This is a genomic window from Microbulbifer regidiadema (SeqCode) (genome assembly GCF_052466995.1).
This window is the reverse complement of sequence record NZ_CP174297.1, coordinates 3,890,088-3,947,758: the sequence shown is the minus strand read 5'-3', so window position 1 is coordinate 3,947,758 and position 57,671 is coordinate 3,890,088. Positions and strand designations below refer to the sequence as shown.

51 protein-coding genes, 1 tRNA gene and 2 pseudogenes (2 of these 54 cut by a window edge) are annotated in these 57,671 nt (G+C 54.0%); 24 read left to right on the top strand and 30 right to left on the bottom strand.

The annotated features are described in order from the left end of the window. Nucleotides 1–327, bottom strand: the 5' portion of a protein-coding gene (locus ACJJIK_RS17195; protein WP_444929502.1) for a helix-turn-helix domain-containing protein. Its footprint begins 246 nt before the window's first position; 327 of the gene's 573 nt are visible here — the first part of the coding sequence; its start codon is at nt 325–327; the stop codon falls past the left edge of the window. A 531-nt stretch (nt 328–858) separates the two neighbouring features. Between ACJJIK_RS17195 and ACJJIK_RS17190 the strand changes: the two genes are divergently transcribed. From ACJJIK_RS17190 to ACJJIK_RS17170, 5 genes are all read left to right on the top strand, one after another. Further along, nucleotides 859–2,079, top strand: a complete 1,221-nt coding sequence (locus ACJJIK_RS17190) for a multifunctional CCA addition/repair protein (protein ID WP_444943436.1) — start codon at nt 859–861, stop codon at nt 2,077–2,079. Next, nucleotides 2,063–2,800, top strand: a complete 738-nt coding sequence (locus tag ACJJIK_RS17185; protein WP_444943435.1) for a pteridine reductase — start codon at nt 2,063–2,065, stop codon at nt 2,798–2,800. The genes ACJJIK_RS17190 and ACJJIK_RS17185 overlap by 17 nt, the downstream gene beginning before the upstream one ends. 108 nt (nt 2,801–2,908) lie before the next feature. Continuing rightward, complete coding sequence (locus ACJJIK_RS17180; protein ID WP_444929499.1) at nt 2,909–3,604, top strand: response regulator transcription factor; 696 nt, start codon at nt 2,909–2,911, stop codon at nt 3,602–3,604. Further along, on the top strand, nt 3,588–4,835 hold the full coding sequence (locus tag ACJJIK_RS17175; RefSeq protein WP_444943434.1) for a histidine kinase dimerization/phospho-acceptor domain-containing protein: 1,248 nt from the start codon (nt 3,588–3,590) through the stop codon (nt 4,833–4,835). The genes ACJJIK_RS17180 and ACJJIK_RS17175 overlap by 17 nt, the downstream gene beginning before the upstream one ends. 202 nt (nt 4,836–5,037) lie before the next feature. Then, nucleotides 5,038–6,096: a type 1 glutamine amidotransferase domain-containing protein gene (locus tag ACJJIK_RS17170; RefSeq protein ID WP_444943433.1), complete on the top strand. Its 1,059-nt coding sequence runs from the start codon at nt 5,038–5,040 to the stop codon at nt 6,094–6,096. Nucleotides 6,097–6,116: 20 nt separating this feature from the next. Here the strand turns inward: ACJJIK_RS17170 and ACJJIK_RS17165 are convergent, their stop codons facing one another. Beyond that, complete coding sequence (locus tag ACJJIK_RS17165; protein WP_444929496.1) at nt 6,117–6,578, bottom strand: winged helix-turn-helix transcriptional regulator; 462 nt, start codon at nt 6,576–6,578, stop codon at nt 6,117–6,119. Nucleotides 6,579–6,890: 312 nt separating this feature from the next. On the opposite strand from ACJJIK_RS17165, the gene ACJJIK_RS17160 reads away from it, so the two are divergent. Continuing rightward, nucleotides 6,891–8,003, top strand: a complete 1,113-nt coding sequence (locus ACJJIK_RS17160) for an NADH:flavin oxidoreductase (protein WP_444929495.1) — start codon at nt 6,891–6,893, stop codon at nt 8,001–8,003. Between the two features lie 71 nt (nt 8,004–8,074). Here ACJJIK_RS17160 and folK read toward each other — a convergent pair whose 3' ends face one another. Genes folK through tsaD form a run of 3 tightly spaced genes read right to left on the bottom strand, consistent with a single transcriptional unit; the run spans nt 8,075 to nt 10,037 of the window. Beyond that, nucleotides 8,075–8,566, bottom strand: coding sequence for a 2-amino-4-hydroxy-6-hydroxymethyldihydropteridine diphosphokinase (gene folK, locus ACJJIK_RS17155; protein WP_444929494.1), 492 nt, complete (start codon nt 8,564–8,566; stop codon nt 8,075–8,077). Between the two features lie 2 nt (nt 8,567–8,568). Then, nucleotides 8,569–8,958, bottom strand: coding sequence for a dihydroneopterin aldolase (folB, locus tag ACJJIK_RS17150; protein ID WP_444929493.1), 390 nt, complete (start codon nt 8,956–8,958; stop codon nt 8,569–8,571). 44 nt (nt 8,959–9,002) lie between these two features. After that, nucleotides 9,003–10,037: a tRNA (adenosine(37)-N6)-threonylcarbamoyltransferase complex transferase subunit TsaD gene (gene tsaD, locus ACJJIK_RS17145; RefSeq protein WP_444929492.1), complete on the bottom strand. Its 1,035-nt coding sequence runs from the start codon at nt 10,035–10,037 to the stop codon at nt 9,003–9,005. 173 nt (nt 10,038–10,210) lie between these two features. Here tsaD and rpsU point away from each other — a divergent pair, with 173 nt between their 5' ends. The 10 genes from rpsU to ACJJIK_RS17095 all read left to right on the top strand — a co-directional run bounded on the left by rpsU (nt 10,211) and on the right by ACJJIK_RS17095 (nt 18,831). Then, nucleotides 10,211–10,426 (top strand): 30S ribosomal protein S21, encoded by a 216-nt coding sequence (gene rpsU, locus ACJJIK_RS17140; RefSeq protein ID WP_020411530.1) that lies wholly within the window; start codon nt 10,211–10,213, stop codon nt 10,424–10,426. Nucleotides 10,427–10,623: 197 nt separating this feature from the next. Beyond that, nucleotides 10,624–11,070 carry a GatB/YqeY domain-containing protein gene (locus ACJJIK_RS17135; RefSeq protein ID WP_444929491.1) on the top strand — a complete coding sequence of 149 codons (447 nt, stop codon included), beginning with the start codon at nt 10,624–10,626 and terminating at the stop codon, nt 11,068–11,070. A gap of 14 nt (nt 11,071–11,084) precedes the next feature. Beyond that, complete coding sequence (gene dnaG / locus ACJJIK_RS17130) at nt 11,085–13,043, top strand: DNA primase (RefSeq protein ID WP_444943432.1); 1,959 nt, start codon at nt 11,085–11,087, stop codon at nt 13,041–13,043. A 196-nt stretch (nt 13,044–13,239) separates the two neighbouring features. Next, a complete protein-coding gene (gene rpoD, locus ACJJIK_RS17125) occupies nt 13,240–15,111 on the top strand; it encodes an RNA polymerase sigma factor RpoD (protein WP_444929489.1) in 1,872 nt (623 codons plus the stop codon). A 91-nt stretch (nt 15,112–15,202) separates the two neighbouring features. Continuing rightward, nucleotides 15,203–15,622, top strand: coding sequence for a diacylglycerol kinase (locus tag ACJJIK_RS17120; protein WP_444929488.1), 420 nt, complete (start codon nt 15,203–15,205; stop codon nt 15,620–15,622). A gap of 348 nt (nt 15,623–15,970) precedes the next feature. Beyond that, nucleotides 15,971–16,047 (top strand) — tRNA-Ile (locus ACJJIK_RS17115). Nucleotides 16,048–16,383: 336 nt separating this feature from the next. Beyond that, a complete protein-coding gene (locus ACJJIK_RS17110; protein ID WP_444943431.1) occupies nt 16,384–16,911 on the top strand; it encodes an ATP-binding protein in 528 nt (175 codons plus the stop codon). Between the two features lie 20 nt (nt 16,912–16,931). Beyond that, on the top strand, nt 16,932–17,987 hold the full coding sequence (locus ACJJIK_RS17105) for a hypothetical protein (RefSeq protein ID WP_444943430.1): 1,056 nt from the start codon (nt 16,932–16,934) through the stop codon (nt 17,985–17,987). Next, the gene (locus ACJJIK_RS17100) at nt 17,965–18,342 is read left to right on the top strand and encodes an ASCH domain-containing protein (protein WP_444943429.1); all 378 of its coding nucleotides are present in this window, start codon (nt 17,965–17,967) and stop codon (nt 18,340–18,342) included. The genes ACJJIK_RS17105 and ACJJIK_RS17100 overlap by 23 nt, the downstream gene beginning before the upstream one ends. Before the next feature lie 255 nt (nt 18,343–18,597). Next, nucleotides 18,598–18,831 carry a hypothetical protein gene (locus ACJJIK_RS17095; RefSeq protein ID WP_444943428.1) on the top strand — a complete coding sequence of 78 codons (234 nt, stop codon included), beginning with the start codon at nt 18,598–18,600 and terminating at the stop codon, nt 18,829–18,831. 414 nt (nt 18,832–19,245) lie between these two features. Here ACJJIK_RS17095 and ACJJIK_RS17090 read toward each other — a convergent pair. After that, nucleotides 19,246–19,341, bottom strand: a pseudogene (locus tag ACJJIK_RS17090) (hypothetical protein); the annotation flags it as partial. Between the two features lie 44 nt (nt 19,342–19,385). Between ACJJIK_RS17090 and ACJJIK_RS17085 the strand changes: the two are divergent. Continuing rightward, nucleotides 19,386–19,673: a hypothetical protein gene (locus ACJJIK_RS17085; RefSeq protein WP_444943427.1), complete on the top strand. Its 288-nt coding sequence runs from the start codon at nt 19,386–19,388 to the stop codon at nt 19,671–19,673. A gap of 319 nt (nt 19,674–19,992) precedes the next feature. Here the strand turns inward: ACJJIK_RS17085 and ACJJIK_RS17080 are convergent, their stop codons facing one another. Then, on the bottom strand, nt 19,993–21,240 hold the full coding sequence (locus tag ACJJIK_RS17080) for a hypothetical protein (RefSeq protein ID WP_444943426.1): 1,248 nt from the start codon (nt 21,238–21,240) through the stop codon (nt 19,993–19,995). Further along, the gene (locus ACJJIK_RS17075; RefSeq protein ID WP_444943425.1) at nt 21,237–22,184 is read right to left on the bottom strand and encodes a GlxA family transcriptional regulator; all 948 of its coding nucleotides are present in this window, start codon (nt 22,182–22,184) and stop codon (nt 21,237–21,239) included. The genes ACJJIK_RS17080 and ACJJIK_RS17075 overlap by 4 nt, the downstream gene beginning before the upstream one ends. 322 nt (nt 22,185–22,506) lie before the next feature. On the opposite strand from ACJJIK_RS17075, the gene ACJJIK_RS17070 reads away from it, so the two are divergent. Beyond that, nucleotides 22,507–22,782: a hypothetical protein gene (locus ACJJIK_RS17070; RefSeq protein WP_444943424.1), complete on the top strand. Its 276-nt coding sequence runs from the start codon at nt 22,507–22,509 to the stop codon at nt 22,780–22,782. Between the two features lie 82 nt (nt 22,783–22,864). Here the strand turns inward: ACJJIK_RS17070 and ACJJIK_RS17065 are convergent, their stop codons facing one another. From ACJJIK_RS17065 to pepB, 3 genes are all read right to left on the bottom strand, one after another. After that, nucleotides 22,865–23,590: a CARDB domain-containing protein gene (locus tag ACJJIK_RS17065; protein ID WP_444929482.1), complete on the bottom strand. Its 726-nt coding sequence runs from the start codon at nt 23,588–23,590 to the stop codon at nt 22,865–22,867. A 533-nt stretch (nt 23,591–24,123) separates the two neighbouring features. Next, entirely contained in the window at nt 24,124–25,155 is a 1,032-nt protein-coding gene (locus ACJJIK_RS17060; RefSeq protein WP_444943423.1) for a DUF3667 domain-containing protein, read from the bottom strand. A 341-nt stretch (nt 25,156–25,496) separates the two neighbouring features. Then, the gene (gene pepB / locus ACJJIK_RS17055) at nt 25,497–26,786 is read right to left on the bottom strand and encodes an aminopeptidase PepB (RefSeq protein ID WP_444929480.1); all 1,290 of its coding nucleotides are present in this window, start codon (nt 26,784–26,786) and stop codon (nt 25,497–25,499) included. A gap of 165 nt (nt 26,787–26,951) precedes the next feature. Here pepB and ACJJIK_RS17050 point away from each other — a divergent pair, with 165 nt between their 5' ends. Continuing rightward, on the top strand, nt 26,952–28,052 hold the full coding sequence (locus ACJJIK_RS17050; protein WP_444943422.1) for a DUF4013 domain-containing protein: 1,101 nt from the start codon (nt 26,952–26,954) through the stop codon (nt 28,050–28,052). Nucleotides 28,053–28,063: 11 nt separating this feature from the next. Further along, nucleotides 28,064–28,225, top strand: a complete 162-nt coding sequence (locus ACJJIK_RS17045) for a hypothetical protein (protein WP_444943421.1) — start codon at nt 28,064–28,066, stop codon at nt 28,223–28,225. Nucleotides 28,226–28,284: 59 nt separating this feature from the next. Here ACJJIK_RS17045 and ACJJIK_RS17040 read toward each other — a convergent pair whose 3' ends face one another. The 13 genes and pseudogenes from ACJJIK_RS17040 to ACJJIK_RS16980 all read right to left on the bottom strand — a co-directional run bounded on the left by ACJJIK_RS17040 (nt 28,285) and on the right by ACJJIK_RS16980 (nt 47,630). Next, nucleotides 28,285–28,443, bottom strand: coding sequence for a hypothetical protein (locus ACJJIK_RS17040; protein ID WP_444929478.1), 159 nt, complete (start codon nt 28,441–28,443; stop codon nt 28,285–28,287). A 91-nt stretch (nt 28,444–28,534) separates the two neighbouring features. Then, nucleotides 28,535–28,696: pseudogene (locus ACJJIK_RS17035) on the bottom strand (IS3 family transposase); the annotation flags it as partial. Between the two features lie 22 nt (nt 28,697–28,718). After that, nucleotides 28,719–30,122, bottom strand: coding sequence for a rhomboid family intramembrane serine protease (locus ACJJIK_RS17030; RefSeq protein WP_444943420.1), 1,404 nt, complete (start codon nt 30,120–30,122; stop codon nt 28,719–28,721). A 138-nt stretch (nt 30,123–30,260) separates the two neighbouring features. Then, nucleotides 30,261–32,423, bottom strand: a complete 2,163-nt coding sequence (locus ACJJIK_RS17025) for a mechanosensitive ion channel domain-containing protein (RefSeq protein ID WP_444943419.1) — start codon at nt 32,421–32,423, stop codon at nt 30,261–30,263. Between the two features lie 64 nt (nt 32,424–32,487). Further along, on the bottom strand, nt 32,488–33,096 hold the full coding sequence (locus ACJJIK_RS17020) for a DUF6515 family protein (RefSeq protein ID WP_444943418.1): 609 nt from the start codon (nt 33,094–33,096) through the stop codon (nt 32,488–32,490). A gap of 128 nt (nt 33,097–33,224) precedes the next feature. Next, nucleotides 33,225–34,541: a PepSY-associated TM helix domain-containing protein gene (locus tag ACJJIK_RS17015; protein ID WP_444943417.1), complete on the bottom strand. Its 1,317-nt coding sequence runs from the start codon at nt 34,539–34,541 to the stop codon at nt 33,225–33,227. Between the two features lie 17 nt (nt 34,542–34,558). After that, on the bottom strand, nt 34,559–36,634 hold the full coding sequence (locus ACJJIK_RS17010) for a TonB-dependent siderophore receptor (RefSeq protein ID WP_444943416.1): 2,076 nt from the start codon (nt 36,632–36,634) through the stop codon (nt 34,559–34,561). Between the two features lie 226 nt (nt 36,635–36,860). After that, nucleotides 36,861–37,964 (bottom strand): efflux RND transporter periplasmic adaptor subunit, encoded by a 1,104-nt coding sequence (locus ACJJIK_RS17005; protein ID WP_444943415.1) that lies wholly within the window; start codon nt 37,962–37,964, stop codon nt 36,861–36,863. After that, nucleotides 37,961–41,056 (bottom strand): efflux RND transporter permease subunit, encoded by a 3,096-nt coding sequence (locus ACJJIK_RS17000; RefSeq protein ID WP_444943414.1) that lies wholly within the window; start codon nt 41,054–41,056, stop codon nt 37,961–37,963. Before ACJJIK_RS17000 ends, ACJJIK_RS17005 begins: the two co-directional genes overlap by 4 nt. Before the next feature lie 312 nt (nt 41,057–41,368). After that, nucleotides 41,369–42,490, bottom strand: coding sequence for an efflux RND transporter periplasmic adaptor subunit (locus tag ACJJIK_RS16995; RefSeq protein ID WP_444943413.1), 1,122 nt, complete (start codon nt 42,488–42,490; stop codon nt 41,369–41,371). Beyond that, nucleotides 42,487–45,582, bottom strand: coding sequence for an efflux RND transporter permease subunit (locus ACJJIK_RS16990; protein WP_444943412.1), 3,096 nt, complete (start codon nt 45,580–45,582; stop codon nt 42,487–42,489). Before ACJJIK_RS16990 ends, ACJJIK_RS16995 begins: the two co-directional genes overlap by 4 nt. A gap of 140 nt (nt 45,583–45,722) precedes the next feature. Continuing rightward, nucleotides 45,723–46,538, bottom strand: coding sequence for a LytR/AlgR family response regulator transcription factor (locus ACJJIK_RS16985; RefSeq protein WP_444929468.1), 816 nt, complete (start codon nt 46,536–46,538; stop codon nt 45,723–45,725). 3 nt (nt 46,539–46,541) lie between these two features. Continuing rightward, nucleotides 46,542–47,630: a sensor histidine kinase gene (locus tag ACJJIK_RS16980; RefSeq protein ID WP_444929467.1), complete on the bottom strand. Its 1,089-nt coding sequence runs from the start codon at nt 47,628–47,630 to the stop codon at nt 46,542–46,544. A gap of 121 nt (nt 47,631–47,751) precedes the next feature. On the opposite strand from ACJJIK_RS16980, the gene ACJJIK_RS16975 reads away from it, so the two are divergent. After that, entirely contained in the window at nt 47,752–48,222 is a 471-nt protein-coding gene (locus ACJJIK_RS16975; RefSeq protein WP_444929466.1) for an EVE domain-containing protein, read from the top strand. Here the strand turns inward: ACJJIK_RS16975 and ACJJIK_RS16970 are convergent. The 3 genes from ACJJIK_RS16970 to bioD form a co-directional block, all read right to left on the bottom strand. Beyond that, nucleotides 48,219–48,410 (bottom strand): DUF3094 family protein, encoded by a 192-nt coding sequence (locus ACJJIK_RS16970; protein ID WP_444943411.1) that lies wholly within the window; start codon nt 48,408–48,410, stop codon nt 48,219–48,221. The genes ACJJIK_RS16975 and ACJJIK_RS16970 overlap by 4 nt on opposite strands. A 109-nt stretch (nt 48,411–48,519) precedes the next feature. Then, on the bottom strand, nt 48,520–50,301 hold the full coding sequence (locus ACJJIK_RS16965; protein WP_444929464.1) for an acyl-CoA dehydrogenase C-terminal domain-containing protein: 1,782 nt from the start codon (nt 50,299–50,301) through the stop codon (nt 48,520–48,522). A 105-nt stretch (nt 50,302–50,406) separates the two neighbouring features. Beyond that, nucleotides 50,407–51,093: a dethiobiotin synthase gene (gene bioD, locus ACJJIK_RS16960; RefSeq protein ID WP_444929463.1), complete on the bottom strand. Its 687-nt coding sequence runs from the start codon at nt 51,091–51,093 to the stop codon at nt 50,407–50,409. Between the two features lie 183 nt (nt 51,094–51,276). Between bioD and ACJJIK_RS16955 the strand changes: the two genes are divergently transcribed. Next, complete coding sequence (locus ACJJIK_RS16955; RefSeq protein WP_444929462.1) at nt 51,277–51,816, top strand: L,D-transpeptidase family protein; 540 nt, start codon at nt 51,277–51,279, stop codon at nt 51,814–51,816. A gap of 46 nt (nt 51,817–51,862) precedes the next feature. Here the strand turns inward: ACJJIK_RS16955 and bioC are convergent, their stop codons facing one another. Genes bioC through bioB form a run of 3 tightly spaced genes read right to left on the bottom strand, consistent with a single transcriptional unit; the run spans nt 51,863 to nt 55,643 of the window. After that, complete coding sequence (gene bioC, locus ACJJIK_RS16950; protein WP_444943410.1) at nt 51,863–53,407, bottom strand: malonyl-ACP O-methyltransferase BioC; 1,545 nt, start codon at nt 53,405–53,407, stop codon at nt 51,863–51,865. Continuing rightward, nucleotides 53,404–54,597: an 8-amino-7-oxononanoate synthase gene (gene bioF / locus ACJJIK_RS16945; RefSeq protein ID WP_444943409.1), complete on the bottom strand. Its 1,194-nt coding sequence runs from the start codon at nt 54,595–54,597 to the stop codon at nt 53,404–53,406. The genes bioC and bioF overlap by 4 nt, the downstream gene beginning before the upstream one ends. After that, nucleotides 54,594–55,643, bottom strand: coding sequence for a biotin synthase BioB (gene bioB / locus ACJJIK_RS16940; protein WP_444945080.1), 1,050 nt, complete (start codon nt 55,641–55,643; stop codon nt 54,594–54,596). Before bioB ends, bioF begins: the two co-directional genes overlap by 4 nt. A 159-nt stretch (nt 55,644–55,802) precedes the next feature. Between bioB and ACJJIK_RS16935 the strand changes: the two genes are divergently transcribed. Beyond that, nucleotides 55,803–56,495, top strand: coding sequence for a ComF family protein (locus tag ACJJIK_RS16935; protein ID WP_444943408.1), 693 nt, complete (start codon nt 55,803–55,805; stop codon nt 56,493–56,495). 160 nt (nt 56,496–56,655) lie between these two features. Further along, a protein-coding gene (locus ACJJIK_RS16930; protein ID WP_444943407.1) for a beta-ketoacyl-ACP synthase III crosses the window boundary here: on the top strand, nt 56,656–57,671 show its 5' portion. 130 nt of this gene lie beyond the right edge of the window; 1,016 of the gene's 1,146 nt are visible here — the first part of the coding sequence; its start codon is at nt 56,656–56,658; its stop codon lies beyond the right edge, outside the window.

Here is a 57,671-nt window from a genome sequence, read left to right as displayed (position 1 = left end):
CATCAGGATACCGGCGGAGAAACTATCACCGGCCACTTCAACATCACAGCCAATTTGCTGAAGCGCCTGGCGCCCGCTTGAAGTCAACTCAGAATCTGTCGTCAAAAGAAGTACTTTGCGACTGGGAACTGCCAGGTCGTTTGGAACCGGCATTGAGTTGTCCCGCAGGAAGCCTACAAAGTCCTCCACACAGATACGGTGATCACCGCGTCCTGGAAGTTTGTATGCCTTGAGTTGCCCACGCTCAATCCAGCGAATCACCGTTCGGAAGTTAACACCGCAGTACCTGGCTGCTTCCCCGGTGGTTAGCACATGTAATTCGCTCATCTTTATTCTCCCCAACAACTGCGATTAAAAGAAGAACAGTCCAACTCCCCGAAAGTATCCTCTGCCCCTCAGAGTTACACGCGAAATTATCCTGTCCAGCCGAACCGCCCCTTTAAATTATGCTGTTTAAGGCTGCAAACCCAGCCCGAAATTCGGTCCATGTAATTTATTAACGAACAGCCGAACAACCCCCTCAAAAAATACTAATAGATATAGTTGACAGGTATGACAGGTCTCTTAGAATGACACTAGATTCGTGACTCGGGACTTGTCACGCGATCCTTCCCAGTGGTGTGGCTGTTAAGTCAGAGCCCCCACAGTTAGCAGAGAAATGTTTGCTAAGCGAATACCCTAAGACCCTGGGCCCCCTTGTTTTTTCGGGGCCTTTTTTTTATCTTGCCGGGACTTCTTATTTCCCTACCCCGCATCTCTGCCCAGCAATCAAGCCTGGGACAGCGCCGGAACAAATGGACTTATGGCTGCACAATTATCTACCGGATTGCCGGTCTCTCCAGCCCTGGAGCAAATTTCTTGAAGATCTACCTAGTTGGCGGCGCAGTGCGCGACAAGCTTTTAAATCGACCCGTCACCGAGCGCGACTGGGTAGTGGTTGGGGCCAGTGCAGCTAGAATGCTGGACCTCGGATACAGCCCCGTAGGCAAAGATTTTCCAGTATTTCTCCACCCGGAAACGGGCGAGGAGTACGCTCTCGCCCGCACCGAAAGAAAGAGCGGTCACGGCTACGGCGGTTTTACCGTTAATGCCAATGCCAATATCACCCTGGAAGAGGATCTTCTGCGGCGGGATCTCACCATTAATGCCATCGCAGAAGACACGGATGGCAAGCTGATCGACCCCTATGGTGGGCAGAAAGATCTGGCGTCGCGGCTTTTGCGCCACGTTTCCCCCGCCTTTGCCGAGGACCCGCTAAGGGTACTGCGGGTGGCTCGCTTTGCCGCCCGCTACCACCACCTGGGCTTTACCGTTGCCCCTGAAACCATGGCACTGATGCGCCAAATGGTGGACGCCGGTGAGTTGCAATACCTGGTGGCCGAGAGGGTCTGGAAAGAGGTCAGCCGGGCTATAACCGAGCCAGATCCCGATATCTTTATCCGGGTGCTGCGGCAGTGTGGCGCCCTATCTGTACTTTTGCCGGAGCTGGAGCAGCTCTTTGGCGTCCCCCAACCGCCCAAGCACCACCCTGAAGTGGACACCGGCGAACACGTGCTACTGGCCCTGCGCACCGCCCCGGCAGAACTCCCCCTGCGTTTTGCGGTACTGCTACACGACCTGGGCAAGGGACTGACTCCCGAGGAAATTCTCCCCAGCCACCACGGCCACGAGTCCGCCGGAGTCCCCCTGGTAAAGGCCGTCTGTGAGCGCTGGCGCACCCCGAAAGACCTGACCGCCCTGGCTGTCGGGGTCTGTGAGTATCACCTGCATTGCCACAGGGCGTTCGAGTTGCGCCCACAGACCATTATGAAAATGATCCGCAGCCTGGATGCCCTGCGGCGGCCCGAGCGATTTGAGAACTTCCTGCGCGCCTGTGAGGCGGACGCCCGGGGTCGCGAGGGGCTAGAAGATAGAGATTATCCACAGGTGGACTTTTTGCGCGCCGCCCGCGAGGCGGCAGCGGCGGTAACTGCCGAGAAGTTGATTAAACAGGGCTACCAGGGGGCGAAGCTGGGGCAGGCACTGGACCGGGAACGCATCAGGGCAATCGCCAAAGTAAAGGATGACTACAGTGCGTAATGTATTGATTACCGGCGCCGCCGCGCGCCTGGGCCGCGCCATTGCCGAAGAGCTGCACAAAGATCACCGGGTTATTATTCACTATCGCCACTCGGCGGATGCTGCCAAGGCCCTGGCAAACGAGCTGAACCAACTTCGTCCCAATTCTGCCATAGCGTTGCACAGTGAATTAAATAGCGCCGAAGCCTGCTCAAATCTGGCCCGGCGCGCGCAGGAGGTCTGGGGCGCTATTGATGTACTGGTCAACAACGCCTCGGCATTCCACCCCACCCCTGTGGGAGAGGCGAGCGAAGAGGATTGGGACCGGCTGGTAGGCAGCAATCTCAAAGCCCCCTTCTTTCTCACCCAGGCCCTGAAAGAAAGCCTCAGCCAACAACAGGGCTGTGTGGTTAATATGGCAGATATTCACGCCGAACGCCCGATGCCCGAGCACACTATTTACTGTGCCGCCAAGGCCGGGCTGGTCATGCTGACAAAGAGCCTCGCCCTGGAGTTAGCGCCACAGATTCGGGTCAATGCGGTTGCGCCCGGTGCCATTCTGTGGCCAGAGCAAGAAGCCACCAACGAAAGCAAGAAAGTACAAATCACCCAGCACATTCCTTTGGCCCGCACCGGTGACCCCAGCGATATCGCCAAAACCGTGCGCTTCCTGGTCTGTGATGCCCCCTATATCAACGGCCAGGTTATTGCTGTTGACGGTGGCCGCAACCTCAATATCTAGAGCGGTCCAACCAATATCTAAAACAGTCCAACAACGGGGCTTCACTTCAATTTCACCGGCACTCTGTCAGAATATTTGGCAACTTACTCTGCCACAAGAGGTTTGCCGGTGCCCTCACTGAAGATATTGCTGATTGAAGATAACCCCACTATCGCCCGCCAGCTTGCCGAATTCCTGCACGCTGAGGGCTGGCAGATAGATTATGCCCACCGGGGCCGCCAGGGTTTACAGCTGGCCCTGGAACAAATCTTCGACCTGATTATTCTCGACCTGGGTCTGCCGGATATGGATGGCTTGGAGGTCTGCGAAAAGATCAAGGCACAAGCGCCCGTTAATATGCCCATTCTGATGTTAACGGCCCGCGATGCTCTCGCAGATAAAGAGCTCGGATTTGGTATCGGTGCCGATGACTACTTATGTAAGCCCTTCGAACCCAGGGAACTGATACTGAGATGCCGCGCCCTGGCCCGCAGACACCAGCTGCATACCAGTGAAGAAATTAAGGTCGGTGATTTACACATAAACCAGCGCCAGCAAACCGCCTACCGGGCTAAACAGCCTCTGCCCCTGACAACTATCGGTTTCCGCATTCTCACTATGCTCGCCCAGGCGTCGCCTGCACCAGTAAGCCGCTCGGCAATCATCCACCATATTTGGGGTGACGAACCACCAGAAACAGACGCTTTAAAATCCCATATTTATACTCTGCGCCAAGCATTAGATAAGCCTTTCCAGACTCCCATGTTGAAAACCATCACCAATCTCGGTTATCAGTTGGAAATTCCCGATGCGCGCAACCAGTAATTTACAGAGGAAGGTCTTCGCTATTTTTGGCAGTTTTACCCTACTGCTATGCTTGGTGTTTTTTGCCATTTGTATGATGGTGGCCTATGTAGTTGAAGACCATTTACTCGATAACTTACTGGCCGGGGAAGTCCGCCACCTCGAACAGCAGGCAAAACTGACTAATACAACCCCAGAGCCACGCCTACCCTATTTAACGCTATACACTGAAAGTAAAGTAATCCCGACCGAACTGCGCACTGCCCTGCCAAGCCACGCAGAAAAGGCTGAATGGTTTAGCGATACGGAACATCACTTCCATCTACGCAGAGTACATTTTGCAAACAATAAATCCGCCGTTCTCGTAGCTGAAGTCAGTGAATTGCTCACTGTTACGCGGCAATCCTCACAACTTCTGTGGCTCTTTGCCGGCGCCTGTATCTCAACCCTACTCTTAGCCCTCTACTGTGCTTATCGTATTTCCCGTAAAACCATCGCACCTGTAGTAACCCTGGCTAAAGCGGTTCGGCAGCAGAGAAACTGCGATTCTCAAATTTCCCTGCCCTATAGCAATGAACAAGATGAAATCGGGTATCTCGCCAGTACCTTGCAAGATACCCTTAACCAGCTCAAGCTAACATTGCGCAGAGAAACCGAATTTACCCGGGATACAAGCCATGAATTGCGCACCGGGCTAACCATTCTGAAAAGCACACTGGCTCTCAGTCAAAATCGGGAAATGACTAAGCCTGAGAGAAATGAGCTATTAGAAACTGTTAGCGGTATGGAAAAAACCGTTCAGACACTATTAGCCCTCGCCCGCTCAGAGTCTCTACAGCCGGAAGATATCCCATTGCGCGCTTTACTAGAGGAGCGTCTTTTAGTTCAACACCAGCTAATTGTACAAAAGCAGTTTAATGTTGATTTAAAGTTAGGACAAAAGGTCAGAGTCCTGGCCAACCGACACCTGGCAAGCCTACTATTCGACAACTTAATCAGCAATGCATTACAGCACGCTTCCAGCACTGAATTGGTTATTGTCTATAAAGAGAACACACTCTTGTTTGAGAACGCCACAGACAACCAATTAGATCTAGAAACCTCCCTCTTACCCGGCCAAAAAAGGGAAGGCAGTGACGGTATTGGTCAAGGCCTTTTCCTGGCCAGGAGAATCTGTGAAGCCTTAAATTGGACCATCTCTGTCCAATGTCGAAAAAATATTTATCAGTGTGCACTGTCTTTTACACAGTAGCGTTCTAAGATTCAAATTTTTACCGTATTCGCTCGATATGCACAGTGAATCGGCATCCATACCTTATACGATCCCGAGCGCAATTTACTCTTTCGTCCTAAATAGCGATTACAATCTCACCTGAATTTCACCTTCCACCCGTTATTCTCCTGCGAACTCACTAGAAGATTTTCCGCCTGCTAGCGCAATTTTGGAGATTAATATGTTGAAGAAAATTTTTATTCCCCTGGCACTGACTTTGTCCGTATTTTTTGCTTTTATTATTTGGGTTAAGGGCCTGATTCCAGCCCAAGAGCAGGACTTTTCCACTACGATGGTCAGTGACCTGGCGTATTTACAACAATTACCCAGGGAAAGCCGAGGGAAAATCTTAGCTGTTGTAACCAGCACTGCAACCATGGGAGATAGTGGCAAGGCGACTGGCTATGAATTAACGGAACTGGCACGCCCCTATTACATCTTTTCGGCCAACGGATTTATTGTCGATATTGCCAGTCCCAAGGGCGGCAAACCGCCTGCGGTGATCGATAAAGATGATCTCGGGCCTTTCGACTACGCCTTTCTCAACGACCCGGAAGCGCAGCAAAAGGTCAATAACAGTATTCCTATCGATCAGGTATCCGCAGAGGATTATCAGGCTGTATTTTTTGTCGGCGGTAAAGGCACCATGTTCGATTTCCCCGACAACCCCCATATTCAGTCCCTGGTGCGGGAAATCTATAGCAGCGGCAAAGTTATCGGCGCGGTATGCCACGGGCCAGCGGCACTTGCCAATGTCACTCTGGATAATGGCGAGCCCTTAATCGCCGATCGGCAGATCAGTGCTTTTACTAACGAAGAGGAGCTTTTTCTTATCCCTGACGCCGAGCAACGATTTCCCTTCCTGCTGGAGGATCGCTTACGCGAGCAGGGCGCGTTTTTTCAGGCTGGGCCCATTTACCTGGAACAAGTCAGCGTGGATGGCCAGCTTATTACCGGGCAAAACCCCTGGTCCACCTGGCTGGCGGCTGAGAGTATGGTAAGGGCGATGGGCTATACCCCAGTTCCACGCCAGGTCACCCCGGCGGAACAAACCGTCGAATTGCTACTCACTTATGAGCAGCGGGGCTTTGCCGAAGCCGCACAAGAATTGCAAAAACTGCAAAAGAAAGGGGAATTAGATCAGCGCCTACTGGCTATGCACGGCATTGTCTCTGCGATGCGCTGGGAGCCGGGCAAGGCCCTGGACATAATCAGACTGCTGTCCAAGAGCCAGGATTGATAGAGCCCTCAAAAAGCCAACTAGCCAGCCTGATCCAGCGGCTGGCCGTTTTCATCCACAAATAATACATCGCGAATGCTGAGTTTTTGCCCCTGGGCATTCTGCACGGCCATTTCGGGGATAGGCTCGCCGCTGTTTTTATCAATCAGATGCACGCCGTCTTTGTCGCCATTCCAGCGCAGGCTCCACTGGCGCAGGGCGATCACCGCCGTAAACAAATCGCGGCCTTTTTCCGTCAAGCGGTACTCGTAGCGGGTACCGTGTTCCCCCGCATCAAAGCGCATCAGCACCTCGTTTTCCACCAGGCGGGACAGGCGATCCACCAGGATGTTCTTGGCGATTCCCAGGTTGCGCTGGAAATCCACAAAACGGCGGTTACCCAGCATCGCCTGCTTAATTATCAGCAGGGACCACCAGTCCCCCACTTCATTCAGGGCACAGGCCAGGGAACAATCGAGATCATCAAAGCGTTTACGTGACATATAGGGAGCCTCTAAATAACTCCGTGATACCTCTGGCATGCAGAGCGGTTCACAATCAAGGCGCGGCTTCGCAGGAATGTCTAGACCTTTCAAGAAGTCGCAACGCGGAGTGTGAATCGCTCTGTAAGCCCCAAAAAGGGCATTACGGAGTTATTCAGAAGCTCCCTGGCCATTATACCGACAAAAGGGTTGCTATACGAAACCAGATATTGAACTCATTGCCAAAATAAGGTCTTATAACGCAACCATTTTAATTGCGACCGAGTGGGACCGATGAGTCCCAGTTTTGAATCAAGTATTCAGGAGAGAAACATGAGCGGTTCCCTGGACAGCCTGCTGCGTCCTTTCGAGCACAAATCCCTAAAATTGCGCAACCGGGTCACCATGGCCCCGATGACCCGCACCATGTCACCGGGCTACGCCCCCAATGACCAAGTGGCCGGCTACTACCGCCGCCGCGCCGAGGGCGAAGTGGGCCTGATTATTACCGAGGGCACTTTCGTTAATCACAAAGGCGCCAACGGCTACGAGAATGTACCGGCAATCTACGGCGATGACGCCCTGGCTGGCTGGAAAAAAGTGGTAGATGAAGTCCACGCTGCCGGCGGCCAGATAATTCCGCAGCTGTGGCATGTGGGCTCCGTGCGCAAAGAGGGCATAGGCCCGGATAAATCCGCACCCGGCTACTCCCCCTCGGGCCTGTTCAAACCCGGCAAGTCCAGCGGCCAGGCGATGAGCAAAGAGGATATCCAGGAAGTTGTGCAAGCCTTCGCAGATGCGGCAAAAGCTGCCAAGGAAATTGGCTTCGACGGTGTAGAAATTCACGGCGCCCACGGCTACCTGATCGACCAGTTTTTCTGGGAGGGCACCAACCAGCGCGATGACGAGTACGGCGGCTCCATCGAAAACCGCACCCGCTTTGCGGTGGAAATTATCAAAGCCGTGCGTGAAGCCGTGGGCGAAGATTTCGCCATAGTACTGCGCTACTCCCAGTGGAAGCAGCAGGATTACGACGCCAAACTGGCGCAAAATCCGGAAGAGCTAAAACGCTTCCTGACACCACTGGTTGAAGCCGGCGTCGATATTTTCCACGCCTCCACAAGACGTTTCTGGGTGCCAGAATTCGAGGGCTCCGATCTCAACCTGGCGGGCTGGACCAAGGAACTGACGGGCAAACCGGTAATTTCTGTCGGCAGTGTCGGCCTCGACGATGATTTTATCGGCGGCAATAACCAGGGCATGGGCGGTACTGCCAATCCTACCGACCTGGGTGAATTAACCCGCCGCATGGACAATCAGGAATTCGACCTGATTGCCGTTGGCCGCGCACTATTACAAGACCCCCACTGGTTCGCCAAGGTGCGTGAAGATCGCGCGGAGGAAATCACGCCGTTTACCAAAGAGGCGTTGATGAGTCTGAGTTAATTATTACAGACAAAAAAAGCAGCCCCCTAGGGCTGCTTTTTTATTGATATTTTTTTAAAAAATTATCGGAATCACGGCCAAATAAATTCTACCGGCCACAATTTCTGCGAAGCCTGGTCGTACTCATCCCACAGCTGTCGGTAAGTCTTTTGCGCAAGCGGGTGCAGCACTTGCGGAGCTATCTCTGCCAGAGGCTGCAAAACAAAGGCATTTTTTACAATCTCACCGCGAGGCAATGTTACCCCGTCGATAACCCCTGTCAGGTCATCGTAGGTAAGAATATCAATATCCAGGGTACGCGCGCTGAACTTGGGCCCGGAGCGCAGGCGGCCATTGGCATCTTCAATAGCGCGCAGACACGGGGCCAACTGCCCCAGCGGCAAGTCAGTTTGCAGCCCCACCACCAGGTTGTAAAAGTTATCGCCCTCGAAACCCACCGCCTCACTTTCGAAGACCCGGGACACCTGCAATTCGCCAAACTGCTCGGTTAGAGCGTCCAGCGCTGCGCGGATATACTGCGCGCGATTGATATTACTGCCGAGGCTGAGATACACCTGAGCCACGTTTACACTCCCGCAGACATCGCTGCTGCACCTTTTGTCGGCCTCTCGCCGCGCTCAATTATGACACCCACATCCCTGGACCCCCTGACCGCACCGGGCTTGGACAAACGCAGTCGCAGCCAGCTTACAGAAAACTCTTCCCTGACAATTGCCGCAGCCTGCTCCGCCATGGTCTCCACCAGCAGGAACTCACTGCTTTCAATAAAGGCGATCAAACGCTTGGCCACCGCCTTATAGTTAAGTGTGTACTCGATATTATCTGTGCGCGCCGCCTCACTGATATCGAAAGCCATCTCCAGATCGAGGCTGACCGTCTGGCGTACTTCCCGCTCCCAATCGTAAATACCAATAATGGTATTCACCTTTAAATCCCGTATATAAACAATATCCATTGATCGGCTCTTTTCTTTTTACTGCCAGGCTGTCCCTGGGATTTTTAAAGTTCGGTCTTGGGCAACTCTGTCATAGGCCAGCGCGGGCGCACATCGACCGCGAGGCCCGTCCGCTCCCCCGCCTGCAAGCGCAAGCTACCGGCATAGGCGATCATGGCGCCGTTATCGGTGCAGAACTCATGGCGCGGATAGTAAACACTGGCGTTATCCTTGCGCAGGCTCGTTTCCAAGCGCTCACGCAATAATTTATTTGCGGAAACTCCACCGGCAATCACCAGGGTTTTATAGCCGGAAGCCTTAATGGCGCGACGACACTTAATCACCAGGGTGTCCACTACCGCCTCCTGGAAAGCCGCCGCGATATCCGCGCAGGTCTGCTCGTCCGGCAGGCCATCTTCGAGGGCGTGCTTGCGCACCGTTGTCAGGGTGAAAGTTTTGAGGCCTGAAAAACTGAAATCCAAGCCCGGCCGATCGGTCATAGGACGCGGGAAGGTAAAGCGCTTGGGATCTCCCCTCTCCGCCAGGGCCGCCAGACGCGGACCGCCGGGGTAATCCAGGTCGAGCATTTTGGCGGCCTTATCAAAGGCTTCGCCGGCGGCATCATCCAGGGACTCCCCCATCAGCTCGTAATCGCCGAGACCGCGCACCTCGACCAGCTGGGTGTGTCCACCGGAAACCAGCAGAGCCACAAAGGGAAAGGCCGGTGGGTTATCCTCCAGCATCGGAGCCAGCAGGTGGCCCTCCATATGGTGCACGGCTACCGCCGGGATATCCCAGCCATAGGCCAGAGCGCGGGCCGCACAGGCCCCGACCATCAGCGCGCCCACCAGACCGGGACCGGCGGTATAGGCGATGCCGTCGAGGTCTGCGGGGCTGGTATCCGCCGCCTTCATAACCTGCCGGATCAGCGGCAGGAGCTTGCGCACATGATCGCGGCTCGCCAGTTCGGGGACGACACCGCCATAATCAGCGTGTAGGTCCACCTGACTGAACAGTGCATGGCCGAGTAAACCGGACTCAGAATCGTAAATAGCGACGCCAGTTTCATCGCAGGAAGTTTCTATACCAAGGACGCGCACTTGATTTCATTCTCGTGACTACTTCGAGGGGCGGTTATCATACTGGAAAATGGGGTTGCGATCCCGTATAGGAGTGTTTAGAATTTGCGCCCTCGCTGTGAACCGGCCACCGGATGCAACTGCGAGAGCATTGCCGGAATGGCCGAGAGAAACGAATTTTAACAGGTATCCTAATGCCCTCTGTACGAATCAAAGACAACGAACCTTTCGATATCGCCCTGCGCCGTTTCAAGCGCTCCTGTGAAAAAGCAGGCGTACTGTCTGAAGTACGTCGTCGCGAGTTCTACGAGAAGCCCACCGCTGTTCGTAAGCGCAAAGCTGCTGCCGCTGTTAAGCGTCACGCTAAAAAGCTTCAGCGCGAAAACCGCAAGTTCCAGCGTCTCTACTAAGAGCCGCAGGCTGCATAAGCCTGTCGCAGCGAGGCGGCCGAACGGGCTCAGCCCGTAGCGGAGCTATAAAGAACGGCGTGCGAGCCCTACTCGCGCGCCGTTTTGCGTTTGGGCTAAGGGGTTTTTCCGCCCGGCAGACAAGCCAGCCCAGGCACCCGAATCGGATATTCATTGCCAACAAACCCGGAACACTCATTATGAGCACTCTCAAGGAAACCCTGACTCAAGCGACCAAAGACGCAATGAAGGCGCGAGATAAAGAGCGCCTGGCCACCCTGCGCCTGATCAATGCCGAGATCAAACGCGTTGAAGTCGACGAGCGCATCGATCTGGATGACGCCCGCATCCTCGCCCTGCTGGACAAAATGACCAAGCAGCGCCGCGACTCCATTACCCAGTACGAGAAAGCTGGCCGCGCCGAACTGGCCGCAGTGGAGCAGGCAGAGATTGCCGTAATCCAGGAATTCCTGCCAAAGCAGCTGAGCGAAGATGAGATTAGCGATATCGTCGCCTCTGCGGTCAAAGACACCGGCGCCAGCAACATGGCGGATATGGGCAAAGTCATCGCCCAGGTCAAACCCCAGGTACAGGGCCGCGCAGATATGGGCGCGGTGAGCAAACTGGTAAAGGCCCAGCTGGGCTAAGCTGAGCGAACCCTATGGCCGGCAAGATACCCCAGCACTTTATCGACGATCTGCTCGCCAGGGCAGATATCGTCGAGCTGGTGGACAGCCGGGTCAAACTACGCAAAACCGGTAAAAACTACTCCGCCTGCTGCCCCTTCCACGACGAGAAAACCCCCTCGTTTACCGTGAGCGCCGACAAGCAGTTTTACTACTGCTTCGGCTGCGGCGCCAATGGCAACGCCATCGGCTTCCTAATGGAGTACGATCGCCTGCCCTTCCCCGAGGCGGTGGAAAAACTCGCCGCCACTCGCGGACTGGAAGTACCCCGGGAGCAACTGGCCCCGGGACAAGAGAAGCGCCAGCGGGAGAGCCAGTCCCTCTACCAGTTCACCGAAAAGGCCGCCGACTACTACCGCGAACAGCTGCGCAGCCACCCCGCCGCAGGCAGTGCGGTGGCCTACCTGCGCAATCGCGGCCTCTCCGGCGAGATCGCACGGGACTTTGGCATTGGCCTCGCGCCCCCGGGCTGGGACAACCTGCTCAATGCATTAGCCGATAGCCCCGAGAAAGCGGACCAGTTAGAGCTGGCGGGCCTGGCCATTCGCCGCCAGGACAGCGACGGCAATACCAAGCCCAGCGCGCGCCACCACTACGACCGCTTCCGCAACCGCATTATCTTCCCGATCCGCGACCAGCGCGGGCGCGCCATCGCTTTCGGCGGGCGGGTACTGGGCGACGACAAACCCAAGTATCTCAACTCCCCGGAAACCCCGATTTTCCACAAGAGCCGCGAACTCTACGGCCTGTGGGAAGCGCGCCAGGCCAACCGCAATTTGGAGCGCTTGATCGTGGTCGAGGGCTATATGGATGTGGTGGCCCTGGCCCAGTTCGATATTCGCTGCGCCGTCGCCACCCTCGGCACCGCCTGTGGCGAAGACCATATCCAGCTCGCCTTCCGCCACACCTCAGAGCTGCTGTTTTGCTTTGACGGCGACCGCGCCGGCCGCGCCGCCGCCCGCCGCGCACTGGAATCCGCCCTGCCGCAAATGCAGGACGGCCGCAGTCTGCGCTTCCTGCTACTGCCGGAAGGCGAGGACCCGGACACCCTGGTGCGCCAGCTGGGCGGCGAGCGCTTCCAGCAATTAATTAAAGAGCAATCCCTACCGCTGGAAGATTTTCTCTTCGACCTGCTCAGCGAAGATATCAACCTGCAGACCATGGACGGCCGCGCGCGCCTGTCCAAACTCGCCGCCCCCCTGCTCGACCTGCTGCCCGATGGCGTCTACCGCCAGCTGATGTTCCAGCAGCTGGCCTCGCGCACCGGGCTCGATAAGGAGACCCTGCAAGAGGTTATCCGCACCGAGAAAGCCCGCGCACCGCAGCAACCCCAAGCCACAGTAGCGGCGGGGGAGGTAAATCCAGCCCCCGCCCCCCGCGAGGAGTTGGAGCACCGCACACCGCCGGAACCCTGGCAGCGCGACAACAACTACAGCGAAAGTGCCGCACCGAGTTACGACAGCCCCCGCCGCCAGAGCCAATATCGCCTGCCGCCGGAGCGCATGCTGATCGCCCTGCTGCTACACCACCCGGAGCTGGCCGCGCAAATCGAAAATCCGCAGCAGCTCCCCATTGAGGGCAATGCCGACCTGGCGCTATTTATCCAGTTGGTAGAACTGTTTAAAAGCCGCCCCCAGTTAAATTTCTATCAATTGATCGGCCACTGGCGCGCGCACCACAGCGCCGAGTCTTGCGACACCCTGGCCAAGCTCGCCATTTCTCCGCTGGTCTCGGTGGCACGACAACTCGCCCAGGATGACAACAACCTGGAATACGATCCGCACACCGAGTTCAACGACTGTCTGCGGCGTCTGCAGCAAGCGGCGGACAAGCAGCGCAACCGCAATCTGCTCGATCAGCTCAGAAACAGCGCCCAACTGAGCCCAGAAGAACAACTGGCTCTATTAGCCAATTGGCGAAAAAAGCAGAATTAATAAGCGCCAGCCCCTTGAAAACTGCGGGCTCAGCACTATATTCACTCACCCCCGCCGGGCGGGATCGGGAACCCCAGCACCCTAAACATCGCACCTACGCCGTTACTTGACAGCTAGAGTGGTTATTGCTAGTGCAAATACGCTATAATCCCGCGTCTTTGTCCCGTATTTTCATTCCCAGAATTCAGGGTTGTGCATGACCGACAAAACCCAGCAACAGTCCCGCATTAAGGAACTGATCGCCCGCGGTAAAGAACAGGGCTATCTGACCTATGCCGAGGTAAATGACCACCTACCGGAAGATATTTCCGATCCCGATCAGGTGGAAGACATTATTGGCATGATCAACGACATGGGCATCAAGGTGTTTGAAACCGCACCGGATGCCGAAGAGTTGTTGATGGCTGAAGGCGACAGCTCCGCCGATGAGATCGCCGCAGCTGAAGCTGCCGCTGCCCTGGCAGCCGTAGAATCCGACGTAGGCCGAACCACCGATCCAGTACGCATGTATATGCGCGAAATGGGCACCGTAGAGCTGCTCACGCGCGAGGGCGAGATCGCCATTGCCAAGCGTATCGAAGAGGGCCTGCGCGAGCTGATGGCCGCTCTGGCCTACTGGCCGGGCGCAGTGCAGCAGATCATCGACGAATACGCCCTGATCGAAAAAGAAGAGCGCCGCATCCCCGATATTATCTCCGGCTGGTTAGACCCCGCCGACGATGTCCCCCCGGGCGCCCAAGCCGGCCAAGCCGCCGCAGCTGCCGCCCCGGAGTCAACAGAGTCTGAGGAAGACACTGAAGACGACGACAGCGATGACGATAACAGCAGTGAGGACGAGGAAGAGGAAGCTACCGGCGGTATCGATCCCGAAGAACTCGCCGAGCGTATGAACGCGCTGATCGCCGCGCAGAAAGCGGCCGACGAAGCCATCGCCGCCCACGGCCGCGACTCCAAAGAAGCCGGTCAGGCCCTCGAAGCCGTCGGCGATGTATTCCGCTTCTTCAAGCTGGCCCCGCGCCAGTTCGACCCGCTGTACGGCGAAGTTCGCTACGTACTCGACAGCGTGCGCGAGCAAGAGCGCGTGGTTATGGCCATGTGTATCAAACGCGCCCGCATGCCGCGCAAGACCTTTATCAAGGAATTCCCCGGCAACGAGACCAATGATGATTGGATCCCCGCGATCATCAAGAAAAAACGCGATTACTCCGATGCCCTGCGCCACGTCGTAGACGAAGTTGTGCGCGCTCAGCGCAAGCTGGCTCAGTTCCAAGAACGCGCCAAGTTAGAAGTCGGCCAGATCAAAGAGATCAACCGCCGCATGTCCATTGGTGAGGCCCGTTCCCGCCGCGCCAAGAAAGAGATGGTCGAGGCCAACCTGCGCCTGGTTATCTCTATCGCCAAGAAGTACACCAACCGCGGCCTACAGTTCCTGGATCTGATCCAGGAGGGCAACATCGGCCTGATGAAGGCGGTGGACAAGTTCGAATACCGCCGCGGTTACAAGTTCTCCACCTATGCCACCTGGTGGATCCGCCAGGCCATTACCCGCTCTATTGCCGACCAGGCCCGCACCATCCGTATCCCGGTGCATATGATTGAGACCATCAACAAGCTCAACCGTATCAGCCGCCAGATGCTGCAGGAAATGGGCCGCGAACCCACGCCGGAAGAGCTGGGCGAGCGCATGGAAATGCCGGAAGACAAGGTGCGCAAAGTCCTCAAGATCGCCAAAGAGCCGATCTCCATGGAGACGCCTATCGGCGACGATGAAGACTCCCACCTGGGTGACTTTATCGAGGACCAAAACCAGTCCTCGCCGGTGGATACCGCCACTCAAACTGGCCTGCACGACGCAACCCGCTCGGTACTCTCCGGCCTCACCGCCCGTGAAGCCAAGGTACTGCGTATGCGTTTCGGTATCGATATGAATACCGACCACACGCTGGAAGAGGTGGGCAAACAGTTTGACGTAACCCGCGAGCGTATCCGTCAGATCGAAGCGAAAGCACTGCGCAAACTGCGACACCCCTCCAGGTCGGAGCACTTACGCAGCTTCCTCGACGAGTAAGCGCTAAACTAAAGCCCGGTCCAACCGGGCTTTTTTTTGCGATCTAAAAATACCCCCCGGACAGGCCTTGCGATAGAAGAAGGAAGTAGACATGCAAGAAGAAGTGGCGAATAAACAGGAAAAGCCGGAAGAACTCAGCAACAAGCCCGGCAAAAAGGGCCTCGCCCGTCTCCTGGCCGCAGCCAGCTACTCCAGCCAGGGGCTCGCCGCCGCCTGGCGCAATGAGGCGGCCTTTCGCCAGGAAGTGATTGCCGCATGCCTGCTGGTACCGCTGGCCCTCTGGGCCGGAGAGACACCCACTGAACGCGCCCTACTCATTGCCGCCGTGCTGTTCGTACTGCCGCTCGAATTGATTAACAGCGCCATTGAGGCCACCGTGGACCGCATAGGCCCGGAGAAACACCCCCTGGCCAAGATCGCCAAAGACACAGGCTCCGCCGCCGTCGCCGTCGCCCTCTTCGCCGCATTCCTGGTTTGGTGCTGCATACTTATCCCCAAGCTACCGTTTTAACGGGCCGCTGAATAATTTTGGAAGGCACGCAGAGGTCTTACGGAGTTATGCAGAAGCTCTTTAAATACTTTAGTGTGACGTTTTGGCTGCCATCTCTTGAAAACAATGCAGTTGTACCAATCAAGATAACAACTTAACACTATCGAACCAATTAAAGTCTTTTGCGGCTGCTCTCGATAGAAAGCAGCTGCAAAAAGGCCTGTGATGAAGCCGGGGCCCTGATAAAGTGAGCCGAAGATTTATCAAAATTGGCCATATCCGCCCTTAGCGCTAACAAAGGCATTGATTTGCAAGGAAAAATCTTGTACTTTTCCCAACCGCTTGCAGCGATCCTCGCAAGCACTGTGTGGGCCCTTAGCTCAGTTGGTTAGAGCATCCGACTCATAATCGGCAGGTCCTGGGTTCGAGTCCCGGAGGGCCCACCACCTTCACCGAGTAAGTCAACTACTCGCAAGAACCTTTTATGTTTTCTCAGAATTCTTGACTGCATAACGATTCCCCTCAAACTCATAAACCCTAAAAAGACTAGCGCTTTCCGGGGCTACATAACCTCACCAAGGCAGCTCTAAACGAGCAGGGAATTTGTACACTTATACCGTAAAAACACACTGAAGCTTGGCAATCTCCATGGGGCGGGCAAACATACCCCGCTTAGGTTATTCTTGGTTCTCTTTACGCCAAAGAAGTTAAGCTTAAAGTTATTAGGATACTTTAACAGCAGGCTGGCAGTATATTTTAGTGCGGCATATGGAGTGTGTGTCATGAAAAGGGCCATTTTCTTTGTGGCAGGAATTCACGGAGTTGGAAAGTCAACCCTGTGTAAGAAAATATCAAAGCTTCATTCACTTCCTCATTATTCGGCAAGTGAGCTAATTCAAAGGATAAGATCTGGCACCTATTCGAGCAAAAAGGTTTCACAAAATGTGGGGAAAAATCAAAATTTTTTGATCACCGCCATTAATGAGCTTGTATCAGAGCAAACAATTATTCTTGATGGTCATTTTTGCTTATTCAACAAAGATGAAGAAATTGAAAGAATCCCCACCCAGACATTCATGGATCTATCTCCATGCGCAGTTATATTGATGCATGATGAAATTTCAAGCGTCATGAGAAGAATAGAGAATAGGGACAACACTAAGCATTCGACAGAAAGGTTTGCTGCACTCCAATCTGAAGAGATCCTATACGGAAAAAAAATAACGGAAAAATTAAACATCCCTCTTTTAATCTTTAATTTTAATGATGATGAGAGTGAAATTCACAATCTAATAAACACAATCAAATAAACACAATCAAAGAGTAGATTATGGAAAATCTTCAATATGCTTTGTTCTCAGATATTAATATCAATGATAGCTTTTTTGATTCTCTAAAAGAAGATTACTCTGAATTTTCTGGATGGTTCACCAGGAAAGCTCTAGCCGGAGAAAAAGCTTATGTTCTATATAGAGAGAACACCATTGACGGCTTCATGTATCTAAAAACTGAAGAAGAAATTGTTGATGACGTGGACCCCCCATTACCATATGGCACTCATTTAAAGATTGGGACATTCAAATTCAACTCGCAAGGGACTCGAAGAGGTGAGAGATTTATAAAGAAAATTTTCGACCATGCTATTGAAGAAAATGTTTCAGACATATATGTCACAATATTCTCAAAGCATGAATACCTCATGCATTTATTCATGAAATATGGGTTCAGCATACATGGATCGAAGGAAACACCGAATGGAACTGAGCACGTTCTTACCAGGAAGATGGGCTCTATAACCGGCAACACCTTGCATGACTACCCATACATAAACACCATCGATAATAGGAAGCACTTACTAGCAATAAAGCCTGAATATCATACAAGAATGCTTCCCGATTCAATTCTAAACAATGAAACGCATAATATAATTAAAGACGTATCTCATACGAATAGCATTCATAAAATTTATATATGCGCAATGGATGGAGTTACACTCTATAAAAAAGGGGATCTCATCGTGATATACAGAACCTCCGATGGATTGGGTCCCGCAAAATTCAGATCTGTAGCAACATCAATTGGAATTCTTGAGGAATATAAAAATATACAAGAATTCTCTTCCGAATCTGAATTTCTGAGTTACTGCTCCCCATATTCAGTATTTTCCAACGAAGAATTAATTAGTATATTTAGGCAGCAACAATTTCATCATATATTGCGATTCACATATAACGCAGCCATGTCAAAAAGAGTTACCAGGGGAACTTTAATAGAAGATGCGGGACTTAACCCAAACTCGTACTGGGGGTCTATGGAGCTATCAGACGAACAATTTGGGAAGATAACCAAATTAGGAGAGGTCAATGAAAGTATTATTGTCAATTAAACCTGAATTTGTAGAAAAAATCCTAGACGGATCTAAAAAATACGAATTCAGAAAAAGCCTCTTCAAACGACAAGATATAACCAAAGTGGTAATTTATGCCACGATGCCGATAGGAAAAGTAGTCGCAGAATTTGACATTGAAAAAATCATACACGATGAGCCAGAAAAACTCTGGAGAAAAACTAGAAAGCACGCGGGCATATCAAAAGATTTTTTCAATGAGTACTTTTGCGGCCGAAAAAATGCAGTCGCTATTAAAGTTGGAAAAATTACAGAATATGAAAAACCCATGTGTATTACAATGTTAGGTAAGAATATCACACCACCTCAATCATTCAGATATCTCGCCGCATAAACATTCCAATTTCGCACTCGAAGCCATACGCCCCATTTCGAGTGCGAATATTTATAATTAAACGTTATCGACGCTGGTCGTCGCAGAAACTTCATCTTCGCCAAATTTAACATCGAGCTATTTGCTATAGAATTCCAAAATAAGCATGAATGTATTGCCGCCACCGATGCCAACCGCATTAATAAATCTGGCAATGGATTAGGGTAGTTTTATAACGGCAGTGCCAGGGAACCACAACGCAGCCTTGAGATATCTATGATTAGCGTCACTGACGTGAAAACAAATACTGCCCACACCATAGATGCCCAACAAAGCACTGATGAAAAAGGGCTATCGAGGGCTAGGCAATATGTGAAACATACCCCCCAAAGTTCTACCGAATTGTTTAAACTTGGGATTAAGTATTTTGTAGCAGGCGCTTTTTACAGCAAGAAAATCTTTATTGCCCCCACCCTTCAGAAAGGAATGCATATCATTGAAAAGCTATGAGGACACAAAAATTTAACTGATTAACATACAGCTTAACAAGCACGACTACAAAAATATCGACGTACGACAAAAGGCCGTTAAAGTTATGCGGATTCCCGCAGCCTTGGCAGGAGCATATGGTATTGGAACCGCAGCCGATTTTTCAGACATGAAGCAAGCTATAGGAAACTTCTTCGGTGATCCTACTGTAATCGTTGGTGTTAGTGTTATTTGTCTTTCAATTAGCTTTATCACCCGATATAGTTCAATAGACCAACATGTACAATCTGCCGTAGAAAGTGCTTTGGGTGAAGGCAACAAGCATTGGGCAGTCTGAAGGACAAGATTTCACCCCGACAAATAAAAATTTGTAAGAAGTCTAGGTATATAAAGGCGAACTCAGAAATGCAATATCTATATAACTCTAGGGCCGTGTTAAGTACCCTCCGTCACAGCCACTAGCTCAACTGCATTGAGGCTAGCTTCAAATTCAGAGTCATAATCTTTGCGCCTAATCCACACAAGACTTTCGGAAGCCGGTCGTCAGTTAAGTGGCGATCTATTAATGGTAAACATTGAAATCAAAATACAACAAATTAACTATGCCAATTATCAACAATGAAACTTTACTTGCCTCCCTGCAAGCAGTATTTAAAACTGTAAACCATTATGAAACACTACTCGACTCTGAAACCCTAAGAGATCCAGAGAATATTTCAGAATTATTATTTTTCTATGAAGAAGCTTTAGAGACATTAAAGGGCGTATATGAAGAAGAAATAGACAAAGGGGAAAACCTCCCTCCACTTCAGGCAATTATTAAACCCACAAAGATTAGTCGACCCCACCAACAACGGACATAACCTTAGGTAACTAATCGCGCCTCAAACGCCTTAGGAACAAGATAGCCACCAGCGCTATAAAGGCGATATCTATTACAATCCGCCTCTGTATATTCAAACATCTCATAAAACTCTATATCGATAAAGGGACAGCTGAAAACCGACCTATCTTCAACTTTTAACCGATGACTGTCCCAATTTCCGATCTACAGGCTAGACTTTTTCGCTTGAACAGATTCAGAGGCCCAATAGATAAAACACTTATAAAGTGCCAAAGGCGCCGGATAATATCCTGCCCCAATATGATCAACAAAAATTTAAGCTAAGGCAATTGGGTGATTCAATCACTCCGATCCTTATCCTGAATAAAGCCCAGCAGCTGCAATAGCGCCCCATCCCTGCCCTCTTTATAGTCTTCCCAGTGGGTTGTCATAGGTAAATCTGGGTAGAGGGCATCGCTGGGTGTTTGGCGAAAGCCATAGTAGCGCTTGGAGATACTGATACTCCGGTTGGAATTTTTTAATCTGAAGTGGTTCGTTTCAGAAGCGATATTGGGGTCTGCACCTGTCGGACTTCCGACCAAGGTCGCATTGAGGATTTGTTGGTATTGCGCCGCATTGGACATCGCCGCTGACTGGGTGCCCGCGTCCATCATTACAAATATCCCCTCGCGCCAGTCCAGTTGATCCAGGTCCTGAATACACGCGGAGAGCGCCAAACCAACATAGAAGTCACCACCGCGATTATTGCGGAAATCTATCACCAGATTGCTAGCGCCACTGTCGCGGATTTTATCTTTAATACTTTCACAGTGCTGCTGTAGTTGTGCAGACTCAGGATAACCATCAAAGTCGATATAGACTGTATTATAATTATCGAGATACGCCAGCCTGATACCGACAAGATTAAAATTAAAGTAGTGAATTTCAGGCTCAGAAATAACATAGTCACTACTGAGTTCCGCAAACTGCTGCATTGATACCGTTCCCATATCAACAGTGATCGGTTGATCGCCTTGCGCAAATTTAAAGGTTGCCATATTGAGATCATCACTGACACCTGCGCCAAAGAGAAACTTATTCACAGTAATATGAAAGCTAAAGGAATGCCTAAAACTGTAGGCGTTATCCACAAAATTTACATATGGTGAGAGATTCTGTTGTAGCTGCGCCAAAGAGTAATTATTAATACCCCGCAAATCCGCCCCCAATAAAAAGCGATATTCCTTCGTTGTATCCACAACTTTGAGACTCTCACCAAAGTACTTGAAGCGGAGCGGATAGTGCCGGTGCGCGCCGGACATAATATTGTAAGAGGTATGCGCATCACCGATACTACGCGTCAGACGCATAATCTCAATCTCGACCTGAGCTTCATTCAGACCGGGCAAACGCCCAACCAGCTGCTCGACGGAAGCATTAAATTCCTCCTCTTTAATATTTACAAAGGGATCAATATGCTTCTCTGTTATTAAAGTCTGTAACTGGGTGATATCTTCACTCCACAAGTGTCTTTCCTCTAGGTTAAGCGCGTAGGTGTCGGTCACACAGAGCTGCAAAATTACCCAGAGTAGTAGTTGGTATTTCATTGACGATTCCTACTGAAATAAGAAGGGGAAACTCCAAACTGCCCATAAAAAGCCCGGCGGAAGCTATCGTAGCTGGTAAAGCCTACCTGACGGGCCACCTGCACAAGGCTTGTAGTTTCGCAAGTGATTAAGTCCCGCGCCCGGTTTAAACGAAGCTGGTTTAGATAGTGTCCGGGGGTACTATTTAGATGTTGCTTAAATAAGCGCGTTAACTGGCGATCGCTGACCGATATACGCTCCGCCATAGCGGAAACACTGATTGCTTTGTGATAATTTTCCGACAGCCACTCCAGTAGTGGATTAAGCCTCATGCTGTCGCTGGATTGTACTTTCAACAGGTCAGAGTACTGGGACTGCCCGCCCCTGCGCTGGAGGTAAACCACCAGCTCTTTGGCCACACTGGCCGCAATGGTGTTGCCAAAATCCCGGCGAATCACTTCCAGCGCTAAATCGACCCCGGATAAAACCCCGGCGGAAGACCACAGTTTACCGCTTTCAATAAACAGGGGGTCCTGTTCTACCTGATAGTTACCCGCCTGCTCGGCGAGCTGTCGGCAGTGACGCCAGTGGGTAGTAATACGGTGCTGTTGCTCCGCGAATAGATCGGACAGCACAAATGCACCTGTACAAACGCTCAATACCCGCTCGGCGCTATCAGCAATTGAACGCAGGGCATTCACCTGCTTGGGACTCAGGTGCAGCTGCCGCATCCCACTGCCGCCAGTAATAATCAGGTAGTCAATCTCCACGGCCTGATAGATATCGAGATCTACAGACACCACCTGGCCGTAACAGGTTTTAACTGGCGCCTTGGTTAAGCCTAGCAAGCAGCTTGAGTAGGCCTCAGAGATAAAACTATTAGCCTCCATAAAAGTATCCAGGGGCCCAAAAAGGTCCAGCGCCTGAAAACCGTCAGCAACAAAGAAACCGATCTTCTTAGTCATAGGATTTCCTCCACACGGGCAATTGTACTCCTATGCAGGTGTCGGCTATGACACAATTACGACATAATCAGACATTTAGTGGATAAGACCTGACAGGGCTCTGAATCGCGCTTTTGAATCGGACTGAAGGCCGATTAATCGCCGGATAAGTAGAAATTAGGCCTGTTACTACAGCGACAGTCCCCGTTTCTAAAAAATGGCTATCTGATTAACAGCGGTTAGCTGGCATATGTTTTCGCGTATCAGAGATACTGTGAGATATTCGCTAGGGTTATAATCTTATTTTAGGGCCGTTATAGCCCGCTAAAGGTATAAATTCTCCATGACTCTCACATCCATAGTCTTCGCTATGCTCACCACGGCCACTGTACCGGGTAGCTGTACTGATGGTATCGCACTGAACCGAGGTGTCGCGGCCATTCTAGAGGAATACCCCTGGCTGAGTGGGGATAAAAAGGATTATATCGTGCGGCCCTATCCTCGAATGTATCTTGTCCTCCCCAAAGTACCAGGGCAGCAAATGGTCGGCAGTGAACAACCCAATGCCGCTGTGGACAAGGAGAGCTGCCAGGTTATTAATGTATTCCTGTCGAGCTAAAACTTCCACAGGGCCCTGTAATCACAGTATATAAAAGCTCCCTACAACTGAACTCAGGGAGCGAAAAAACCCTGTGGACTATTTAACCCTGCTCAGCATAAATCAGGGTATTATTATTTTCATTACACTCATCGACGATATCGGTAAAGTCCGTAGTCACTTCCAATACTGCATCCGGATCAAATACCCAATACCCCAAGGTGAATGCCACACTGACCGTGCCACCTGCGGGAATTGCCGGAGTGGCCTGTACATCATTCGCCAGAGTATCCAGATCCACAAGACGCGCCTGGCTTATAGGTGCCGCCAGGGCACCAATATTGGTAATATCGGCTACGATAATGGATTGCCCAGTACCGGAATCCCAAACGGGGTCATAGATATGGCTCACGATCAGGTCTGGCTTATTGCATACGCACAGACACATATAGTGATCATCTTCTTTAACACCATAAGGGGTTCCGATATAGCAAACAGGCTTATCGTCAAACTGATTACCATAGAGCCAGTGAGATAAAGGATCATTGATGGGCTTTTCGATGATTGCCGGATCCCGAGTTACCTTACAGACACTGGTACGCTGAAAATCATCGATCAAGTCTGTAGCGAACTCCGACTCAGGCACGCCACCAACCCAAACTGCACAGGTCCTGCGACAGGTTAGCGGCCCATACCCTTGCCAGTAATTTGGATACCAGCCCGCCTCATAGTTTTGCATAGTTAAATCCTGGATAGGATCTGCATAACTGGCCGATGCCAATAACCAAGTCACTCCGGCAACAAATATACGCAACAACAATTTAGACATAACGCCCTCCTTTAAAATAGATACATCCTACCAATTGCCCCATTAAATACATTTATACGACTCAGACTAAATTTATGGGCAGGGTGATTGTAAGCAGCGCTCACACTATATCTAGGAAAATCGCAAAATTCTGGCGGCGATAAGATTAATGTAGCCACCGTGTAATAAAAATTGACACGTTAAAATAGCTGGAATTTCTATTTTTTATTTAAGATACAAAATATAAGCAGCAAACGTTATTAACCTAAAGGAAATACTGCAAGCTACAAAAAACCAATTACAATTCAAGCAGACTACAAACTGCGGAAATTATTGCAGCCGCCCTCAAAACTGAAGTATATATTGCAATTAGAGCAAGGGTTTTTATCACGCCTAAAAGCCAGGATTCTACATGAAAATTTTTTGGCATAATCAGCAGATTTACAGATATCTACACTGTCGGCAACAGGCTTCTTAGCGGTAGCTAAGAGACTTCGGGGTTAGTTGACTTAAAAATACCCATAAAGCCTCTTACCTTTTACATGTCGCAAAAACTACAATTCAGCCAAACTCCACAAAACAGTAAAGGAGGCACCTATAGATAACAAAATCAAATAAATCAACCCCAAAAAGGAATACTTACACAGAATTATAAACCAGCCCTGCCCGTATACCCGCTTTTGCATCCAGAACAGATAGATAGGCATCCATAAAACTAACAGCAGTATAAGATTATCAAAAAGTGAAGATATAAAAGTGTATTGATCCAGTTGCTTACTGGCGCTGTAAAATAGATTTGCGATCAGGATACTTAAGCAAATAAAGGCGTGGCTGTGCAGCGCTACTATCAAGTGTTCCATATAAAGTCGGCGCTTAAAGATATAGAGCAGCCACAGTATCATGGAAAATATAGGCAACATAACCATGAGGGTTGAAGGTAGGGCTCCCAGAAAGGCTTTCTTAAAGCGATTGGGGTCCTCAGTTACCCTCTCTACATTTTCATGGGCACTCTCTACTTTGCGATTAATCCAATCCTCCACTGAATTGGGCAGCCACTTAACCTGGAAAAACTCTTCGTCAATCTCATTGATGGTCTCATTCAATCCCGACGCCAGCTGCTGTTTGGAAAGGTTTTCTGAAGCTTCCGTTTCCCCCTCAGCTCCGCCTAACTGCTCGTTAAGCTCATCCAAGTCACCGCTGAGAGCAACTTTTCCATCGATAAGATCCCGCTCCACTTCCTCCAGTAGCGTTACCGTATAGCTATTATCGATCTGCTCTTCTTTTAACCGGCTAATATCTTTGAGGGCATCGTCATATCCCCTACCTGCTTCTTTAACATCTACCACCTCATTTCCCCAACTAATAGTCCAATCGCTATTTAACTGAGTGACAAAGAAGCTGGTTATACAGAGAAAGATAAATAAACGAACAGGGCTCACATAGCGCACGCGGCGCCCAGAAAAATACTCTGCGGTTAAAAACCCCGGTCTAAACAACAGTGCAGGAACCGTTTTCCATATACGGGAATCAAAGGCCAGCAGGGTATCAAATAAATCCCCAATGATAGAGGAGAAGTGACGTACCATACCCTTAACTGGTTGCCCACAAGAGTAGCAGTGGGGGCCTAGTAGCTCTGTATGGCAATTGGCACAATGGTTTGAATTATACGCTTTATCATTTGTAGAGGTTGCAGTGCTCATTACCGCTCACCGAATCAAGAATTATCTGCTTTACCTGGCAAGTACTTCCAGGACTAATGCTAACGAGCCAAAGTCGAAATACCTCAATTAGCAGGGGGCTACTAATAGCCCACTTTGCCACTGGAGTACAATTTTTAATGACTTAATAAGTACTAGAGAGAGGTAAGCAGACACGCGCCTATTATTAGGCGCGTTTTGCCAGGTAATTTGGCATTAATTGCCGCTGGTTAATTATCCAGAAGGAAGCGTGCAATGGTGCGCAGGCCGTGACCTTTAGCTCCTGGCGCCCACTGATCGTTGCCACTGGGCTGGTAGGAGCCGGACAGGTCCATATGTACCCAGTTGCGCCCCTCGTCTCGCACAAAGCGCGCCAGGAAGGAGGCTGCGGTTGAAGCCCCGGGACTACCTTCAACGCCCACATTGGCGATATCGGCGAAATTGGATGGAGTTTGCTCGAGGTGGAAAGGCTCCAGAGGTAATCTCCACGCCTTTTCATTTTCCTCGGCAGCAGCTGACAATACCTTTTGCGCGGTATCATCTTCAAAACTAAAGACAGAGTTGAAATCCCGGCCCACCGCCATCTTTGCCGCGCCGGTAAGCGTAGCGGCATCCAATAACCAGCGGGGCTCTTCTGCCGAGGCCGCGATTAAGCCATCGGCCAATACCAGACGCCCCTCCGCATCGGTATTCAGTATCTCTACGCTGACACCGTTCTTATAGCGAATAATATCGCCCAGCTTAAAGGCATGGCCGGAAATCAGGTTTTCCGCACAGCAGAGATAGAGTTTAACCCGCTTGCTCAGACCTCTGGCAATGGCGAGAGCCAGACCGCCGGTTACCATGGCGGCGCCCCCCATATCGGACTTCATTGTCGCCATATTGTTGGAGGGCTTAATACTGTAACCGCCGGAATCAAACGTGATTCCTTTACCCACTAAACACATATCGACGGGTGCCTGCTCGTCGCCGCTGGGATTAAAGTCCAGCTGTAACATCACCGGCTCGCGTACACTGCCGCGTCCAACATTGTGGATACCGACAAATCCTTCACGCAGTAGGTCATCTCCCGCAACTATACGATAGGTGACCGCACTGGGGGCGAGCTTCTGCAACATTTCTGCTGCGCTCTGTGCCAATACGCGCGGGGATACATCCTCGGGGGTGCCATTGGTAATTTCGCGAACCCAGCGGCTGGCATTTTCACGGGCGGCGAGCTCTTGCAACTCGGCAGTGTCTTCACTACCCCAGTCAATTTTGTTGGATTTGCGCGGATTAAAAAACCCCGCCCAAAATGCCCAGCGACTCTCAAGCCCCCACTTTTCCCCTTTGAGGACAACCTCATTAATCCCCATGCCATCGAGTTTGCGGGCCGCTCGCTGGGCCGCAACCAACACAGCGCCTTTAGCCGCGCCGATATGAATATTGGCAGAGCTGCCGTCAAAGCTCAGTAGTGCTGACTCTCCCCAGGGTTCTGGCGCTGAGCCTTCCACCAAATGAACATGCATAGCCTTTGTCATACAACACCTATTTTGAAACTTGTGTGCCAATTTTATCGGTAATTCTCTCGCATTCTAACAGGACCGTAAAAATACTTGATGATTGCACCGCCATCGAGTCGACGGATAAACTGTGATAAAGGACAAAAATAGTTTTTCGTAAAGAAAATCATCAAGGAAGAGTAAATGGCTGACTCCTGCCACTATCACACCAGTAACCATGCATCCTGGCAGTGCCAATACTGTTGTCGCCAATACTGTCGGGAGTGTATCCCCGGTTGCAGTGTCAACTACGGCATTCAGGGTCAGGGCCCAGGCTGCCCTCTATGCCGGGAGCCTATGGGATATATTGAGGCCAGCAATAGGGCCAAACCTTTTTGGCAAATGGGACTATTTTATTTTCTCTATGCCCTTAAGCCCGGCCCCTTAACCGTCATAGCTGTGGCCGCCGCCGGCAGTCTTCTCATTAGCTCGACGGGAATGTTGAGTCTTATTGCCTTAGTGGCCATTATCGCCGTCGCACTCCGTTACAGTCTTTTAATTATCGAAAAACTGGCGAGGGGCCAGCGGGAGGCTCCCCTATTAACAGAAGTACTAGATGACAATGGTGCGGTTCTACTCCTTAAAGTCATCGGTATGACTGTGGCTGCGGCCTTTGTCGGCTACAAACTGGTCCAGGTCACAGAGAGTTTGGATACCCTAACTGTTTATGCTGTGGCCCTGTCATTTTTGGCCCCGGCAGTCATGATTGCCTTAGCCATTACCCACAGTCTGAGATCGGCCTTTACCCCGATCAATCTGTGGGAGTTTATCCTGATTGTTGGCCGGCCCTACTGGCTGCTATTAATCCTTACCAACGTTATTTCCTTTGCGCCAAGCGTTCTTATGGCCGCAGTTGCCGATAAACTTCCCCCATGGGCGGTTATACCCTTAACTGCCGCAGTCGTAGCCTACTTTTGCATGGTTTCCAGTGCGGTGATCGGCTATATCTGCCTAACCCGCCAGCAACAGCTCGAAATAGAGGCATTGCGAGAGGATGATGAAGACTATCTGGAAGAAAATGAATACCTGTGCAAACGCGCGCGTGCGGAAGCACAGATATTTTTGTGCGAGGAGAATTTCCAGCGCGCTCGTCAGGTTCTGGAAGAGGGACTGCGCCGTTTTCCCGACGATGAGATTCTGAACGAGCACTACTACCGCCTGTTGCTGGCCAGCGACGATAAAAAAGCGCTGCAAGAACTGGGGCCGCATCTGCTGGAAAAATTTGTACAGATCAATCGCCCATAGTCAAAGCGGAGATGCGTCACGCCCTCGCCCAGGCACTATACCAACAACACCAATATGTACCTGTCGTACTGCTGTTAAAGAACCTACACAAGGAAGCCTATCCACAATTGGATGCCGCCTATCTGTTATTGGCACAAGTGTATATGGATGGACTGGGGCGGGGGGGGGAGTGAACAACCCTCCCCAACTTTTAGCCTAAAACTAGAAAATGATTAACACAAATCCCAGCCAACTATTTCTTTGAGTCATTAGTAGAAACAAACCTCTCACTCTCCTTCTTCATTTTATCAAGAACTTCAGAAGACCTGGCATCCTCTTTAGCCTGTTTAAGAATTTTAGGGTTCATCTTTCTATCTAGTTCATCAAGGGATTTAGAGCTTTCTTTAAACATAATACACCTCAGTTATATTTCTCATATGTAGTGGTCAAGTATTTTTGGCCACCCTCTTTTGAGTATATCGAAATTTTTCTTCTGCCACATTTTATGGCAAGCCGTCGTTGTGCTGATATGGCCGCACTTGGCTGTAGTAGCCAATAATATAATCGTTGATTGACTGTTTTGCCGAAAGCAAACTTGAATAGCCTACTTCCGGTACCCACTCCCCCTTTAAGCTCCTGAAAAAGCGTTCAGTTGGTGCCTTATCCCCACTTGGCACAGGGTAGACCTCAACCCGAGGCCGCCATATCTTGCGTCAACTCTTTCATTTCCCGCGCGCGCCCCTCTTCACCGAGGCGGCGATAGTAGTTGACCAGGGCCATCCCCAGCTTGGGGATTAATGGGTGCTTGACTCGCTGTTGCTTCAGGCGGCGCAATAGCTCCTCCAGCCAGGGCCAGTCCTTCTCCTCCCCTGCGCGCCGCGCCATCAGCAAATTCGCCTTGGCGGTGAGCGCCCTCGGGCTCTGGGTTGCCGCCAGGTAGCGGCGATAGCCCCGCGCCAGGGTGCGCCCATCGATGGCCGGATTACCGGCCTGGGCAAACAGGGCGAGATTGGCCCGGTGGTAGCCCTCGCTCTCCGGTGCCGCTGCCGTCAGCTCGATATAGCGCTCAAGCAAAGACAGCGCCTGGGGGTACTGGCGCACCGCTGAGGCCGCAGCGTCAGTGGCCTCGGGGAGCTTTCCCTCTTCGATAAAACGATCGATCCGCGCCAGGGCGACCCTCTGGGGCGACGGCGTCTCCCCTTCCTCGGGCATGGGTTCGACCATCGGCCGCCAGTACAGCACCGCCAGCGTGAGGGCAAAGCCGGCGAGCAGACCGCCGGTATGCGCCCAGTAGGCGATACTGGCATCACCGTATAAATAGCCGAAAATCTCCTTGCCCAACCACAGCGGTAATACCAGCAGCGCCGGCGCACTAAACTCGCCAAACATAAAGCCAATGGTGTAAAAGAAACGCAGGCGGCGCACACCGTAAACCGCGACGAACATGCCCATAATCGCCGAGACTGCACCGGAGGCACCCACCATGGGCACATCGCTGCCGGACTCCACCAGCATATGCAGGCCCGCCGCCGCCAGCCCGCCCAACAGATAGAGCCCGATAAACCACGCCCCTCCCAGGGCCAACTCAACCGACAAGCCAAACAGCAGCAGAAACACCATATTGCCGATAAGGTGATCCCAGCTGCCATGTAAAAACATATGGCCAAACGCCCCGGCAATGCTCGGGTCTGTCGGCGTCAATCCCAGTGCCGTGCTGCTGACCCTATCCCGCAGTTGGGCAAACTCCCGCCTCTGCCGCAACCATTCGGTTTCGCCCTGCGCCTCAAGCTGCGGCAACAGCCACCGGTGAAACTCGGGGTTGCCGAGGGACTCCCGGTAAAAAAACTCTTCCCCTTCCACATCCATCTGCGCCCGCCACTCCGGGTGTATTTCATTGACGTACACCAGAAAACGCTGCTCTTCGAGATCCGGCAAGTCGCTGTCAAAATAATAATCTTCCGCTGCCTGCCAACGCGTCTCGTCTGTGCCCTGATAGAAAACAAAGATCAGCAGATTAAGCGCGATTAGTGCAAAACACATCAATGGCGGTCGACGCCAGTCCGGTTTATTTTGGATAGGGATAATTAGCACGGGCATTCCCTTATTGTGATTTCATCAGCGCCCTGGGAGAAAACGCCGTAATGCCGGTAAAAGAAATTGCACCGACACCAATGCCGGTGAGCTGAAAATACTATGAAACCCTTGAGGTGTCATGCCAACCGGACCCGTCTATTTCCTCGCGCTGCGGCCGAGGATCGCCGGGACATCCCAGCTGCGCAGGTGTAGGTCCCGCTGCGGAAAGGGGACCTCAATGCCTTTATCGCGAAATTCCCGCAACAGCTCCAGGTTGTACAGGGCATAGGAGTCCCCCAGAGAGGTCACCATATTGCTGTTTACCCACACCACCAGTTTGAAATCGAGGGCGTTCTCGCCAAAGCCCATCAGCCACACTTCCGTTTTTCGCTTCCAGTCGGTGTGGGTGATATTCACCCGCGCGGCCGCCTTCAGGGCGGCCTCCCGCACCAGATCCGGGTCCGAGGTATAAGACACGCCAAAAGGTACGTGGATACGGCGCACGGGGTCGTCCAGGGTGTGGTTGATAACGCGGCCGGCAACAAACTCGGTATTGGGTACCAGGATATCCACATTGTCCCGAGTGGTAATGCGGGTTGAGCGCACGCTGATATCGCGGATACGGCCAAATACGCCCGATTCCAATTCCACCAGATCTCCCACCTTCAGGGGGCGCTCAAACAGCAGTATCAGGCCGGAGATAAAGTTCGAGAAGATCGCCTGTAGGCCAAAGCCAATACCGACCGACAGGGCCCCGGCCACCAGGGCCAGCTTGGAGGTATCCAGGCCCAGCATACTGAGCATCACAATCAGGGCGATAAAAATAAAGAGGTAGTGCAATACCCGCCCGAGGTTGTACATGGAGGATTCACTGGCGTGCTCTCTGCGCACCAGCCGGCGTAGAAAGGCCTGGATAAGGCCTGACAGCAGCCAGGCACCGACGAATACCACGATCATCTTGGCGATCAAGCGCAGGGTAATCGGGTTCTGCGCAACGGTGAATAACTGGAAGTCCGCCAGCTTGCGCCAGCGGTTATAGGCCTGCCGGGCTGCCAGAGCCACGCGCTCGCGCACGGTCGCCCACCAGCCCTGGCGCTCCTGGTAAACTTGCAGCTGGGCCTTTTCATAGCGCTGGATATCCTGCTCCAAATCGCTGGCCTGGGCCAGGCCGCTGCCAATGCGTTCAAAGTAAGACCACCAGCGGCTCAGATCTTCGCTCTCCTCGTCCTCCCGCCAGGCCACCACCTGGCGCTGGCGCACCGCCAGCTCCCGCGATGCGCTCTCAATCACCGAGCCGGCATTTTCCAGTAGCTCCCGGCTGACAATAAGCGGGCGCTCTTCACCTTTTTCATTCAGGACCTCATTGATCGACTGCAGCAACTCACTTTTGCGTTTCTCCAGCTGCTCCTCCAGCAGGTCCACTTCCAACTGCATCAGGGTGAGGTCTTTTTGCATATTAATGGTGGGGTCGGTGGAGGGTTCGGTGGTGCCCTGGATACTGGTGCGAGTCGCAGAAATACGCTCGATGTTCTTTTTGTTGCCGGCAATACTCTTCTCTATTTCCTGTGCATTTTTGCTGGAGTACACCAGAGTATCCAACAGCAGCCGCAACTTAATTTCCGCTTCATTAATCTTGTCCCGCCAGGTTCCCAGAAAGGTATTCACCGTACTCAGCTGTTCGATAATATTCAGGTGATTAATCTGTGCTAATAGCAGCGCCTGGGCCGCTTCATCTTCCTCGGGACCACTGGAATCGCGCAAGACAATCACCTGCTTGCGCAGCAGTGACAGCGACTGCGACTGGGTCGATTTAAGTTGGCGCGCCTCCAGCTCCACTCCCGTCAGCCGGCGCCGGCCACGGCTGATGGCGGAGTCGGCCTCGGCCCAATTTAATACCGTCGGGTTTTCAGGGAATTTCAAATCCGGCATTAAGGCAACTTTCAGGTACTCCTCACGTTTTTTCCAGGTAATTGCAATCCCCTGTAAACTTTGGCTAATCTTTTCTGCGCCCTCCTGTAAAACCTCATCCTGCGGTATTTCTTCTTTCCACTCCTGCCAGCTTTTGGTCACCAGACTCAACCACTCCCGCCGCTCCTCCGGCGAGGCGCTGGTCCACCCGGTCCACCAATCCGCAGAGGGGTCGGCAAAATCCGGCACCTTGGGGGTAAATTCCTTCGCTTTACTGCCGGGCAACTGCGCTACCGCAGAGAACGAGAGACAGGAGACGCTGAAAAAAAGTAGGAGTGAAAGGGCGAGGTGAAGAAAATAAGTTTCTTTGCCGGCGTTACAACGGGGGATAAAAAAGCTGGCACCCAGCATAAAGCACTGCTATCCGTGAAAAATATCCGGCACTAATAAAAAGGCGCCTACTGGGCCATAGTATTTAGTGTAGCCCAGGCCCCTCCCCTCTCAGGGGCTTTGACCTTAAGTGCCGACTTTGGCGCAAACATTGTCGATATACCCGGCGATATTCTCGCGCGGCGCGCCTGGAGTTTTTTCCCGGTTGCCGCGTACTGCGCAACAAGTTTGCCGCGCGGGCTTCACAGTAAATATCCCAGTCCTTGCGGCTCGCCCTTTTAGCCGCTGAGCGCTGTCGCAAATGCCCGGGCGGGTGGGCGCGGGGATAGAATTTTTTCTTCGGTGCTAAAGGATTGCGATTAACATGCTGCCAATTGGGCGGTGGCGTAACCACCACATATCGACGGTCTTTGGGGTCCAACCAAAAAAAAGTGCCATTGCCCGCGAGCATATAGCGCTGCTTGCCCAGGGTGATAGGGGTTGCGAAGGGCACCCGCGATACCCGCGCCCCCAGGGGCGGCTCTATCCGGGTATAGGCATCGGGGCCTTTGCGGTAGAAATAACCATTCTTATAAAAAACGGTCTGGTTATTCACATCGATAGGCTCAGCGCCAAGCGGCAGGTGCTCCGTTCGCACCTGGGCCAGCGCCGCAGAGCAAAAAAATACCAGGCATACAGCGGGCAGGGATCGCATGGCTTACACCATCAGCAAACTGCGATCCGCTAAGGGTATGGTGTGACGACAGCAATCCCAAACTTATCCCGAGCGGCTGTGGGAATAGCAAAAAAACACATCAACCACCGCTAGCCGAGCCTGTGCAATTATGTCGCTGTACTCGGCAGGGGGGAGTCGCGCTCCACCCGAGCTGGGGCGGCCGCGCGGCGTTTGCGCAACCAGATCAAAATGCCGGTCATACTCAACATTGCAATCACCACCCCCATAATGGAAATCAGTATGCGCCCGGGGAGACCGAGGATCCTGCCGGAGTGTACGGGGAACTGCGCCTGCACAAACAGGTCCGCCGCCGTTCCCTGCCAGGGGATAAAGTCTCCGAGATATTCACCGCTGTGGCCATCAAAAAATAGGGCTTTGTGGCCGACACCTCCAGCACCGTGCCCGGCGTCGGCATCAAAAAATTCAGCCCGGTATATCCCCCACTCGCGGGCATACCACAGGGAGTTCAGCGGCTGTCGCCAGCCCATCTGCGCCGCCTGATTTTCGCCAATCGCGGCAATATCCCGAAATGTCAGCGTGGGAGTAATGGGGTTGCTGTGATCGTTAGGTGTGCGCTCCTCCAAAGGAGACGGGGTCACGTCCGACACCAGCGACATCAGCGGGAAAAACACTTCTCGGTAGAGATTCAGGGAGAAGGCTGTAAATGCGATGGTCAGCAACAGCGCCCAGGTCCACAGGCTGAAGGCCCGGTGCAAATCAAAGGTGAGACGGGCGCGCCCGGCGCCGGCTTTAATCATCCAGGCGGGCTTCCAGCGCTGCCACCAACTCCGCGATGGCGTCCTAGGGGATTTCTTGCGGCGGGGCAGGGTCACTGCCAGCCCCACAAAACAATCGATCGTCCACACCAGTGCGATAATCCCCAACAGCCATATACCCCAGTGATCGGTGCCCCAAAATTCGGGGATATGAAAACTGTAATGCAGCTTGTACAAAAACGACATCAGGGTTTCTGTGGTGATCGGCCAGACCCGCCCCCACTCGCGCTTACCAACAATTTCCCCACTGGCGGGGTCGATAAACACCTGATTGTAATCCACCGCATAAAATTTCCCGGTGGCCGGATCCATGCGCGGCTCCACCCAAAAAGACTGGGTGTGGCCGGGTTCCTGCAACAGCTCGAAATAAGATATCTGAACCTGCGGCAGGGACGCCTCCAGGCGCTCTGCCAGCTCGATTGAGCTCAGGGCTTCAGCGCTGGAAGCAGTTTTATACAGGTGGGGGTTGAGCCATTCATCCAGCTCGTGATCCCAGGAGATAACCGCTCCGGTCAAACCGGTGACAATCAGGAAGACCGCCGTGGCAAGCCCCAGGTAACGGTGTAATAGGACCAGGGTTTGACGCATAACATTTACCTTTACCTTAAACACAGAAAACCCGGTACAAGTACCGGGTTTTGCTGCCATGGAGTTCTCCAGGCGCCTTAGTAGCGCCAGCTCACGCTCACCTGCGCTTGGCGCGGTGCGCCGTAATAGCCCTGGGTCCAGTAGAGACTGTTGAGATATTTCTCATTGGTCAGGTTATCAATATTGAGAGCAACGGTTAAATTGTCAGAAATATCGTAGTTGGCAAAGACACTGAGCAGCGCATAGCTATCCTGCTCTACGCGAACCCCCTCGGCAGGCTCAATATAAATATCGTCCTGCCAGTTGATACCGCCGCCCAACTTCAGGCCTTGAACCTGTGGCATATCGTAAGCCACGGCCACTTTCAGGGTGTTGCGCGGGATATAGGTACGAACATCCTCACCGTCATCGCCAACCACTTCACTCAAGTGAGTGAAGCCAAAGCTGACATTAAAATTCTCAGTAATTGCGCCGATTAATTCCAGCTCGGCACCCTTAGTGGTGAAGTCGAGACCATTATAGGTATTCACACCATCCACAGTGCCGGCATACTCACCGAGATTATTCAGGCTGGATTCGAACAGCCCAAAACTGCCGGTCGCCTGCCCAGCGGCGAGAGAGTATTTAACCCCCACCTCAGAGCTATCTCCCTCTGCAACACCCAGGGGGGCAAATTCGGGGCTAACCCAGGACTGCGGGGTAAAGACTTCGGTATAGCTGCCGTAGAGTGAGAGACTCTCATTCAGATCAAAGGTCGCCCCCACATAGGGGACTGTTTCGTCCGCAGAGCTATCGGCGTCAACACCGTAACTGTAACCGGACTGTTCCACTTTCATTTTGCGCGCACCGGCCAACAGGGACAGACTGTCGGTAACATTTAAGCGCGTGGCAAAGTACAGGGACTTGTGCTCCTGATCGTCGTAATGGCCGGTGTAGTAACTATCTGTATCGATAAAGTCAGGCCGCGCCGTTGTGCCACTAGCCCAGTCACTGCCAAGAGTTGGGAAACCGTCGGAGTAACTGTAGAACGATTGGCCGGTTAATTCGATCTCCGCATAGTTGGCGCCCACCACCAGCTCGTGGTCGCGGCCAAACAGGCTGTAGCTTCCTGACAGGAACACATCGGCAATGGTTTGCTCTTCATCCAGCTGATAGCCGAAGGCGTAACCGTACAGACCCAGCTCAGTCTCTCGGTCTGGAGTGCCGTAGACATACATCTCCTCGACATCCATATCGATTTCATTGTGGGTCAGCAGTGCAGTGACAGACCAATCGGCGGAGAGGTCTCGCTTCAGCTCAGCAAAAGTTTGGGTTCTGTCCACATTGCGAAAAGCCCAGTCCGGTGCCGTACTGGTGGAAATATCGTAGTCGGTAGCACTGCCATCGGTGTAGTAAAGCGGCAGGGCCCCGGACATGCTGCCATCGGACTCGCTGCGATTTTGGCTGCGGCCTAAGGTCAGGGTGGTGGAATCGGTCAAATCTGCTTCCACAATACCGTAGAACACCCTGCCTTCGGTTTCATAGCGATCCAGGTAGGAGTCAGACTGCTCCTCGGCAACCACCAGACGCCCCCGCACCTTATCGCTGATAGCGCCGGATATATCTCCCTCGGTGCGCAGGCCGCCCTCGTCATTGGCAATCAGACTCACCCCCGCTTCAAACCCCTCTGTCGGGCGTTTGCGGATAAAGTTAACCGTCGCCGAGGGATTGGCCAGTCCGGTGGTCAGCGCTGCTGCACCCTTTACCACTTCAACCTGCTCAAAAATCGCCGTGTCCTGATGCCCCTGGGATAAACCGGCGGAGAAGGGAACCCCGATACCATCGTATTGGAAATTCACGATATCAAAGCCGCGCGCGGTGTAATAGGTACGATCCGTCTCTACGTTCTCTACCGTTACCCCGGGCGTGTACTCCAGCAGCTCATTGATATCCTGGAGGGCAAAATCCTGAATTTGTGCCTGGGATACCGCCGTGACGGTTTGCGGGGTATCAAAAACAGATAAGCTCAGGCGCGAGGCTGTACTGGTCTCCTCCTGCTCGCCGTAAACACTAATCTCCTCAATAGTTTCAGCAGAACTTGCCAGCGGCGCGAGTGCCGCAGCAGCAATCCAGGCAGACAGCACTTTTTTCTTTACTAAGCTGTTGTTCTTCATCGGCTAAAACCTCACTCCAAATCGATGAGTGGTGCGCAGGTAGCATAAATAGGGACTGCCCTATTTAAAGAAATACGCGCCATTCAATACGAATAGTTATCATTTAGAGTAGTGTATCCGCAAAATTAGCACGGATTAAGGAAGGGGTCTATCTGTCTGGATGTTAGCGGGCCAGGGCGCTCGCGCAAAGTCGATCGCCCTGTATATAAAGAGGGCCTATAAACGGTTAGCCACTGCCCGCCACCAATGGCTCCTTATCATGCACAACCTCCGACAGCACTTTAACTTCCTGCCCGGGCTGCAAGCGCTCGGCACCGCGCACTATCACCCGGTCGCCCCCGCTGAGATCGCCGCTCACCGACACCCATTCACCGTCGCCGCTGCCGATACGCACCGATAATCGCTCCGCCTTATCCCCCTCGCCCACTCGATACACAAAGGTATCGCCATTTCTTAAAACCAGGGCGTCTCTCGGCACAGACAGTGTAGACTCGGCCTGGGCAATGGGCACTGAGACCTGCACCGGCATACCGACAATCCAGTTCCACTGCTCCGACGTACCCTGCGACAGGGCCACCATCACTTTGACCCGGCGGGAGCGATCGCTGGCCACGGGTACCAATTGACGAACCCGGCCGCTAGTTAATTGATCAGCGCGTGGGGAGACAGAATCACTGCGCAGGGCAACTGTGTCGCCGATGCGAATCAGCGCCAGAGCACTCAGGGGAATATCCGCTTCCACTTCCATCTGCGACCTATCCAGCGCGCGCAGCAATTCTGAGCCGGTGCGCACATATTCTCCCGCCTGCAACTCCCGGCTCACCACCAGCGTGTCGAAGGGCGCATCAATCGCTGTTTTAGACAACTCGTAGGCGCGCCGGTCGCGCTCAATCTGCGCCGCAAGCAGGTCCTGGGCCATTGCCTCCCGCTCCGCCTGCTGCTCTTCCAGTGCCGCCCGCGAGGTGCTGTTGGTTTCCGCCAATTTGCGCAGGCGATTTAATTGAGCATCCATATAGGTCAGCCGTGCGCGCAGCTGCGCAATACGGCTGTCGCTACTGCGCAGCTGCAAGCGCCAGTGAGTACTATCCAGTTGAGCCAGGCGCTCACCTTTTTTAATCAAGCTGCCCGGTTCGGCGACAAATTCCAGCACACCGTCCAGTTCCGAGGAAATCAGGATATCCCGCCGGCTCACCACTTCTCCGGCAGACCACTGACTCGGGGCGATCTCCCGAACCTGCGCGCGCTCTACCAACACCGCAATAGGATCACCCTGCGCCCAAACCCCGTGGGCGCTCAGGGATAAAACAAGACCTGCGAGTAATTTCTTCACTGGGAACTCCTCGGGGCAAACCTTGCCCGCACAGCCGCAAAATTCGATAGTGGCAGGCTGCCAGTTTGCAGTAATGCCGGCAATAAAATCAGGGTAAACAGCGTACTCACCGCCATACCGCCGACAATCACTGCGGCCAGCCCCCGGTAGATAACACTGCCCTCACCGGGGGCAACTAACAGTGGCAGCATGCCGAACACACTGGTCAGGGTGCTCATAAAAATAGGGCGCAGACGCAGGCGCAGAGCCTGCGCCACAGCATCGACCCGACGGCTTCCGGCCATCTCTGCCGCGCGCGTCTGGTGTACCAGCAAAATAGCGTTATTCACCACCAGGCCGAGCAGTATCACAAAGCCAATCATGGTGAGCAGATCCAGGGGCTGGAAATCGATCAGATTTAAAACTTGCAGTGCCAACACGCCCCCTACTGTCGCCAGAGGCACGGTGAGCAGTACCAGGCCCGCATCCCGCAGGGAGCGAAACAGTGCGCTCATCAACAAGAATAAAATTAACAGGGCCAGGACAAAATTCTGCGATAGGGATTCCAAAGCCTTATCCAGGTCACTGGCATTGCCCCCCACCAAAATATTTTGATCCTCCGGCAGCACCTCGCGAATTTTCGGCAGTACCTCCGCCTCCAACTGCACACGCACCTCCTCCAGTGACACATCGTCCGGCGGTACAACATTCAGCGTGATGGTGCGCCGCCCATCGACCCGCAGCAAACTGCCCGGCCCCACAGCGCGCTCCACACTGGCCAGCTGGTTGAGCGGCACCACTTCCCCACGGGGCGTGACCAGCGGCGTATTCTGCAATTGTTCCGGGGTGCTCCAGGGCTGCGCCTTAAAGATAATATCCAGGCGCTTTTCACCGTCAAAATATTCGCCGACATAGAGGCCGTTGCCGAGCGTGCGAACCAGCCCCCCCATATCCTGGCGGTTCCAGCCCTGCTCCAGCATGGCGCGATCATTGGGGCGCACCGTCAATTCGGGCTCTGACAGAGATAAGCCCGGATTGGTCTGCACCGGTGTTCCCGGCATCACCTCTTCAATAACCTCCACACCCAGAGCGGCCGCGCGCATCAGGGCTTCGGCATCGCGGGATTGCAGGTGTAGGGCTATATTGCGATCACCGCCAAACTGGCCGAACAGATTACCCCGCGCGGCAAACCCTTGGAAATCCGGGATATCCACCAGGATCTCCTCGCGCAGGATTCTCTCCATCTCCTTGGCCTGGTCCATATCCTTAACCCGCACGCCCATAGTGCCGCCACTGGGCCAGGTGATCACGTAATAGTTTTTCAGGGCCGGTTCACGCTCCCCCTGCATATAGGGTGCCATGCGCTTATCCAGCTCGGCGACGATTTCTGTCTCCAGGGTTTTGGTATTCGTGGATGCGGGAAAATTCATCCACACATCCACCGCATCCCTTTTTACCGGCGGCAAATAATCCAGGTTGGGCAAAAATAGATAGGTCGCAGCCAGCGGCATTAATAACAGCCCAGCAATAACCTGCCAGCGCCGAGCCGGGGTACTGGTCAGTGCCATCACCCGCGCGGTAATTTTTTCCCACAGCGGAGAGAGGCGGTCCTCATTGGAGATAGACGGCAGCCACAGGCGCGCGGCCAGGGGAACCACGGCCACCGCTACCAGTAGGGAAAATACCACCGCCACCGCAATCGTCAGAGCCAGATCGCCAAAGACCTGCCCTTCGACGCTGTTGAGAAAGAATACCGGCAGGAATATCGCAACTGTCGTTGCAGTACTGGCCAACAGTGCGCCCCAGACCTGACCCGCCCCCTGCTCCGCCGCCTCCTCTGCCCCCCGGCCTTTTTCCCGCAGGCGCACGATATTTTCCAGCACCACAATCGCGGCATCGAGCACCATGCCAGTGGCAAAGGCGAGCCCCGCCAGGGAGATCACATTCACACTGCGGCCTGCGGCGGACAGCACCACAAACGTCGAAAGTAATGAAATGGGAATCGCGGCGGCGACAATTAAGGTGGCGCGCATACGCCGCATAAACCACCAGAGCACCCCGACAGCCAATACGATACCTAAAATCATATTGCCACCGAGCAGGTTTAGCGCCCGATACACAAACACCGAGGCATCAAACGACTGCACCAACACCAGCTGCTCAGTTTTCAGTTTGCCCTCATTCAACTCGGCAACTTTTTGTTTAACCAGCTCCAAAGTGGCGAGCATATTGGCATTGTTGGTGCGGTTAATACGAATGGAGACGGCGGGATTGCCGTTTTGTGTGGTGATACCGCGCGACTCTGACGGTCCCACCTTAACCTCGGCAATATCCCCCAGTCGCACCGGCTGCCCATTGCGCCACTCCAGCACCAGTTCAGACAGATCTTTCGGTTTATACTCGCCGACAAAACGCAGGGTATAGCGGCGCCGTCCCACATCGGTAAATCCGCCAGAGACGTCCCGTGCCGACGCCAGCTGACGGCTCACCGCAGGCAACTTTACCCCCAGCTCCGCCGCTTTCCAGGGATCAAAAACAACCTGTAGTTCTTCCCGTGCCGCGCTTCCCGCCTGGGCCTGAACGCTGGCAACACCGGGCACAGATTCCAGCGCCGGGCGCAGAACATCTTCAATCAGGCCGGCGTAATCATCCAGGTGACGGTGATTTTCCGGTAGTTTTTGCAGAAAAAAATAGGTCAGCGCGGTGGCATCTCCTCCCCAGCCACCGAGGATTACGCGCGGGGGTTCTGCATCCCGGGGCAGCGGCGGCAGGCTGCTCATACGACTGATCACATCAATCAACACCTTGTCCATATCGGTGCCCATGGCAAATTCCAAATTTGCCCAGGCGCCGCCGCGACCGGCGTTGACTTGCATCATCTCCAGGCCGGTGAGGCCCTGCAATACAGATTCGATCGGCTCGACAATTTCCGCTTCCACCTCTTTCGGTGCTGCCGCTCGCCAGCCCGCCTGGATAGCGATACGCGGGTTGTCGATATCGGGAAAAAGTTGCACGGGTAGTTGGCTGGCGAGAAAGGCCCCGAGCAGGACGGCCATCACCACAGCGACTCCCGCAGCGGCGGGATTTTTTAACGCGGCGCGTGTCAATGCCATAACTTCAGCCCCAATTTTTTATTGGCACTAAAGGTTATCGAAATATAAATCCCACACAAGTTAATTGCGACTAGTTGCCAGATATATTCGACCAAGCCATGTCAGAGCAATTTGCCCCTAACTAGAAAATAGAAATCAACAAATGGGCACTTATATCTAATGGAGGCAACAAAAGGGAAAACTTATCCACTTTGCCGCTTCGCTTAGGCAATGTGAAAAATAAAGACGAGGACTTATATATTTGGAAATTAAGAGGCTCAGGGCGCATGCACAAAGTAAACCGCCCTGAACTAAGCAAACTTTTATAAGTGGTTAACCACTACCCATCGGCAATAACTCTTTATCGCGCACCACTTCCGATAACACTTTAACTTCCTGCCCGGGCTGCAAGCGCTCAGCACCGCGCACTACCACCCGATCGCCCCCACGGAGGTCACTAATTACCGACACCCATTCACCATCACCACTGCCGATGCGTACCGATAGCCGCTCGGCCTTATTCTCCTCCCCCACTCGATACACAAAGGTATCGCCATTTCGTAATACGAGGGCGTCCCTTGGCACTGCGGTTGTCTCGCTAGCCGCTGAAATGGGAACTGACACCTGTACCGGCATACCCACAATCCAATTCCTATGCCGGCTAGGGCTCTGTGGCAATTCCACCATCAGCTTTACACGGCGGGAGTTATCACTAGCCACTGGCACAAACTGCCGTACTCGACCAGTAAAGACAACCTCTCGGACACCGCCATCCTCCAAAGCAGACGCAACGTCACTGCGCAGGGCAATCATATCCCCTACCTGAATCAATGGCAGTGCCCTTATGGGAATATCCGCCTCTACTTCAAGTTGTGATATATCCAACGCGCGCAAGAGTTCTGATCCTGTACGCACATACTCCCCCGCCTGCAATTCGCGGCTCACCACCAAAGCATCAAATGGTGCGTCAATGGTCGTTTTAGAAAGTTCGTAAGCACACCTATCACGCTCAATTTCAGCGGCCAACAAATCCTGAGCCATCGCTTCCCTTTCCGCCTGCTGCTCCTCTAAGGCCGCACGCGAAGTGCTATTGCTCTCAGCCAGTGCGCTCAGTCGCTTCAACTGGGCATCCATATAAGTAAGGCGGGCGCGCAAATGTGCAATACGGCTCTCACTATTGCGTAATTGCAGTCGCCAGTGGGTGGTATCCAATTTGGAAAGCGGCTCTCCTTTTCTGACGAAACTACCCGGCTCTGCAACGAACTCCAATAAGCCATCCAGCTCTGAAGATACTCGAATATCCCGGCGACTCACTACCTTACCCGCCGACCACTGACTCGGCGCTATCTCGCGGATTTCCGCCCTATTAACCAAAACTGCAACAGCATTATTTTGCGCTAACACCGGTACCGCACCAGCCAAGGACAAGGCAATACACGCTATTCGTCTTTTCATTGGGAACTCCTCACAGCCAGCCTTTGGCGCAAGCGGGTAAATTGGGGAAGGGGCAAACGTCCTGTTTGCAATAGTGCAGGTAATAAAATCAATGTAAATAAGGTACTGACAGCCATACCGCCAACAATCACCGCAGCCAAACCACGATAGATTACACTGCCCTCACCAGGAGCAATCAGCAGAGGTAACATACCGAACACGCTGGTTAAGGTGCTCATAAAAATTGGGCGCAAGCGCAGACGCAAAGCTTGCTCCACAGCCTCAACCCGTACGGAACCAGCAGCTTCCGCCACCCGGGTTTGATAAACAAGCAGAATCGCATTATTTACCACTAGCCCCAGTAAAATCACAAAACCAATCATGGTGAGTAAGTCGAGCGGCTGGAAGCTAATAAGATTCAGTAGCTGAAGAGCCAACACCCCTCCGACTGTTGCCAATGGCACGGTGAGGAGCACCAGGCCCGCATCGCGTAGAGAGCGGAATAAAGCGCTCATTAGTAAAAATAAAATCAGCAACGCCAGGATAAAATTCTGGGAAAGAGAGATCAGCGCTTTATCCAAGTCGCTCACATTCCCCCCCAGCAAAATATTGCCATCTTCCGGCAGGGCTTTTTGGATTTCCGGCAATACTTCTGCCTCCAGCTGTGCACGTACCTCCTCTAAAGAGACGTCATCTGGCGGCACAATACTAAGGGTGATGGTACGGCGCCCATCGACTCTGCGGAGGCTACCGGGCCCAACTGTAGGCTCTACATCGACGAGTTGACTGAGAGATACCACATTGCCTCGGGGGGTTACCAGCGGAGTATTCTGTAGTTGTTCCGGTACACTCCAGGGCTCGGCTTTAAAAATCACATCCAAGCGCTTTTCGCCATCAAAATATTCGCCCACGTAAAGACCGTTACCCAAGGTACGGATCAAGCCCCCCATATCCTGGCGGTTCCAGCCCTGCTCAAGCAGAGCACGATCATTTGGTCTAACGGTTAGCTCGGGCTCGGAAAGAGACAGACCGGGATTAGTTCGCACTGGCGTGCCGGGCAGTGTGGATTTAATCACATCGACACCGTGAGATGCTGCCGCGATGAGTGCATCAGCATCGCGGGACTGGAGGTGCAACTCAATACTCCGGCCACCTCCGAAGCGGCTGAATAAGTTACCGCGTGCAGCAAAAGCCCGAAGATCGGGGATATCCACCAAAATCTCTTCGCGCAAGATGCGCTCCATCTCCTTGGCCCTATCCATATCCTTTACCCGCACCCCCATATTGCCCCCCCCCGGCCAGGTAATAATGTAATAATTTTTCAGGGCGGGCTCCTTTTCACCGCTAATATAGGGCGCCATACGGCGATCCAACTCATTAACGATCTCCGTCTCCAACGTTTTTTTATTTAGGGCAGAGGGGTAATACATATATACATCTACCGCATCGCGTTTTACCGGAGGAAGGTAGTCGAGATTCGGCAGGAAAAAATAAGTTACGGCAACGGGCACCAGAAGCAATCCTGCAATGACCTGCCAGCGCCTGATCGGAGTGCGTGTCAACCTCATAACGCAGCCCGTTATAGAATCCCAGGCGCCCTTGAGACGATCCTCAGTGGATATCGAGGGAAGCCAGAGCTTGGTAGCCAGTGGCACTATCGCAACTGCCACTAATAGAGAAAACACGACTGCAACAGCAATGGTTAGCGCGAGATCACCAAAAATCTGGCCTTCGACACTTTGGAGAAAAAATACCGGTAAGAAGATTGCCACCGTTGTCGCCGTACTCGCCAATAGCGCCCCCCAAACCTGGCTCGCTCCACGCTCAGATGCATCGCTCGCATTGATCCCTTTCTCTCTGAGACGAATGATATTTTCCAAAACCACAATAGCAGCATCCAGCACCATTCCTGTGGCGAAAGCGAGTCCTGCCAATGAAATAACATTGAGACTGCGCCCAGCTGCTGATAAGACAATAAACGTGGCCAGAAGGGAAACCGGTATTGCCGCAGCGACAATCAAAGTGGCGCGCATACGTCGCATAAACCACCAGAGTACGCCCACGGCTAGAACGATACCTAGAATCATATTGCCCCCGAGCAGATTCAAGGCTCGGTAGACAAATATTGAAGCATCAAAGGACTGCACCAATATCAGCTTTTCATCCTTCAGTCTGGTCTGATTAAGCTCTGCAACCTTCTGCTTAACTCGATCGAGCGTCGCGAGCATATTGGCATCATTGGTACGATCAATGCGCAGCGATACTGCCGGGTTACCATTCTGAGTGGCGACACCGCGAGCCTCTGACGGTCCAACCTTTACCTCTGCAATATCCCCAAGGCGGACCGGCTGGCCATCACGCCATTCAAGAATTAATCCCGACAACTCCTCGGGCTTATACTCTCCAGTAAAACGCAGGGTGTAACGCCTGCGCCCCACATCGGTAAAGCCACCCGAGACGTCGCGTGCTGAGGCGAGCTGGCGCCCCACAGTGGGCAACTGAATACCGAGTTCAGCCGCTTTCCAGGGGTCGAAAATAACCTGTAACTCTTCCCGGGCTGCACGCCCAGACAGAGCCCGAACACCCGCGACCCCCGGTATCGATTCAAGCTCCGGACGCAACACGTCTTCAATAAGGCCCGCATAGTCATCCAGGTGAGAGGCGTTTCCCGGAAGCTTTTGTAAAAAGAAGTAAGTCAGGGACGGGGTATTGCCATTCGGACCCCCGACAATCACCCGAGGAGGCTGTGCATCTCTTGGCAGCGGGGGCAAACTGCTCATACGGCTGATGACATCGATCAGTACTTTATCGATGTCGGTACCCATAGCGAACTCCAGATTCACCCAGGCACCGCCACGGACCGCATTCACATGCATCATTTCAAGGCCGCTAAGCCCTTGTAGAACCGACTCAATAGGCTCTACGATTTCTGACTCCACCTCCTTGGGTGCAGCTGCTCGCCAATCAGCTTCAATGGCTATGCGGGGAGTTGTGATATCCGGAAAAAGTTGCACGGGCAGGCGGCTGGCAAGGAATGCACCGAGCAATACAACCATAACTACAGCTACACCCGTAGCTGCAGGATTTTTTAGAGCGGCGCGAGTGAGTGCCATTCCCTGGACCCTTCTTTTTGTAATTGGGGCAGAACACTAAAGGAAAAAAAAATTTAGACAAGGCCCACAGGCATAATTGCCTGGAAATTTAGGTCGGACCAATAACCCATATTCTGGTGGCTACTGGCCCGTATAGATTATTAGAGGAAGTGCTGTACTTTATTCTTGTAACTGCGGCTCATTTTCAAACATTCACCGCTGTCTAATACCAAGTGATATTCACCATTAATATGTGCGCGTATTTCCCGTACTCGACTTAAATTGACGATGGTCGAGCGGTGAATGCGCTGGAACAATTTCGGGTCCAACTGCTGCTCCAGCTCTTTCATCGTAATGCGCATCACATGGGTCTCACCACGGGCGTGCACACACATATAATCACCGGCCGCATCGATCCAATCGATCTCACTGGAGGGCACCAGGGTGATTTTACCCGCATCCTTCACCGCAATTTTGTCGGGGTAGGCGCTGCCGGCAAATTGCCCATTGACCAGTTTCTGCTCCAGCGCCTCGGGGGATTCCTTGGTCAGGTCGGCCACGGCCTCGAGCAATTGCTCCCGTTGCTGGGCGATATCGGCGTTGGCCCTCTGTTCTCTAACCCGGGTCAAAGCCAATGCCAGCCGCTCTTCCTCAATGGGTTTTAATACATAGTCCACCGCATTAATTTCAAATGCCTCTACCGCATACTGATCATACGCGGTGACGAATACCACATGGGGCAGAGAGTCCACAGGGATTAATTGCACCAGCTGCAAACCGTTCACAGCGGGCATCTGGATATCCACAAACGCCACATCGGGCTTCAGCTCGAGTATTTTTTCCAACGCATCGCGGCCGTTGCCACTCTCTGCAACCACCTCGATATCGGCCACCTGTTCCAGGCGCAGGCGCAGGCCGCGTCGAGCCAGGGGCTCATCATCGATAACGATTGCTCTCAGGGTTTCTATTCCACTCATTTTTTATTCCTGCTCATAGGGAATACGAATATTGACCGACAAGCCCCCCTCCGGGCGGTTGCGGAAGCGCACTCTCTGGTCATCACCGTACAGGGCCTTGAGGCGTTCACAAGTATTACGTATGCCCACCCCGTAACCCCGGCCAATCAGACGCAATTCCTCTTCCGACATACCGGGGCCATTGTCGCTGACCTCCAGTAGCAGTTCGCCGGCAAAGACCCGCGACTTAATGCCAATTTCTCCGCCCAACTCCAACTGTGAAATGCCGTATTTGATCGCGTTTTCAACCAGAGGCTGCAACAGCAAGCTGGGCACCAGGGCCTGGGGAGATTCGCCCTGCAAATCCAGGTTCACCCCCAGGCGATCGGCGAAACGCACCTTTTCGATATCCAGGTACAACATCAGCGCCTCGACTTCTTTCGCCAGAGTCACCTTCTGCATCGGGTCATTATCCAGCGAGTGGCGCAGGAACTGGGACAGGCGGGTCACCATATTGTTGGCCGTGCGCCCATCATTATCGAGAATCAGAGTGGAGATGGCGTTGAGGGTGTTAAATAGGAAGTGCGGATTTAACTGGTAGCGCAGCATTTTTAGCTGGGCCTGATGCGCCATGGATTTGGCCCTTAACGCCTTTTCCTGCTGGGCCTGGGAGGCGCGGTAATATCTGATACCGTAGTAGAGCGCCGCCCAGGTCATCAGAATCAGAAACGAGTAGGTAAACCAGTAAATAGCCAGAAGCAGCGGGTGTTCATCACCGTCATGGCCGTAGAGCCACAGGGAGCCGATAAACTTAATCGCCGCCCAAATCAACGCGGCCACCACCACCAGCAGCAGCGACCCCAACAGGCGCACAGCCGGGGGCTTGCTCCACAGCAGGTGAAAACCGAAGCGCATCCCCGCACTGAGAACAACCCCGGCGGTAGTGGCAACAATGATATAACCCGAGTGTATCCAGTGGTCATTCACCCAGAAAAAGCTGCCGACAAAGGTCAACAGGGTGTAGCCGCCCCAGCCACAGATCTGTAGGGCCCAGTATTGTGAGCGATGACTGGCCAGCTTTTGTGAGAGCCACAGCAGTGTTTTACTTCCCATAATCTCCCGCTTATTGGGTAAAAATCTATACGCCGATTTGACAGCAATCGGCAGCTTCATACTAAATGGCGCCGAAAGCCGGCGAAACACCAACCGGCGCAATAAAGAGACAAACTGCCGCATGACGTACTGGTTATTTAAGTCTGAACCCGACGAATACAGCCTTTCAGACCTCGCCGCCGAACCCCGAGGTTGCGGGCGCTGGGATGGTATCCGCAATTACCAGGCGCGCAACTTTTTACGCGACAAGGTGGCGGTGGGAGACGGTGTGCTGTTTTACCACAGCGCCTGTAAGGTTCCGGCTGTTGTGGGAAGCGCTGAGGTGGTACGCGCGGCCTACCCCGACCCGGCTCAGTTCGATCCGGCGAGCAGATACTTTGATTCCAAGGCCAGTGAGGACAAGCCGCGCTGGTACTGCGTGGATATTCGCTGGCAGAGTAAATTCCAGCGGCCCGTGCCCCTCGCCGAAATCAAGGCTATCCCCGAGCTGGCAGAGATGGTTCTGGTCAAACAGGGGCGCCTGTCTATTCAGCCGGTCACCGATAGCGAGTGGCAGCTACTTCAGCACTTGGGAAGCTCCACGCCGCGCTAGACAACGCCCTTAGTCTGGGCGATATACAGGCTCAGCAGCGATAACAGGGTCAACAGTGCGGCCAGGCCGAGCAGCAGCATCCAGGGGCGGAATGGCTTGCGCTCCACACTGTTGACGCCGGACTGTAGGTATCGATCGACCTTGGCCTGATCTTCATCGGAGAGTTTTTTTGCGGAGGGATCTAACATGGGCACTTTCGCTGGTTATTTTTGTGCCCTGAGTGTAGGAGAAAGCCCGCGTCAGCTCCACAAAAAAGCCCCGCGCTGCGGGGCTTTTTAACACCTTGATACGGCGCGCTTAGAACAGTTCTTCCTCAAGCGCCATCAGGGTTGCGCTGCCCGCATTGACGCTGCCCGCCAGTGCCTGGGTGCGCGGCAACAGGCGCGCGAAATAGAAGCGCGCTGTTTTTACCTGCCCTTTATAGAAGCTATCCGCGTCAACTTTCGGCAGTGCCGCCGCGACAATCTGCGCCCACATAAATGCGTAAGCGACATAGCCGAACAGGTGCAGGTACTCCACAGAAGCCGCGCCCGGGGCGTAGGGATCGTCCTTGGTAGCGGCGATCATCTTCTCGGTGGCCTCGCGCAGGCGCTGTAGCTCAGTGCCGAGCGGCTGGACAAACTCCGCCATGGCCTCTTTGTCTATCTGCGCATCGATAAAGCTCTGCACATCGGCGGCGAACAGCTCAAACAGAGCGCCGCCGCTGGCCACGGTCTTGCGCCCCACCAGGTCCAGTGCCTGGATACCGTTGGTGCCCTCGTAGATCTGGGTAATACGCACATCGCGCACCAGCTGCTCCTGGCCCCACTCGCGAATATAGCCGTGGCCGCCGAAGACCTGCTGTCCGAGGATGGTGCAGTCCAGGCCCATATCGGTGGTAAAGGCCTTGGCCACCGGCGTCAGCAACGCCACCATATTCTCCGCGTTCTTTTTCTCTTCACCCTCACCAAATTTGGAAATATCCAACCATTTGGCAACATAAGTGGACAGGGCGCGGCCGCCGTTGATCAGGGCCTTTTGAGTGAGCAGCATGCGGCGCACGTCGGGGTGCACAATAATCGGGTCTGCGGCCTTCTCCGGCTGCTTGGCCCCCGCAGGAGAGCGGCTCTGAATGCGGTCGCGGGCGTATTCAACGGCGTTCTGGTAAGAGCGGTCGGAGGCGCCGAGGCCCTGAATGCCCACACCCAGACGCTCGTAGTTCATCATGGTGAACATGGCGGCGAGTCCCTTGTTCTCCTCGCCGACCAGCCAGCCCTGGGCACCGTCGAAGTTCATCGCACAGGTTGCCGAAGCCTTGATTCCCATCTTGTGTTCAATGGAGCCACAATTCACATTGTTGTGCTCACCCACACTGCCGTCTTCATTCACCTTGTATTTGGGCACCAGGAACAGGGAGATACCTCTGGGTCCCTTGGGCGCATCCGGCAGTTTTGCCAGAACCAGGTGGATAATATTTTCCGACAGGTCCTGGTCGCCGCCGGTAATAAAGATCTTGCTGCCGCTGAGGCTAAAGCTGCCATCGCCACGGGGCTCGGCCTTGGTGCGGATAATACCCAGGTCCGTACCGGCGTGGGGCTCGGTAAGACCCATGGCGCCGGCCCAGGTGCCCTCGTACATCTTGGGCAGATACTTTTCTTTCAGCTCGGCACTGGCGTGGGCGTCGATTGCCAGGCAGGCGCCGTTGGTCAGAACCGGGTAGAGGGCAAAGGAGATATTCGAGGCATTGATCATCTCCTCCACCTGCGCACCCAGCATCTTCGGCATTCCCATGCCGCCGTACTCCGGGTTGCCCAGCAGTCCACCCCAACCGCCTTCGCAGAAAGTGGCGTAGGCCTCTTTGAAGCCTTTCGGCGTGGTTACTACGCCGTCATTCCACTGGCAGCCCTCTTCATCGCCCGAGCGATTGATCGGGTCCAGGGTATTGGCCGCCAGCTTGGCCATCTCTTCGAGAATCGCATCTGCGGTCTCACGGTCTACGGCTCCGGCCAACCCAGGCAGTTCCGCCCAAAGTTTTTCCGCAGCAAATACCTCGTGCAGTAGGAAGTTCATCTCCCTTAGTGGCGCCTTATAGTCGGCCATGCTCCCGGTCCTCATTCAAGTGTTTCAAACGCTCGTTTGAATCTAGGGCCGAAGCGTCCCAATGTCAACCGTCTCGGGCCCTGACGGGCCCGGCTCGCGGTGCGATCAGTGAGATAACAGCGGGGTAATATCCAGGTGCTGGGCGCCGTTAGAATAGTCGGCAGCGCTGTCGAACGGGAGGGTGCCGAGCAGGGGCGCGGGCAGTAGCGACTTCAGGGTTTGCAGGTTTTCGTCGGCGCGAGCCATACCATCGCGGGCAAAATTTGCCACCCAGCCCGCCAGTGGCAAGCCGTCGCGGCGAATCGCCTCTGCGGTGAGCAGCGCGTGATTAATACAGCCGAGTTGCATACCCACCACCAATATCACCGGCAGGTTCAGCTCCCGGGGCAGCTGTGACAGAAAGCACCTCGGACCCAGTGGTGTGCGCCAGCCGCCGGCACCTTCGATCAAAACCAGATCGGCCCCTGCGGACATCACCCCCCGACAGACGCCGGCCATGCGCGCGACGTTCAATGACTTACCCGCCTCTGCGGCGGCGATATGTGGGGCAATCGCGGGCTCCAGGGCAAAGGGATTCACCTGCTGATAGGGCAGCGGCAAGGTCATCGCGCGCTGGAGCAACAAGGCATCTTCATTGCGCAGCCCCTCCTCGGTGAGTTCACATCCCGATGCCACCGGTTTCACCGCCGCCGTTTGCAAGCCCGCCTCTGCCGCCGCCGCTAGCAGCGCGGCACTCACGTATGTCTTGCCCACCTCGGTGTCAGTACCGGCGATAAAGTAAGTTTTTGCCAAGGCCTCAGCCCCTCCTCCAAAGAAAGTTAACTTTTTTTCATAACGCGACTTTTCACACCACACAAACGGTGATAAATTAATCGGGTAGCACAAATTTTGAACAATTCAAGCCGTGCATCGCTAAGAGAGTACGACATTGCGCTCACACAACAACTCCCCCGTTACAGGGGAGAGACAGCAGGGATGCGGCGTCATTGCGACATAAACGACAACTATCTGAACTGCTTAAAGACCATGCGATACCTGACCCTTGCCCTGCTCCTGCTGGTGCCAATCTTTGCCTCAGCAACTGTTGCTCCCGTTGACCACGTGGTGGTGTACAAATCGAAAAAACTTATGCAGCTGATACGGGATGGCCGTGTCGTAAAGAGCTATACCGTCTCCTTTGGCGATAACCCCAAAGGGCACAAGGTCCGCCAGGGTGACGAGCGCACTCCCGAGGGCCGCTACACGCTGGACTGGAAGAACCCCAACAGCCGCTTTTACCGCTCTATCCACGTGTCCTACCCAAATAAACAGGACCGCGCGCGGGCGGCCAAAATGGGGGTCAGCCCGGGCGGGGATATTATGATCCACGGTATCAAACCCCAGTGGTCAAATATGGAGAGGCATCTGCGCCGCACCAACTGGACCGACGGCTGTATCGCCGTGGCCTCCAATCGCGAAATGGACGAAATCTGGGCCCTGGTGAAAACCCCCATCCCAATCGATATCTACCCCTGATCTCTTCAATCTTGCACCCGGCTCCCTGCGTTGCGATAGGCGCAGGTCAGCCGGCTTTTTTTGCCCCGCTAGCAGCGAGATTCATATAGATCACTTCATAGGTGACCGGCAAACCCCGCTCCTCCCGCCGATCCTCATAAGCTGTGGACAAGCGCTGTAGCTTGCGCCGGCCAGTCATACCTTTATCCGCCGCCCGGTTGATATTGTGCGCACCGACGCCCTTAAGCTCCCGCATCAACTGGCGCAGGCTGTCGAAGTGCAGCAAACGCAGTTCATCCCTAACCGCCCCGGCCAAGCCACTGTGCAGCGCGGCTTCACGCCACTGCGCGGCGGGCAGAAACTGATTGACGTGTACTCCCCCATCCACTTGAGCCCAACTCTGCTTCAGTTCCAGCAGGGTTTTAGGGCCCAGAGTGGCCAGCAGACAGCGTCCTTCCGGGGCCAGCACCCGTTGCAGCTGCGCAAACAACTGCGGTAGGCGGTAGCACCATTGCAGCGCCATACTGGAAAACACCAAATCGATGCTACCCGCCGCCAGGGGGAGTTGTTCGGCATCGGCGGCAATATAGCCGTCGGCTTCGGGTCTGCGCGCCCGGGCGAACTTCAGCATCCCCTCCGCCAGATCCAGGGCAATAATTTGCGCCTGTGGGAAGCGCTGGCGCAATAGCTCGCTACCAAAACCGGTGCCGCTGCCCAGATCGAGGATTGTGCGGGGCATCCAACGCTCACCGGCCTCGGCCAGCAGTTGCCGGCACACTGCGCGCTGCAAGTGAGCGCAGTCGTCGTAGCTTTGTGCGGCCCGGCTAAAGGAGCGGGCTACCGCCAACTTATCAAATGGCTGTGCCTGGGCACTCTCAATACGCCCTATCAATTCGAGTAAATACTCAGCGGTACTCTCGGCCCTCGAACAGTGGGGCAAATGGCCCGCTCCCGGGATCAGCGCAACCTTGCTCCCAGACGCCTCAATGGCCCGAGCGGCTTCAATGGGTACCAGGGCATCCCCGTCACCGAATAGGTGCAGCGCCGGCACGGACAGATTTGCCAGGTGTTGGCGGTTATCCAGCTCTGCCAGGCAGCGCAAAGCATCCCGCCAGGCGCCGCTATTGATCTGTGGCTTTCGCGACTTTAGGGCCTTGAGCAGTGTGCGCATGGCGCTGTCGCCGCGAGTCTGTAGCGAGCAAAAACGCTGCCAGGTACTCTCCGGGGCCGCTGTAAAAGCGCGGGAAAAATCGGCAAAAGTGGCCTCGGCCATACCCGGCCAGCCATCCCCCTCAACAAAGCGGGCATTGGCGGCAATTGTCACTAGCCCCAATATCTTGTCCTGCTCCGTCGCAGCAGCCAGGCGAACCGCCAACATACCGCCGAGGGAGTGCCCGACCAGAACGCAGTTGGCGGGGAGTTGCCGGTAAAGTTTCTGTAGCAAGGTTTCCAGCGGGGGCCAATCTTCGCCCCCCTGCGCGGCAAACCCGGGCAGTTCGATACAGTGGAGACGCACCTCTGTGCGACCCGCCAGAATTTCCAGCAGCGGCTGCCAGAGATGCGCATCCCCGCCCCATCCGTGCAGGAAAACCAGGTGCTCAATTTTCGTCACTGATCCAGCACCCCCACTTCCTGCAAAATGGCCTGTAGCGCACCAAGTAACTCGTCAATATCCTCAGCCCGGTGAGCCGCGCTCAGGGTAATGCGCAAACGCGCGCTGCCCTGTGGCACTGTGGGCGGGCGGATTGCACCGACGAGGAAGCCGCGCTCCTGCAATTTTCTGGCAACCCCCATCACAATATTTTCACAGCCCAATACCAGTGGCTGTATTGCACTGGCCGACGGCTGTAGAGGCAGACCGAGTCGCATGGCACCCCGGCGAAAATAGGCGATATTTACCCGCAGCCGCCCCTGCAACTGGGGCTCATCGCGGATCAGTTCGATTGCCGCCAAGGCGCCGGCAGCCACCGCCGGCGCCATTCCGGTGGTGTAGATATAGGGCCGCGCAAACTGGGTCAGGAAATCTATCAGTGCCCGGGAGCCCGCGATAAAAGCACCGGCATTGCCCGCCGCCTTGCCCAGGGTGCCCATCACAATCGGGGCTTGGTCCTGGGATAGCCCCGCCAGGGCACAACTGCCCGCCAGAGGGTGTGCCTCGCTACCCATCACGCCGAAGCCGTGGGCCTCATCAACCATCAGCCAGGCGCTATACTCTGTGCACAAGCGGGCAATTTCAGCCAGAGGCGCCAAATCCCCATCCATACTGTAAACGCCATCCACCGCTACTAAAGTAGCGCCACCCCGGGTGGCGGCGCGCTGCAATTGGCGTTCAAGGCTCGTGAGATCGTTGTGGGCAAAGCGCAGGCTATTGGCGCCGCTCAGGCGTGCGCCATCAATTAGTGAAGCGTGGTTGAGCCGGTCCGACACAATATTGTCGGCCCGCCCCAACAGGGCACAGATAGTGCCGATATTCGCCATATAGCCACTGGAGAATACCAGCGCTGCCTCTCGCCCGGTCACGTCGGCAATGCACTGCTGCAAGCGGCGGTGGATATCCAGGTGGCCATTGACCAGGTGGGAGGCCGTGGCGCCAGCGCCACACTCCGCGCCGGCCTGCTGTGCGGCGATCACTTCCGCGCGGCTGGCGAGGCCCAGGTAGTCATTGCTACTAAATACCAGTAACTCGCGCCCATCGACCCGGGCGCGCGGACCGGGTGCGCGATCGAGGGTTTTGACCTCCCGGTAGAGATTATGCTGGCGGCGCTTGGCGAGGCGCTGCTTCAGGACTACATCCAGGGTCATTTGGCCGCGTCGTAGAAGAAGGCGTCGTTTTGCTGTTCGCTGATCTGCGCGTTTAACTCCGCTTCCACCTCAGCCTCATCGGCGTACTGCTGGTACTCCTCCGGCTTGATTCCCAGGCGGTTGAACAGCTGCATATCTTTGTTGGATTCCGGGTTGGCGGTCGTCAGCAGTTTTTCCCCGTAGAAAATAGAGTTGGCACCGGCGAGAAAAGCCATCGCCTGCATCTCATCACTCATCTGTTCGCGACCGGCGGACAGGCGCACATGGGATTTCGGCATCATGATACGGGCCACGGCAATACAGCGAATAAATTCGAAGGGGTCCAGGTCCTTTTGTTCTTCCAGCGGGGTGCCGGCAACTTTAACCAGCATATTGATCGGCACTGACTCCGGGTGCTCCGGCAGATTAGCCAGCTGCATCAGCAGGCCGGCGCGATCCTTATCGCCCTCACCCATTCCCACAATGCCGCCGGCACAGACTTTCATCCCCGCCGCGCGCACGCGGCCCAAAGTCTCCAGGCGATCCTGATAGGTGCGAGTGGTAATAATCTCACCGTAGTACTCGGGCGAGGTGTCCAGGTTGTGGTTGTAGTAATCGAGGCCCGCATCCGCCAGCTCTTGGGCCTGGTCGTCATTCAGCATGCCCAGAGTCATACAGGTCTCCATCCCCAGCGCTTTTACCTCGCGCACCATCTGGGTCACATAGGGCATATCTTTTTTCTTCGGCGAGCGCCAGGCGGCCCCCATGCAGAAGCGGGTGGCGCCGCCAGCCTTGGCCGCCCGGGCCTCCTGCAAGACCTTTTCAACTTTCATCAGCTTTTCCCGCTCCAGGCCGGTGTCATAGCGGGCGCTCTGGGGGCAATAGGCACAGTCCTCTGGACAGGCGCCGGTCTTAATGGAGCAGAGGGTGCTGACCTGCACCCGATTGGCATCAAAGTAAGTTCTGTGCACTTGCTGCGCGGTAAACATCAAGTCGCTAAACGGCAGGGCGAAGAGGTCCAGGACCTGCTGGCGGGTCCAGTCGTGGCGGATCTCTGCGGCGGGCATTTGCTGGGCAGCTGTCACAGGGCGTACTCTCTCTATGGCTTATTAAAATCGGATACTCTCGGCCTGATAACAGGCTGCGGTGGCGTTAGGCTGCGGCCCAATCCACCTGACTGGCCAGTTTAGCCGCGACCCAAGCGCTGTCAACTCGGATGACAAGACATGGTTTACAAGTTTTTCCGGCAAAAACTGGCCCCGAGTTTGGCCCGCTGCCTACTGTGTGGCGGGACCTCGGGAGAGAGCGGCATCTGCTCCGCCTGCACCGCAGAGCTACCGCTGCTCGGCAATGGCTGCCGCCACTGCGCCCTGCCCGTAGCGGCGGCAAGAAATAGCATCTGTGCGAGCTGCTTAAAGAGGCCTCCCGCCTGCACAAAAATCACAGCTGCCTGGCAGTATGCCTACCCCATCAACCATTTAATTCAGCGCTTTAAATACCACCGGGACCTGGCCGCCGGGCACAGCCTGATCCAGCTGGCCGCCCGCCAACTGGGGCCTCCCCGGGAGGCGCCGGATCTCCTCACCCCGGTTCCCCTGCACTGGCGCCGCTACTGGCAGCGCGGCTACAACCAGGCCCAACTTATCGCCAGCGGGCTGGGAGAGGACTGGCGCCTGCCGGTAGCGCTGCGCCTACTGCGCAAAACCACATCGACCCAAACCCAGTCCCAACTCAACCGCAACCAGCGACAAAAAAACCTGTCGGAAAGTTTCGCCGTACACGGGCAGATTCAGGGTGCTCATATCGGCTTGGTAGACGATGTTGTCACCACAGGCGCGACCCTGGAGGCCATCACTGAGCGACTGCTCGACGCCGGGGCTAAAAAGGTTAGTGCATTCGTTTTGGCCAGAACACCATGACTGTTCGGCGCGACTACAAATAGAACAGCGGTCACACTAGCGTCACAATAAGCTGCCTTGCCGTCCTGGCACCTCAATCCCTCACCAGCCAGCACTGCTAAGGTTCTAAATAGCGACTAAATTGCCCGCATATCTGATGTCGCGGGCCAGGAATTCAGCGATGAGTGAATACAAATTGCCACGGGGCATCGTCATCAGTGGCACAGGTCTGTGGACCCCACCGGAATCTATTAGCAATGAAGAGTTGGTAGAGGCCTACAACGCCCATGCCGAGCAGTACAATCTTGAGCACGCGCAAGAGATCGAAGCCGGTGAACGCTCTGCAAAACCCTTCTCCTCAGCAGAATTTATCGAGAAGGCCTCCGGTATCAAGAGCCGCTATGTAGTCACCCGCGATGGTATTCTCGACCCGCAGCGGATGCGCCCCTTTCTTCCCGAGCGCGCCGATGACGAGCTGTGCCTGCAAGCCGAGATGGGCCTGAAAGCCGCTAAACTGGCCCTGGCAAAAGCCGGCAAACAGGCTTCCGATATCGACATGGTAATTGTCGGCGCCTCCTATATGCAGCGCGCCTATCCGGCTATCGCGATCGAAATTCAGGGAGCGCTGGGCATCGACGGGTTTGCCTTTGATATGGAAGTGGCCTGCTCCTCCGCCACCTTCTCACTCCAGCGCGCCGTGGATGCGATCTGCTCGGGTTCCGCCAAAACCGTACTGGTGATCAACGCCGAGCTGGCCTCCCCGCAAGTGGACTTCACCGACCGCGACAGCCACTTTATCTTTGGTGACGTGGCCGTAGCCAGCGTGATCGAGCGCCGTGAGACCTGTACTGTCGACAGCGCCTGGGAGATTCTCAGCACCAAAGCAAAAACTGTTTACTCCAACAATATTCGCTCCAACTTTGGTTACGCCGCCCGCGCCGCCGATGTGGACCCCTTCGGTCCCGGCAAGTTATTCCGCCAGAATGGCCGCAAGGTGTTTAAAGAGGTCTGCCCTATGGCGGCGGCACATATTGAGGCCCACTTGCAGGAGACCGACACCGCCCCCGGCAGTGTGCGCCGCTACTGGCTGCACCAAGCCAATATCAATATGAACAACCTGATTGCCAAGAAACTGATGGGTGACGACGCCAGTGTCGAGCGCGCGCCTATCGTGCTGGACCGCTATGCCAACACCGC

Excerpts from the sequence above, each read along its gene's own strand:
- ACJJIK_RS17100 (WP_444943429.1), top strand. The coding sequence starts at position 17,965 with ATGAAAGTATTATTGTCAATTAAACCTGAATTTGTAGAAAAAATCCTA.
- ACJJIK_RS17185 (WP_444943435.1), top strand. The coding sequence starts at position 2,063 with ATGACTACAGTGCGTAATGTATTGATTACCGGCGCCGCCGCGCGCCTG.
- bioB (WP_444945080.1), bottom strand. The coding sequence starts at position 55,643 with ATGCCCGCCGCAGAGATCCGCCACGACTGGACCCGCCAGCAGGTCCTG.
- ACJJIK_RS17060 (WP_444943423.1), bottom strand. The coding sequence starts at position 25,155 with ATGGTACGTCACTTCTCCTCTATCATTGGGGATTTATTTGATACCCTG.
- ACJJIK_RS17010 (WP_444943416.1), bottom strand. The coding sequence starts at position 36,634 with ATGAAGAACAACAGCTTAGTAAAGAAAAAAGTGCTGTCTGCCTGGATT.
- ACJJIK_RS17020 (WP_444943418.1), bottom strand. The coding sequence starts at position 33,096 with ATGCGATCCCTGCCCGCTGTATGCCTGGTATTTTTTTGCTCTGCGGCG.
- ACJJIK_RS16935 (WP_444943408.1), top strand. The coding sequence starts at position 55,803 with ATGGTTTACAAGTTTTTCCGGCAAAAACTGGCCCCGAGTTTGGCCCGC.
- ACJJIK_RS17135 (WP_444929491.1), top strand. The coding sequence starts at position 10,624 with ATGAGCACTCTCAAGGAAACCCTGACTCAAGCGACCAAAGACGCAATG.
- ACJJIK_RS17015 (WP_444943417.1), bottom strand. The coding sequence starts at position 34,541 with ATGGCAGCAAAACCCGGTACTTGTACCGGGTTTTCTGTGTTTAAGGTA.
- bioF (WP_444943409.1), bottom strand. The coding sequence starts at position 54,597 with ATGACCCTGGATGTAGTCCTGAAGCAGCGCCTCGCCAAGCGCCGCCAG.
- ACJJIK_RS16990 (WP_444943412.1), bottom strand. The coding sequence starts at position 45,582 with ATGGCACTCACTCGCGCCGCTCTAAAAAATCCTGCAGCTACGGGTGTA.
- ACJJIK_RS16980 (WP_444929467.1), bottom strand. The coding sequence starts at position 47,630 with ATGGGAAGTAAAACACTGCTGTGGCTCTCACAAAAGCTGGCCAGTCAT.
- ACJJIK_RS17045 (WP_444943421.1), top strand. The coding sequence starts at position 28,064 with ATGCGTCACGCCCTCGCCCAGGCACTATACCAACAACACCAATATGTA.
- ACJJIK_RS17110 (WP_444943431.1), top strand. The coding sequence starts at position 16,384 with ATGAAAAGGGCCATTTTCTTTGTGGCAGGAATTCACGGAGTTGGAAAG.
- ACJJIK_RS16975 (WP_444929466.1), top strand. The coding sequence starts at position 47,752 with ATGACGTACTGGTTATTTAAGTCTGAACCCGACGAATACAGCCTTTCA.
- ACJJIK_RS17050 (WP_444943422.1), top strand. The coding sequence starts at position 26,952 with ATGGCTGACTCCTGCCACTATCACACCAGTAACCATGCATCCTGGCAG.
- ACJJIK_RS16965 (WP_444929464.1), bottom strand. The coding sequence starts at position 50,301 with ATGGCCGACTATAAGGCGCCACTAAGGGAGATGAACTTCCTACTGCAC.
- folB (WP_444929493.1), bottom strand. The coding sequence starts at position 8,958 with ATGGATATTGTTTATATACGGGATTTAAAGGTGAATACCATTATTGGT.
- ACJJIK_RS17000 (WP_444943414.1), bottom strand. The coding sequence starts at position 41,056 with ATGGCATTGACACGCGCCGCGTTAAAAAATCCCGCCGCTGCGGGAGTC.
- ACJJIK_RS17105 (WP_444943430.1), top strand. The coding sequence starts at position 16,932 with ATGGAAAATCTTCAATATGCTTTGTTCTCAGATATTAATATCAATGAT.
- ACJJIK_RS16970 (WP_444943411.1), bottom strand. The coding sequence starts at position 48,410 with ATGTTAGATCCCTCCGCAAAAAAACTCTCCGATGAAGATCAGGCCAAG.
- rpsU (WP_020411530.1), top strand. The coding sequence starts at position 10,211 with ATGCCCTCTGTACGAATCAAAGACAACGAACCTTTCGATATCGCCCTG.
- ACJJIK_RS16985 (WP_444929468.1), bottom strand. The coding sequence starts at position 46,538 with ATGAGTGGAATAGAAACCCTGAGAGCAATCGTTATCGATGATGAGCCC.
- ACJJIK_RS17095 (WP_444943428.1), top strand. The coding sequence starts at position 18,598 with ATGATTAGCGTCACTGACGTGAAAACAAATACTGCCCACACCATAGAT.
- ACJJIK_RS17025 (WP_444943419.1), bottom strand. The coding sequence starts at position 32,423 with ATGCTGGGTGCCAGCTTTTTTATCCCCCGTTGTAACGCCGGCAAAGAA.
- ACJJIK_RS17175 (WP_444943434.1), top strand. The coding sequence starts at position 3,588 with ATGCGCGCAACCAGTAATTTACAGAGGAAGGTCTTCGCTATTTTTGGC.
- ACJJIK_RS17065 (WP_444929482.1), bottom strand. The coding sequence starts at position 23,590 with ATGTCTAAATTGTTGTTGCGTATATTTGTTGCCGGAGTGACTTGGTTA.
- rpoD (WP_444929489.1), top strand. The coding sequence starts at position 13,240 with ATGACCGACAAAACCCAGCAACAGTCCCGCATTAAGGAACTGATCGCC.
- ACJJIK_RS16995 (WP_444943413.1), bottom strand. The coding sequence starts at position 42,490 with ATGAAAAGACGAATAGCGTGTATTGCCTTGTCCTTGGCTGGTGCGGTA.
- pepB (WP_444929480.1), bottom strand. The coding sequence starts at position 26,786 with ATGACAAAGGCTATGCATGTTCATTTGGTGGAAGGCTCAGCGCCAGAA.
- ACJJIK_RS17165 (WP_444929496.1), bottom strand. The coding sequence starts at position 6,578 with ATGTCACGTAAACGCTTTGATGATCTCGATTGTTCCCTGGCCTGTGCC.
- ACJJIK_RS17075 (WP_444943425.1), bottom strand. The coding sequence starts at position 22,184 with ATGACTAAGAAGATCGGTTTCTTTGTTGCTGACGGTTTTCAGGCGCTG.
- ACJJIK_RS17040 (WP_444929478.1), bottom strand. The coding sequence starts at position 28,443 with ATGTTTAAAGAAAGCTCTAAATCCCTTGATGAACTAGATAGAAAGATG.
- ACJJIK_RS16955 (WP_444929462.1), top strand. The coding sequence starts at position 51,277 with ATGCGGCGTCATTGCGACATAAACGACAACTATCTGAACTGCTTAAAG.
- ACJJIK_RS17170 (WP_444943433.1), top strand. The coding sequence starts at position 5,038 with ATGTTGAAGAAAATTTTTATTCCCCTGGCACTGACTTTGTCCGTATTT.
- ACJJIK_RS17070 (WP_444943424.1), top strand. The coding sequence starts at position 22,507 with ATGACTCTCACATCCATAGTCTTCGCTATGCTCACCACGGCCACTGTA.
- ACJJIK_RS17080 (WP_444943426.1), bottom strand. The coding sequence starts at position 21,240 with ATGAAATACCAACTACTACTCTGGGTAATTTTGCAGCTCTGTGTGACC.
- ACJJIK_RS17160 (WP_444929495.1), top strand. The coding sequence starts at position 6,891 with ATGAGCGGTTCCCTGGACAGCCTGCTGCGTCCTTTCGAGCACAAATCC.
- ACJJIK_RS17120 (WP_444929488.1), top strand. The coding sequence starts at position 15,203 with ATGCAAGAAGAAGTGGCGAATAAACAGGAAAAGCCGGAAGAACTCAGC.
- dnaG (WP_444943432.1), top strand. The coding sequence starts at position 11,085 with ATGGCCGGCAAGATACCCCAGCACTTTATCGACGATCTGCTCGCCAGG.